Here is a 56,210-nt window from a genome sequence, read left to right as displayed (position 1 = left end):
TAAAAATTTTTTAAAAACAATTGGTTATGTCTTGGCTTTGCGGTTTTTCAAGCGCCTGGCACAGCCGTTGCTCTAGCCCTTGGCACGTCCAACCGGAGCACCCGCGCATGACCCCAGCCACCACACCCTTCGAGCAGATGCCGCGCTACGTCCGCGTACGCAGCGAGCCGGATTCCACCTTTGTCGAGTTCGACTTTGCCATCGGTTACCCGGATCTGTTCGTCGAACTGGTCCTGCCGCGTACGGCCTTCGCCAGCTTCTGCGCCAGCAACCGGGTCCGCCACATGGACGCTGCGATGGCCGCCGCCGTCGATGCCGACATGCAGAAGTGGCGCTATGGCGAAAGCCGCGACGAGGACGAATGAAGCGCCGTTTGTCGGCACGTTGCATCCCCACAACAACAAGTACAGGACGCCTTGCATGAGTATCGAGATCAAGATGGCCACGGTCGAGCCGATCCGCCAGACCTTCAGCCATACCCGCCGCCGTTTCGGCGACAAGCCGGCCAGCCGGTACCAGGAAGCCAGTTTCGATATCGAAGCGGCCACCAACTTCCACTACCGCCCGCTGTGGCAGCCCGACAAGCTGCTCAACGACCCCAGCCGCACCGCGCTGCAGATGGCCGACTGGTACGCCGTCAGCGACCCGCGCCAGTACTACTACGGCACGTACGTGCAGGCCCGGGCGCGCATGCAGGAAAACGCCGAGCACAGCTTTGCCTTCTGTGAAAAGCGCGAGCTGCTGGCCAGCCTGCCGGCGGCAACCCGTGCCCTGGTCGCACGCCTGCTGCTGCCGCTGCGCCACGCCGAACTGGGCGCCAACATGAACAACAGCGGCATCGCCGCCGACGCCTTCGGCACCAGCGTCACCCAGATGCACATGTTCCAGGCCATGGACCGCCTGGCCATCGCCCAGTACCTGTCGCGCATCGGCCTGCTGCTGGAGGACGACGGCCTGGCACTGCTGGCCGAGGCCAAGCAGCGCTGGCTGGACGAGCCGGCTTGGCAAGGGGTGCGGCGCTATGTCGAGGACAGCCTGGTGATACGCGACTGGTTCGAGCTGAGCCTGGCGCAGAACCTGGTCAGCGACGGCCTGGTGTACCCGTTGCTGTTCGAACACTTCGATGCGCAGCTGGTGGCCGCCGGGGCAGGGCAACTGGGCATGCTCACCGAGTTCATGCGCCTGTGGTTCGCCGAGAGCCAGCGCTGGGTCGATGCGCTGGTCAAGACCGCGGTCGCCGAGAGCCCGCACAACCGCCAGCTGATCGAAGGTTGGGTCAGCCAATGGCGCGGGCGAGCCGTGCAAGCGCTGCTGCCGCTGGCCGAGGCCGGCCCCGGCCGCGACGCGCTGGATGCCTGCGACAGCGCCTTTGGCGCACGCCTGAAAAAACTCGGCCTCAGTGGAGACGCCGCATGACTTCCCTCGTCTACATCGCCCTCCAGGACAACGACAGCGCCCGCTACATCGTCGAGGCCATCACCCAGGACAATCCCCACGCCCAGGTGCAGCACCAGCCGGCGATGATCCGCGTGCAGGCCGAAGGGCGCCTGGAAATCCACCGGGCCACGGTGGAAGAAAAAATCGGCCGTGAATGGGACGTGCAGGAAATGCTGATCGACGTGATCACCCTGGGTGGCAACGTTGAGGAAGACGAAGACTGCTTCGCCCTGCACTGGAACTGATCCGCACAACGACAAGAACCCGGAGACCACCATGGCCGCCAAGCGCCTCAACCAGAAAGACAAGTACCGCTGCCTGACCCGAGACCTGGGCTGGGAGCCGAGCTACCAGAGCAAGGACGCCATCTACCCCTACGAGCGGTTCGAAGGTATCAAGATCACCGACTGGGACAAGTGGGAAGACCCGTTCCGCCTGACCATGGACGCCTACTGGAAATACCAGGCCGAGAAAGAGAAGAAGCTGTACGCCATCTTCGATGCCTTTGCCCAGAACAACGGCCACCAGAACATCTCCGACGCCCGTTACGTCAATGCCCTGAAGTTGTTCCTGAGCGGTGTCACGCCCCTGGAGTACCAGGCCTACCAAGGCTTCGCCCGGGTCGGCCGGCACTTTGGCGGCGCCGGTGCGCGGGTGGCCTGCCAGATGCAGGCCATCGACGAGCTGCGCCACGTGCAGACCCAGGTGCACGCCATGAGCCACTACAACAAGCACTTCAACGGCCTGCATGACTTTGCCCACATGCACGACCGGGTGTGGTTCCTGTCGGTGCCCAAGTCGTTCTTCGAGGATGCGCGCACGGCTGGCCCGTTCGAGTTCCTCACTGCCATTTCGTTCTCGTTCGAGTACGTGCTGACCAACCTGCTGTTCGTGCCGTTCATGTCGGGCGCGGCGTTCAATGGCGACATGGCCACGGTCACCTTTGGCTTCTCGGCGCAGTCCGACGAGGCCAGGCACATGACCCTGGGCCTGGAGGTGATCAAGTTCCTGCTGGAACAGCACGAGGACAACGTGCCCATCGTGCAGCGCTGGATCGACAAGTGGTTCTGGCGTGGCTATCGGTTGCTGACCCTGGTCGGGATGATGATGGACTACATGCTGCCGAACAAGGTGATGTCCTGGGCCGAAGCCTGGGAGGTGTACTTCGAGCAGGCCGGCGGCGCGCTGTTCAAGGACCTGGAACGCTACGGCATTCGCCCGCCGAAGTATGTCGAGCAGACCACCATCGGCAAGGAACACATCAGCCACCAGGCCTGGTCGATCTTCTACCAGTACAGCCAGGCCACCAACTTTCACACCTGGATCCCCACCGACGAGGAACTGGACTGGCTGTCGGCCAAGTACCCGGACACCTTCGACCGCTACTACCGGCCACGCTACGAGCACTGGCGCGAACTGCAGGCGCGCGGCGAGCGCTTCTACAACCCGACGCTGCCGATGCTGTGCCAGGTGTGCCAGATTCCGCTGGCCTTCACCGAGCCGGATGCGCCCACGCAACTGAGCCACCGCAGCCTGGTGCATGAAGGCGAGCGTTACCACTTCTGCTCTGATGGCTGCTGCGACATCTTCGCCTTCGAACCGGAAAAGTACGTGCAGGCCTGGCTGCCGGTGCACCAGATCCTGCAGGGCAACTGCGGTGGCGGCGATGTCGAGGCAGTGGTGCGCGACTACTACAACATCGCCCCCGGGCAGGACAACTTCGAGTACCAGGGCTCACCCGAACAGCAGCGCTGGCAGGCCGTGCAGGGCACCGAGCGCCAGGCCGGCTGAACCACTGAAGCGCCAGGGCGCCGTTGCTGCGCCCTGGCCCCGACAAGAACAAGAGGAACATTGCCATGCCCGTGACCGCCATCGGCACCTACACTGCCCAACCCCTGGACCGCCAGGCCAACTTCCACGGCGCCCAGCTGGTGTACCTGTGCTGGGAAAACCACTTGCTGTTCTGCGCACCCTTCACCCTGCCGGTGGACCCGGCGCAACCCTTCGCCGCCTTCATCGAGCAGGTAGTCAAGCCGGCCATTGCCCTGCACCCGGATGCCGCCCGGGTCGACTTTAGCGTAGCGCGCTGGCGCCTGGACGAGCAGCCGTTCAGCCCTGACCTGGCCTGTGGCCTGGCCGCCAACGGTATCGCCCACAAGAGCCTGCTGCACCTGCATACCCCTGGCCTCGATGGCCTGGGCGGCAGCCATAACTGAGGAATGCTGCCATGAGCTACCAAGTCACCATCGAACCCACCGGCGAACAGATTGAAGTGGAGGAGGGCCAGACCATCCTCGAGGCCGCCCTGCGCCAGGGCGTGTGGCTGCCGTTTGCCTGCGGCCACGGCACCTGTGCCACCTGCAAGTGCCAGGTGCTCGAAGGCGAAGTCGACCTGGGGGCGGCCTCGTCATTTGCGCTGATGGACATGGAGCGCGACGAGGGCAAGGTACTGGCCTGCTGCGCCATCCCGCAGAGCGACCTGGTGATCGAAGCCGACATCGATGTCGACCCGGACTTCGCCGGCCTGCCAGTACAGGACTATCGCGCCGTGGTCACCCGGCTGGTGGAATTGTCGCCGACCATCCGCGGTGTTCACCTCAAGCTCGACCGGCCGATGGCCTTCCAGGCCGGGCAGTACGTGAACCTGCAACTGCCGGGCATCGAAGGCACCCGGGCGTTCTCCCTGGCCAACCCGCCGCAGCAGGCCGACGAGTTGGAGCTGCATGTGCGCCTGGTGGAAGGCGGCGTGGCTACCGGGCACATCCACCGGCAGCTCAAGGTGGGCGACGCACTGGAGCTGTCCGGCCCTTACGGGCAGTTCTTCGTGCGCAGCTCGCAGCCGGGGGACCTGATTTTCATCGCTGGTGGTTCGGGGCTGTCCAGCCCGCAGTCGATGATCCTCGACCTGCTGGCGCGTGGCGACACCCGGCGCATCACCCTGTTCCAGGGCGCCCGCACCCGTGCCGAGCTGTACAACCGCGAGCTGTTCGAGGCGCTGGCTGCCCGGCATGCCAATTTCAGCTACGTGCCGGCCCTCAGCCAGGCCGCCGAGGACGTGCAGTGGCAAGGTGTGCGCGGCTACGTGCACGACGCGGCCAGGCAGCATTTCGAGGGCCGCTTCAACGGTCACAAGGCCTACCTTTGCGGCCCGCCACCGATGATCGATGCGGCCATCACTTGCCTGATGCAGGGGCGCCTGTTCGAGCGCGACATCTTCATGGAGCGCTTCTACAGCGCCGCAGACGGTGCCACCGACGGCCAGCGTTCGGCCCTGTTCAAGCGCATCTGAACCCTTTGCTGCCCGGCTCCCTGACCTGCGGGGGGCCTGCGTGCACCCGACCGATAACAACAACAAAGGTTGACCCGATGAACCCGACCCTAGCGAACCTGCTTCGCCTTGCCGTGTGCGCCTCGTTGTTTGGCGCTGCCAACCTGTCCCATGCCACCGAAGGGGGCGGCACCTCGTACCCGCTGGGTGCCGAAAACTACATGTCCGGCGCCATGCCGCCGCCGGGCTTCTATGGCCAGCTGTTCGTCAACCATTACGAAGCCGACAACCTGCGTGGCAACGACGGGCGCAAGCTGCCGGTGGACTTTCGCGTGCGCGCCAACGCCATCGTGCCGCGGCTGATCTGGGTGAGTGACTACACGGTGCTGGGCGCCAGCCTGGCGCTGCATGCGATCGTGCCGCTGGTGGACGTCAAGGTGTCGCTCAATGGTCAGTCGCAGCACAACAGCGGCCTGGGCGATGTGATCTTCGGCCCGGCGCTGGGCTTTCACCACAGCGACAAGTTCCACAGCATCCTGGCTTTCGACATGATTGCCCCCACTGGCCGCTACGACAAGGATGACCTGGCCAACCCCGGGCGCAACTACTGGGTGTTCGAGCCGGTGTATGCGATGAGCTATGTCGACCCGGCCGGGCTCAACCTGGATGCCAAGGTGATGTACGACTTCAACCGCCGCAACCCGGCCACCGATTACCGCTCGGGCCAGGAATTTCATGTGGACTATGCCGTGGGTTGGGGGCTTGGGAATGGTTGGGTGCTGGGGGTAGGGGGGTATTACTACCGGCAGACGACAGACGACAATCAGGATGGCGAGCGCATCGACGACAACAAAGGGCGCAGCTTTGCCGTTGGCCCGTCGATCAAGTACAGCGGCAAGGATGGCTGGTTCGTGACGGCGAAATGGTCGAAGGAAACCGGAGTGCGCAACCGCGCACAGGGTGATGCCTACTGGTTGAAGCTGACCTTGCCCTTCTGAAAAGGGGCTGCTGTACAGCCCATCGCCGCGGTTCGTCGCCACCACAAGCCAGCCACACAGGGACCGTACAGGCCTTACATCAATTTTCAGGCCTGCATGGTTCCTGTGTTAGCTGGCTTGCCGGCGATGAGGCCAGTGCAGGCAGTACAAGGCAGCCTGAACTGGCCCGATCCATCAGGCCACATCCACCAGTACGATCTCGCTGTCCTCGATGGCGGTCACCCGTAGCACCTCCTCCTGCTCGATCGCCACACCATCGCGCGCCTTGGCCCGCAGCCCGTTGACCTCCACCAGCCCCTTGGCCGGCACCAGGTAACCCCGGCGTGCGGCATCGAAGCGGTACTCGGCAGTTTCACCGGCACGCAGGGTGGCAGCCACCAATCGCGCATCGGTGCGGATCTGCAGGCTGTCTTCATCGCCCGCGCGGCCGCTGGCCAGGGTCACGAAGCCTTCGCCACGCTCACCTTTGGGGAACGGCCGGGTACCCCACTGCGGTGCTTCACCGGTGCGCTCCGGCACGATCCAGATCTGGAAAATACGCGTGTCGACGTCTTCCAGGTTGTACTCGCTGTGCACGATGCCGGTACCGGCGCTCATCACTTGCACGTCACCGGCTTCGGTGCGGCCTTTGTTACCCAGGCTGTCCTGGTGGCTGATCGCGCCTTCACGCACATAGGTGATGATTTCCATGTCGCGGTGCGGGTGCGGCGGGAAGCCGCTGCCGGCAGCGATCAGGTCGTCGTTCCATACCCGCAGGTTACCCCAGTGCATGCGCGCCGGGTCGTAGTACTCGGCAAACGAGAAATGGTGGTGGGCATCGAGCCAGCCATGGTTGGCGTGGCCGAGGCTTTCGAAAGGTCGCAGTTGCAGCATGGTCGTGCTCCTTGAATCAGTGGAATGACGCCATGATGCGCTAAAGAAACATCGAAAATAAGCGTAAATATCGACTTAAAATTATCAGTAAATTAGATTTGTCTGGGTGGGGTGTTTTATCCGCTTCATCGCCTAATCCACTGATCTGCAAGCATTCGCTGGCGATTTTTTGTCGATGCGGCGAACATGCCCGCTGATTTTGTTTTTCAACGGAGTGACCGTGGCCCACGAGCAACCCCAGGCCCCCGCCGACCTTACCCCTCCTGCCCAACTGCCCTGGTTGCGCCGCCTGGCGGCCCGCCTGCTGGGGCGTGGCCTGACCCGCCTGCAGGCCCAGCACCGCGACTCCTGGTTCCTCGGCCATGCCAGCGGCCAACGCAGTGGCCATGCCGATGGCGTGCGTGAAGGGTTCGAGCGCGGGCGGGTGGAGGGCTACGAGGCTGGGCGCCAGGTGCTGGTAATCCGCGATACCCGCCCCGACACCGCCGCCGTGCCGGGCCAGGATGACAACCTGTTCGATGACTGGCGCCTGCCCCTGACCACCGAGCTGAAAAAGCGTTTCAAGGCCGATGTCGCCCAGCGCCTGCCCGCCGAGGCGCAACCCAGTGCCGCGCAATGGAAGCTGATTTTCAGCGATACGCCGTCCACCTGCGTGGTGGCCGGGGCCGGGGCGGGCAAGTCCACCTCGCTGGTACTGCGCATCCTGCTGTTGCGCCATTACCTGGGCTATGAACTGGACGCGATGACCGTGGTCACCTTCACCCGCGAGTCGCGCAAGGACTTCATCAAGCGCCTGCTGCAGGTGTTCGCGCTATGGCAGATCAACTTGCAACCGGCGCAGGCCCGCGAGCTGGTGCGCACCTTTCATTCGCGTATCCTGCCGCTGGTGCGCAGCCTGCCGGGCTTTGGCCAGGTGCGCGCGTTCGAGACGCTGGGCAACGAGATGCCGGCCGGGCGCGAGGCCGAGGCCGACAGCAACCCGTTCGACCTGCGCCTGAACGATGCCCAGCGCCAGCAACTGAACCAGTGTTACAGCACCCTGCTGGGCGAAAGCCCACGTTTTGCCGAGCTGGTTGGCCTGTTGCGCAACGAAGCCCTGCAGCTGAAACCGCTGGACCCCAATAACCCCGATGTGCAGAAGCGCGCGCAGGTAACCCAGCTGGCTGCCCAGCGCGACGAGGAGCTGTGCGACGTGATCGAGGACCTGTGGTTCGCCGCCGGCGCCTGGCCGATCAACGGCATCGAGCCCTGCCGCGAGACCATCGAGATCCGTGGCAGCCGCTTCCATGTGCATGGCCGTCTGGCCGGCCAGGGGCCCTTGCTGGTGCTCGGCTTCGACCCGGCGGAAAGCGCGCAGTACCAGCGCCCCGGCGCCAAGCTGGCGGTGCGCGCCGAGTGGGCGGTCAAGCGCACCCTGTTGCAGGCCTTCTGCGACCAGCCGCTGATCTGGCTCGACAACTATGCCATGGCCCGGCGCCTGGCAGCCTCGCTGGCCGGTGATGCCGTGGCCGGCCCCGGCTTCGAATACAAGGTCAAGGGCGAGCTGGCCCCGGCGCCGCTGCTCGATGCCTTTGTCGGAGCGGCGAACTTCATCGAGAACCTGGGCCTGGACGTGAACACTGCCGTGGCGGCGATGAGCTTCCCTTCCGGCGACAGCGATGCGCTGTTCTTCGAGGCCCTGGCCCTGTACTGGAAGGCCCTGGAGGCGCACCTGCTGGACCAGTCGCCGCCGGTGATGAGCTACAACCGCATGTTCGCTCTGTTCGGCGAGAACAACCCGGAAAACCTGCAGCTGCTGCCCGACCCGCTGCTGCGGCCGCTGGCGCACCTGATGATCGACGAATTCCAGGATGTGTCGCCGCAGATCGTCAGCTGGCTGCGCGCCAGCCTTGCCGAGATCCGCCGGCGCGGCCCGGCGATGCACACCGGGCGCAATGCCCGGCATTCGTCACTGCTGTGCGTGGGCGACGACTGGCAGTCGATCTACGGCTGGCGCGGCAGTTCGCCCAAGTACTTCATGGAGTTCACCAAGGCCTTCCCGTCGCCGGCCAACACGCGGGTGATGCTGGTCGACAACTACCGTTGCCAGCAGCAAGTGATCGACGCGGCCGAACACTTGGTCAAGGGCACCCCGGCGATTGCCGGCAAGAAAGCCCGCGCCAGTGGCCCGGCGGCCGAGGTGCCGGGCTCGCCGGTCAAGGTGTTCGACCGAGACGAGGCCGCCTTGGGTGAAACGCTGATCGAGCACTACCAGCGTGGCGAGACGGTGATGATGCTGTACCGCAAGGGCAGCGACAGGGCGCTGATGAACGACCACCTGCAAAGCGTGCTGCAAGCCGAGGCCGCGTTGCCCGCCGAGCACCGCCGGCTGCGCCAGTTGACCTACCACAGTGCCAAGGGCTTGCAGGCCGATGCAGTGTTCATGCTGGGCGACTGCCAGTACCTGACCAGCTCCCCCTACAAGAACCAGGTGTATCGCCAGGCCGGGCTGGGCAAGGCCGGTGATGCTCAACCCTTCGATACTGCGCAGAAAGAAGAGGTGCAGCGCCTGGCCTACGTGGCGGTAACCCGCGCGGTCAGGCACTGCTATTGGCATGTGGAGGCGGCCAACGCAGAGGCGGCGGCCGCGCCTCGTGCGTCTAGCCAGGTGGATGGGCGGCAGGCCTTCTTCGAAGACCTGCGGGGTCATTGATCAGCGTTCAGGTACCGAGGACTTCCACTTGCCGGGTAAGGCTCAACAACAGCCCGGCTTCCACCTGTTGCTGTTCGTGGGTCAAGGCGTTCGTGGCCTTGACATAGGCGGCCTCATTGAGAGAAACCCGACGTAGCGTGCCGTTTTCGTCCAGCGCAGGGGTAGGCATTTCCGGGGCCAATGCACGCAATATCGCGTTGTCCAGGTGAGTGATCGGCTCCTGGCTTTCATCCAGGCAATAAAAGAGGTAATCGAGGCCCGGGCGCCAGAAGTCGGTAATGGCTTCGAACTGGCTGGCATATTGGCGCTTGAGGTAGTCAACCCAGACCGGCTGTTCGGTCATCCACTGCTGGCGGGCGGTGGTGTCGGCATCGAGTTCGAGCACGGCATCGCGCACGTTGTCGATGATCTGCTGGTTGATCCTTGCGGTATTCCGATAGAGCATGCCGCTGCTTGGTTCGGGAAAATCAAGCTCAGCGGTCAAGGACTGGCGCAGTGCCAGGCGGACTTCGATATCGTCGACCAGGCCCGTGGCAAGGTCCGTATCGGGGAACGCCGCCGGGACATCCAGCACGTCATGAGCCGGTAACTGTTCGTCCGTGGCATTTCTCTGCAGCGCCTGCTTGCGCAAGGCGCGTTGCAGGCTGATGCGATCGGCCAGTTCGTTGACTTTCTCGCGACGATACAGCTTGCGGTAAAGGTCGAACAGCGGCTTGGCCGTGTTTCGTGCCTGCCTTGACGCCTGATTGGCCAGCAGTTCCACTTCCAGGGCGCTGAATGCATCGGCGCCGGCATCACCGCAGGTAGGGGGGAAGGCTTGCGCCACCTCGTTCAGCCGCTCGCGCAGCACTGTATCCTGGTGGGCCTGCTCCAACAGTGCCCATACACGCACCTGCAAGCCTTCCGGATCTCTTCGCGCTTCCACCGAACTGGCCAGGCGTTCCAGCACCGCTTGCAGGTCGCCATGGTCGTTCTGATCGAACAGGTCGGACCACAGCTGGTTCTGATGGTCGGTCGCAGAATCGCGCCAGAGTCCTTGCCACCCTGGCCGTTCGGGTGTGTGCTCGTAGATATTGACGCCGCTGGCTCGTAGACGCCTGGCCGACTCGGCTTCGAGATTGTTGTAGTTGAACAGCCAGCGGCGCTGGGGCAAGCGGGCGGCGACGTCCCGGGCATAGGGGCTGCGCAGGATGCTTGCCAGGTCCGGAACATGGTGAATGCGGTTGGATGAGAGCTCCAGGTAGCGCAACTGGTACTGTGACTGGCTCATCAGGGTGGTCAGGCCAGTGGGCAATGCCTGCAGATCGCAGTTGTACAGGTTCAGGTGTTTCAGCCGCGCCATGTAGCTCACATCAGGCGCGATCTGTAGCGGGTTGAAGCCCAGGTCCAGTCGCTGCAGATGGATCATGTCCTGAAAGCGCGTGGCGAGGTTTTCATCGAGCGTGATGCGATTGCTCCGCAGCGTCAGGACCTCCAGCGGCCGGCGGCACAGGAACGTCAATGTCGCCTGATCCAGTGTCAGCTGGTTGCGGTTCAGATTCAGCTGGCGCAGGTCTGGCATCGCAGCCAGCACTCGCCGTGCGGTCGGTGAGAGAGTAGCAAGGGTGTTGCCGACCAGGTCCAGCGTGCGCAGCCTGGGCACCGATTCAAGTGCCTGGAACAGCGCTTCTGCCTCGATTTCCGGGTTGCCGGTCACTTCCAGCACTTGCAGGTTGGGGAAGCAGGACAGGAATGTGGTGTCCAGTCGCTGCAGCTCCAGCCCCCTCAGCCTGAGTTCACGGATATGGGGCAAGCGGGCCGTGATCGCTGGCAACTCGGACAAATGTATTCGCTCCAGGACGAGCGTGCCCTGGTTGCCGGGCCCCTCCCGCCGCCAGGCATTCTTGAGGTATTCGGCGCATTGCTGTCGCTCCATCAGATCAATGAGGCTGTCCGTGTTCCTGTACCATTCATACAGGTAGCGTTCCAGACCGTGCCAATCTGACTGCAGTTGCCGGATAGCCGAGCCCAGGTCACCGGTCTGGCTCAGTTCGAGCTGCAGCGCGCTGATCTGGCTGCGGCTCAGTGAGGGGAAAAGCAATCTGAGTCGACGTGTCGCGGCGCTCGCGCTGAGCGGGCCTGCCCCTCGACCACTGAGCGGGTAACCGATTTGCCCATGTGCCAGGCGCATGGGCGAGCGAAAGCCTGGCTTGATGGGTTGCTGCCCAAGCAGCGTGGCGCAGCCCGGGCGGTCGGCGAGGGCGCTGGCCAGCAGTTCGGCGTCACTGGCTTGCGGCTGCCTGGCTGCCAATGCGTCACGCAGCAGTTGGCTGTCGGCGCTGCTCAGGCCTGGTCGATAGAGGCCAAGCAAGGCCCGATCAAGGCGGGCTCGGGCTTGCAGGTAGCGGGCTTCTTCAGCCACGCGCAGGGGCACACGCCCACTCTTCATGCGTTCGCGCTCGGCGCTGCCGGCAAGCTTGACGAGTTCCTCCAGGGCATTGTCAGGCAAACCGGGAAACTGGCGGCCCAGGGTCTGCGCTTCGTCGCCAAGCGACGGTCGATGGCTTTCCAGCATGCTCGCCAATACTTCGCTACGACGCGCTGTCAGGCGGTTGGCCAATCGCTCGTTCAGGGCGCTCGGGCGCTGCTCTGCTGGCGTATCTGGCAGCAACTGTTGTATGGCGTCTTCGGCCAACCCTGCCAGGACAACCTCGCTCAGTTTGCCTTCGTCGAGTTCCGAGCGGCTGATCTCGATCTGCAACGTGTCGGTTTTTGGCTGTGTGCCGAAGTAGACTGCGTCCCCCCATTTTTCGGCACCGGTGAACACCTTCAGTCTGTAGCGCGCTGGCCAGCCTGGCAGGCTTACCAGTTCTGGCAGCGCGAAGTTCATGTGTGCAGCCAAGGGCATGCCTTGACGCACCCGGGTGATGATGCTCTGGACGTCGTTATCCAGTTTCAGCCGCAGCATGGCATCGGCCAGCAAAACCGGCGGCCGGGAGCTGGTGACCTGGCTACGGCGCAAGATGGATGCATCGACTTCGGTAATACGCAAGGCGGTAAGACGCTCCGAGGCATCCAGCCCTTGGCTGAACCGGCCCAGCGCCTCAAGCAACTGCGTATCGTCCCATTCCAGCGGGTTGTCGTGGGCCAGTTGCCAGCGCTGGTCACCCAGGTAGCGCAAGACAGGGGGGTAGGCATCGGGGTCGTTCGGGTGGCGCACACGCCACTGTCCGTCGGTTTCGAACACTTCATACAGTTTGCCTTGAAGCCGGACATGGGGTTTGTCATCGATGATGTAATGCCCTTGGGAATCAGGCAGTGCATCCTCTGGCAACGCCTTCAAGGTGCTGTAAGGGCTCATGTCGGGGTGCCAAAGCCGTTCGCGGCCATCTTTCCAGACACTGTTCAAGGCATCGACGAACCCCGATGCCTTGACGGCCTGACTGCCGACGGCGAAACCGGCAACCACGGCGGCATTGATGGCCAGCGACTCCAGTTGCTGCAGCGCTTCCTGGGTATCGCCGTCTTCCCAGGCCTCGAACCCGGTGAACACCGAATCCATGAGATCGTAGGCAAATACCCCAAGCATCGCGGCATCCAGCCCAGGCACGAAGAAGGCGGCCACATTGAGCATGTTCATGCCTGCGTCAAGCCAATGCTGCAGCCGTTCCTTGCGTGCCTTGGCGTCGGCATCGGCGGTCGGCACCGCGATCGTTCTGGCATCTGCCTTGAGGCGGCGCTTGTGGTCTTTGTAAAGCACTTGCCAGATAGGGAGGGCCAGGCTCGTCCGGCTGAAGTGCAGCTCAGGCTTTTCCTTGGGTTTGCGCGTTGAAGCGCTTTGCTCGAACAGCGCATTTTCGAGCTTGCGGCCAAGTTCGACCTGGCGGTCCTTGTAAGCGAAGCTGATCAAGTGGTGGCGAAACGTGGTTTGCAGCAGGCGTTGACGTACGTGAGCGCCGGCCTCTCGCAAGGAAGCAAATTCCCTCACCGGGTGTTGGGTATCCTGGGGAATGTAGAGCATGCAGGGGTTGCTCTGGTCGGCTTCATCGGGGCCTATCAGCAGTACGTCATGAATCGGGATGCCGAACAGGCTGAAGCGCCAGCAATGAAGCTTGTGATCGCCGTAGCGCGGCGTGCTTTCGTTGTCGCATAGCTGTACCAGGGCGTCGCGACCTTTGAGCGTCAACAGGTTCTTGAGATAAGCGAGCATTGCTTCGGCTTTCAATGCCTGCCGGCTTGCATCGGTCCACAGCTGCTCGATCGTGGCCTTTGTTGGGCCTTCATAAATGCTCTGCAAGTGGTCCTGGTACTGTTGGCCCAGGTCCAGGCTGCGGCAAAGGCTGACGAAAGCTTTGAGTTCGAGACCGGAAAGTGAAGTGTCGTTCTTCGGGCCAACGGTCAGGGCGTCGAATGGCCCCACCTCCCCAGGGCCTTCGAAGTTATGCAGTGCAGCTTCCAGCAACGAACGCCTCTGTGGCGGCCCGTCGCGGCACTCGATGTACGAGTCGTCACCGTCGATTGAAATTTCGAGGCCGGGAGGATTCTGCAACGTGATGAATCTCTTGAACGGTTGGTGCAGATATTGGGCTTTGTCCACGTTGATATTCGGGCCCAACCGGCTCTCTAGCAAAGGCTTGCAGAATTCGCTGATCTGCCTGAAGTCCTTGAGCGCGACTCGCAGTGCCTTGAAGCCGGCATCGCGAGTGTCAATCAGCTGTCGTACATGTGCTTGATCTTCAGCGCTGGCCGCAGCGTACCAAGCGTAAGGCGAGCCGTTTTCGTCGAGGTAGTCCTTGCGCACGCTCTGCACGACGCGGCGGGTATGGTCGGGGTGCATTGTTCGGGCCCAGGCAGGCAGGCTACGAACGATCTGGGCCTGATGGAAAGGCACGGGAGGGGTGGACATGTTGAATGCTCCAAGGTCAGTGGAGGCATCAGTCGAAAGGATTCGGCTCGGCATGCGGTGGTATTTAGTTGAATGCACAGGTCGGTCCTGTGCACGAGAGCGTCGGTAGGGGAGCAGCGCGGGCAGGGCTGGTGGGAGATGGTGGACTACGGCATGGCGTAGGCATGCTGTGTGGGGACGCCGGCGCATTGCGGTGGAGCCGGCGCCATGATGCCTGGCCTTAGGTCGGCACTCTGTCAGGGAGAACTACGATGCATTCGCTATGCAGTCCCAGGGATTACCAGCTGGACCTCGACGGTATTGAGATTGCGGTACGGACTTGGGGGCCGGAAGACGGCATTCCTGTGCTGGCCGTGCATGGCTGGCTGGATAATGCGGCCTCGTTCGAACGCCTGGGGCCGTTGCTGGAGGGCTGCTTCGTCGTGGCCCCCGACCTGGTCGGCCACGGCCGTTCGGACCATCGTCGCCACGACAGTGGCTACTACCTGTGGGAACATGCCGAGGACATGCTGGCGGTGACCGACAGCCTGGGGCTGGCGCAATTCCATGTGTTGGCGCATGGCATGGGTACCGGGGTGGCGTCGCTGCTGGCGGCCATGACCAGCGGTATCGCCAGCATGACCTTCCTCGACGGCATGGGTGCACCGTTCACGGTGGCCGAGGATGATCGCGTGCAACACCTGGCCCGGGCCTACCGGCTCAAGCGCATGGTGCAGCGCAGTCAGTTGCAGGGCTTTGCCGAGCCGGCCGTCGACCGTTTCGAGGACCTTGAAACGGCCCTGGAGCAACGCCGCGAGCGCCTGGACACCGAGCTGTCGGAAGGGGCTGCACGGCTGCTGGCGCTGCGTGACCTGCTGCAGTTGGGCGAGGGTTATTGCTGGCGCCACGACCCGCGCCTGGTACTGCCCGAGCCCATGCCGCTGACCGAGCGCGAAGCCTGCGACCTGCTCAGCCAGATCCGTTGCCCGTTGTACCTGCTGTTCGGCCGCCAGGGGGCATTCACCGGTGAGGCCTTTACCCGGCGCCAGGCGGCCTTGCCCAGCCAGGCGAAGATCTCCTGGCATCCGGGCGGGCACCACTTCCATCTGGATGCGCCGGACCGGGCGCTGGTCGACCAATTGTTGCGCATCCTGGCCCGTCATGAAGGGGACGTGCTGCAACGGTTGGTGAACGAGTAGGTGAGTCTGGTCATGCCGTGCGGACCTGGGCTATGGTGGCTGTGGGAGCGGCTTTAGCCGCGAACACCGGCGCAGCCGGTGCCATACACCGCGCTGATTCTTCGCAGCGATCCTCTACAGGAATCCAGCAGCCACAAGGAGCCCCGGCATGCGACCATTCGCCATCAAGCACATCGACCACCTCGTTCTGCGGGTCAGCGACCTGGAGCGCAGCGTTGCCTTCTACACCGAGCTGCTCGGCTGCACGGTCAGCCGCGTGCGCGAAGACCTGGGTATGGTCCACCTGGCCACCGGCACGGCGATGATCGACCTGGTGACCCTGGACGGTCCCCTGGGGCAGCCTGGCGGGGCGGCGCCGGGGGCCGAGGGGCGCAACCTGCACCATTTCTGCCTGCGCATCGAGCCGTTCGATGAGCCGGCACTGAAGGCCTACCTGCAAGCCGCGGGGGTTGAGGTTGAACCTGCCGAAAAGCGCTATGGCGCTGAAGGCGAGGGGCTGTCGCTGTACTGCTACGACCCGGACGGCAACCAGGTCGAGCTCAAAGGACCGGTACTGGCAACGAGGGCTCCATGACTGACCTGCACACCCGCGAGCACTGGATCGACACCGCGCAAGGCAAGCTGTTCGCCCAGGAATGGGCGCCTTTGCAGGCGCAGGGTGCACCGATCGTCCTGCTGCATGATTCGCTGGGTTGCGTCGCCTTGTGGCGCGAGTTTCCGGCGCAGCTTGCGCAAACCACCGGACACCGGGTAATCGCCTACGACCGCCTGGGCTTTGGCCGCTCCGACGCCCACCCGGGCAGGTTGCGCCTGGGCTTTGTCGAGGGCGAGGCGCAGCAGGGGTTCACGGCGTTGCGCGCGTATTTTGGCATTGGCGATTTCATTGTCTTCGGCCACAGCGTGGGCGGCGGCATGGCTGTGGCCTGTGCGGCGGCCTTCGCCAGCCACTGTACGGGGCTGATTACCGAATCGGCGCAGGCGTTTGTCGAGGCCCGTACCCTTGAAGGCATTCGCGTGGCCGACCGGCAGTTTGCCGAACCCGGGCAGTTGCAACGGCTGGAGCGCTACCATGGCGACAAGGCCGAGTGGGTATTGCGCGCCTGGGTGGACAACTGGCTGGCCGAGGACTTTGCCGGCTGGAGCCTGGATGAGGTGCTGCCGCAGGTACGCTGCCCGCTGTTGAGCCTGCATGGCGATAACGACGAGTTCGGCTCGCCTGCACATCCCGAACGGCTGGTGGCGCTGGCTGGCGGGCCGGGGGTGATGCGGTTGCTGCAGGGCTGTGGGCATGTACCGCACCGAGAGCAGGCTGAGCGGGTATTGGCAGAGGTCGTACAGTTCTTGCGCTAAACGTTGGCTTGAAACTGGCTACGGTCCCTGTAGGCGCGCGTGGGGCTTACATGCGCCGTTCGTTCAAGCGCCCACCTTGCCCCTGGGCCAACACTGGCGGCTCCAACTTGCCTGGAGCCACCCATGCGTATCCTCTACGCCCCATTGTTCTTCTTCGGTTTCATCGCCGCTGCACTGGCGCTGGCAACCCGCCCGCTGTGGCTGTTGCCACTGCTGGCCAGCGCTGTGTTGCTGTCATTCACCTGCGAATGGCTCATCCCTTACAAGACCGCCTGGAACCAGACGCAAGGCGAGGGCCGACGTGACCTTTGCCATGCCCTGGTCAACGAGTGCCTGACCCTCTCCAGCGTGGCATCCATCCCACTGCTGGCCAGCTGCCTCCCGGCAACCGACCTGTGGCCCGTCCATTGGCCGCTGGCCTTGCAGTTGCTGTTGGCAATCGTGGTAGCGGACCTGGGCATCACCCTGGTGCATTACGCCAGCCACCGCAGCCCGCTGCTGTGGCGGCTGCATGCGGTACACCACAGCGTCACCCGGCTGTACGGCTTCAACGGCTTGCTGAAACACCCCGTGCACCAACTGCTCGAAACCCTGGGCGGGACTCTGCCGTTGCTGGTGCTCGGCCTGCCTGTCGAGGTGGCTACACTGCTGGCGTTCAGCGTGTCGATCCAGTTGTTGCTGCAGCACGGCAACGTGGACATGCGCATCGGCGGCTTGCGCCATGTGTTCGCTTGGGCGCCGGTGCACCGCCTGCACCACCTGAAGTACGGCACCACCGGTGACGTCAACTTCGCACTGTTCTTCCCGCTATGGGACCGTCTGCTTGGCACGGTGCTGTACTTGCCAGGCTACGCGCTGGCAGATGACGACATGGGGATCGGTGACCGGCCGGATTATCCGCAGGCCTACCTGGCGCAACTGCGTGAGCCTTGGGTGAGCGGCGATGCGCAACCACCGGCCCTGCTGCCGGCAGCACTGCGCCAGGCGTTAGCCGAACGTGCGTAGGCGCAGTCGACGCAAGGCGGTGCCGGGGGGCATGCCGAACTGACGGCGCACACTGCGGGTAAAATGCGCCGAGTCGGCAAACCCTGCCAGCAGTGCTGCTTCGGTCAGGCTGGCGCCGCCCAACGCCAATTGCAGGGCCACGCGCAGGCGCTGCCACAGCACCAGGCGCCGTACCGACAGCTCCAGCGTGCCGCTGAACAGGCGCTCCAACTGACTGATCGACAGCGCGGCGGTACTGGCCAGTTCGTAGGCCGGCAGGGCCCGTTCGTCCAGCGCATGGATGCGCTTGAGTGCTTTGCTCAGGCGCGGGTCGAGCGGGCGGCGGGGCCACTGCCGCAGGCACTCGGCCAGTTGCTCAGGGCTGTTGCCGGCTTGCTCGCAGACCTGTGCCAGGTCTGCCACGTCGAACGCCAGGGGCTCGGCGAACAAGGTAAGGCAGGGTATGCCATGGCTGAGGATGGCGTGTGGTTGCTGCGACGGGATGACCACCTGCTGGCCGCTATAGCGCTGCTCGCCCAGGCATACCTCGACATCCGCACCGAGGCCGATCAATACCTGGTGCGCGTAATGCGCGTGGCTGTCGGTTTTGCCTAGCGTGGCCAGCAGCAGGCAGTGATCGCCCGCCAACCAGATATCGCCTTGCCAGCCCTGTGTCGCCTTATCGTTCATGCAGCCCTCTTGTGCGCCTGGTCATGCCAGTGGATATCCCGGCAAAGCCTATTATGCTTCAGTGACCTTGCTGCGATCCGAGGCGGCCCGCCTCGTCGTGCTTCGCATATCCAAAGCAAGTCCCCCAGGGCCTGGGTGCGATGGTGAAAAAGATTTGAGGTGCTCCCGGCCTGCATAACGACAAGACGGAGGCACCCCATGGCGGTTCTCGACAGCACATCCACGGGCAGCGCGCCCCAACGCGGTATCACCCGGGAGGAGCGCAAGGTCATCTTCGCCTCGTCCCTTGGGACGGTCTTCGAATGGTACGACTTCTACCTGTACGGCTCACTGGCGGCGATCATCGCCAAGCACTTCTTTGCCGGGGTCAATGAAACCACCTCGTTCATCTTCGCCTTGCTGGCCTTTGCCGCCGGCTTTGCCGTGCGGCCGTTCGGCGCCATCGTGTTCGGGCGCCTGGGCGACATGATCGGGCGCAAGTACACCTTCCTCATCACTATTGTCATCATGGGCCTGTCCACCGCCGTGGTGGGCCTGCTGCCCAGCTACACCACGATCGGCGTGGCCGCGCCGATCATCCTGGTTACCCTGCGCCTGCTGCAGGGCCTGGCATTGGGGGGCGAGTACGGCGGGGCGGCCACCTACGTGGCCGAACATGCACCCAAAGGCCGGCGCGGCTTTTTCACCGCCTGGATCCAGACCACGGCCACCCTGGGGCTGTTCCTCTCGTTGCTGGTGATCATGGCCTGCCGCACGGCCATGGGTAACGAGGTGTTCGAGGCCTGGGGCTGGCGGGTGCCGTTCCTGCTGTCGATCCTGCTGCTGGCGATTTCGGTATACATCCGCATGCAACTCAACGAGTCGCCGGTGTTCATGAAGATGAAGGCCGAGGGCAAGGCGTCCAAGGCGCCGCTGACCGAAGCGTTCGCCCGCTGGGACAACCTCAAGGTGGTGATCATGTCGCTGCTCGGCGGTACCGCCGGCCAGGCCGTGGTGTGGTACACCGGGCAGTTCTATGCGCTGTTCTTCCTGTTGCAGATGCTCAAGATCGAGCCGCAGACCGCCAACCTGCTGATCGCCGGTTCGCTGCTGATCGGCACGCCGTTCTTCATCTTCTTCGGCAGCCTGTCCGACCGCATCGGCCGCAAGAAAATCATCATGGCCGGCTGCATCATCGCCGCACTGACCTACTTCCCGATCTTCAAGGCACTGACCCAGTACGGCAACCCGGATGTGTTCGTTGCCCAGGAGCAGAACCCGGTGGTGGTGATGGCCGACCCTGGCCAGTGCGCGTTCCAGTTCGACCCGGTGGGCAAGGCCAAATTCACCAGTTCGTGCGATATCGCCAAGAGCCTGCTGGCCAAGCGGGCCATCCCCTATACCAACGAAGCGGCCGAACCAGGCAGCGTGGCGCAGGTCCGCATTGGTGAGCGGGTGTTGCCGAGCTTTGATGGCAGCAGCCTGGCGGCAGCGGACTTCAAGGCGCAGAGCGACGCCTTTACCGCGAACTTGACCGGGGCGTTGAAAGAGGCGGGCTACCCGGAGAAGGCCGACCCGGCGAAGATCCATTACCCGATGGTGCTGTTGCTGCTGACCTTGCTGGTGGTCTACGTGACCATGGTCTACGGGCCGATCGCCGCCTGGCTGGTGGAGCTGTTCCCGGCGCGTATCCGTTACACCTCGATGTCGCTGCCTTACCACATCGGCAACGGCTGGTTCGGCGGTTTCCTGCCGACGGTGGCGTTTGCCATGGTGGCGGCGACCGGGGATATCTATTACGGCTTGTGGTACCCGATCGTGATTGCGGTGATGACGGCGGTGTTGGGGATTTTCTTCCTGCCGGAGACCAAGGACCGGGATATCACCCACACCTGAAGGTTTAGGCTGCCAGTACCGGCCTCTTCGCGGGTGAACCCGCTCCCACAGGTACAACACAGGCTTCGAGAACTGTGCAGTACCTGTGGGAGCGGGTTCACCCGCGAAGAGGCCGGTATTGGCAACCCATCAGTCGAAATAGCCACGCAGCCCAAAGGCATACCCGGTATCCACCCCCTCAGCCTCACCCCGCCCCCAGCGCTTCTTCAACACGAACTCGAATGCCGGTTCGTACAACCCGTCCCGCACCAGTGCACCCGCCAGCACCTCCACGTCATACCAGCCATTGTCCAGCTCGATGATTGGCCGCCCCGGCACCTGGTAGCGCGCCATCAGGTCACCCAGTGTCTTGGGCGTGAAGTGCTGCAGGATGCGCCAGGTGTACAGCATCAGCGCACCGTGCTCGACCTGCAGCACATAGCCATTGCGGCGGTGCTTGAGGCGGCTGCCGGGTTCGAGCAGGGCCGGGGTGTGTCTGTCCAGGGTGAACAGGATGCGGTAGGGCAGGTTGTCGACCCCGGCCAGCGGCAGCACGATACCTTCGCGCACGGCCTGGTCGCCGCTGTCGCCATGGGTGAACGCATGGGCCAGGTCGTCGGGCAGTTCATGTTGTTGCTTGAAGCGCTCGAGCAGCTGGATATCGCCAAGCAGAAAGTAGTCGACCAGGTCATTGAGCACTTCGCTGAATTCGTGGCGCATCTGTTTTCCTTGTTGGTGCGCATGAGGGCAATGGCAAATGTAGCACTTCAGATTGGCTTCAGATTGCCCCCGGATACTGCCCCCAACACCTGACCTGAAAGGGGGACAGCCATGACCCAGGCAGACAGCTCCAACCTGTTTCCACTGGCTATTGGTAGCCACGGCGATCGCCTTGCCCATTTGACGCTGAAACTCCCGGGGGAACCTGGGCGCGACGAGCTGGAGCAGTTCATTCACGCCCGCTTTGCCTGCGCCCACCACGCCGACGTGCAGCACTACCTGCCCGAACTGCTCGGCTTGCACGACAGCCATGGACGCTTGATGGCCGCCGCCGGCATACGCCTGGCCAGCAGTGGCCCGACCTTCATCGAGCGTTACCTGGATGAACCGCTGGAGGTGGCCGTGACCCGGCTGTCGACCAGCCCGGTGAGCCGTGCGCAGTTGGTTGAAGTGGGTAACCTGGCCGCACTCAGCGCCGGCAGTGCGCGGATCATGATCATTGCCGTGACCTGGTTGCTGGCCGCCCGCGGCTTGCAGTGGGTGGCCTTCACCGGGGCTGCGACCCTGGTCAACAGCTTTCATCGCCTGGGCCTGGTGCCCACGGCGCTGGCCGTGGCCGACCCTGGTCGGCTGAACGGCGACGCCGGCAGTTGGGGCAGTTACTACGCGCAGCACCCGCAGGTGTTCGTCGGCAGCATCGGCTACGGCCATGAAGCCCTGGCCCGCGGCGGAGTGTTCGAGCGGTTGGGTTTGCCCGCGAGCGTACAGGAGGCCGGCCATGCTGCATGAATGCCAGCTGTTCAGGGACGTGTTGCAACTGCATGCCCGCCACCGAGGGGCGCAACCGGCGTTGCTGGGCCTTGCCGGGTCATTCACCTATCAACAGTTGCTGGACGAGGTCGAGCACCGCCAGGCCTGGTTGAGCGCGCAGCCACCGGGCACTTTCGTCCTGGCCCTGGAGAACGGCCCCGAGGCGCTGTTCTGGGACCTGGCGGCGCTGTTCGCGGCGCGTCCCATCGTCATCCTGCCGGCGTTCTTCAGCAGTACCCAGCGGCGCCACTGCCTGGCGCAGAGCGGGGCGGTGCTGGCGCTGGCCGATGAGGCCTTCGCTGACGACTTGCACGCCAGCGGCTTCAGTGCCGGTGAGCGTTTCTGGAGCCGGCAGCCGCCAGCGAGCGCGCCCTTGCCACCGGGTACTGCGAAGATTACCTACACCTCCGGCAGCACCGGTGCACCCAAGGGCGTATGCCTGAGCGCCGATGCCATGCTGCGGGTAGCGCGTGAACTGGAGGCCGCCAGCCGGTCTGCGGCGCCGGGCAAGTACCTGGCGGTCTTGCCCCTGGCAGTGCTGCTGGAAAACCTGGGGCTTTACGCGGCCCTGCTGGCCGGGGCGAGCATTGCCCTGTACCCGCAGGCGCAGCTGGGTTTTCGCGGTGCCAGCCAGGTCGACTTCAAGCAGTTGCTGGGCGCCATTGCCTTGAGTGGTGCCGAAAGCCTGATCCTGGTGCCGCAACTGCTGCTTGGGTTGGTCACCGCCATCGAACGCGGCCTGATGCGAGTTGGCCCGTTGCGCTTCGTGGCGGTGGGCGGCGCGCGGGTGGCGCCGAGCCTGCTGGCCCGTGCCGCGGCCATCGGGCTACCGGTGTTCGAGGGCTACGGCCTGTCCGAATGCGCCTCGGTGGTATGCCTCAACCGCCCCGGCGGCCAGCGCTCGGGCAGTGTCGGGCGGCCGCTGCCGCATGTGCAGGTGCGCATTGCCGAAGATGGCGAGGTGCAGGTGGCCGGCTCGGCGTTGCTCGGCTACCTGGGCGAGCCACCTTTCAGCGAGCCGTGGTTGTCGACCGGTGACCTGGGGCACTTCGACAGCGACGGCTTCCTGTACCTGGCCGGGCGCAAGAAGCACCAGTACAGCACCAGCTTCGGGCGCAACGTCAACCCCGAGTGGGTCGAGGCCGAACTGACCCAGGGCGGGGTGATCGCCCAGGCGTTCGTTCATGGCGAGGGCCTGGCGCACAACCTGGCGCTGGTCTGGCCGCTGGACCCGCAGGCCGATGATCACACCCTGGAACAGGCCGTCCGCCAGGCCAATGCCGGGCTGCCGGACTATGCCCGGGTACATGCCTGGCGGCGCTTGCCCGAGCCCTTGAGTGCCGCCGGGCAAACCCTGACCGCCAATGGCCGGCCACGCCGCGAACAGATCCTGCGGTGTTACCAGTCCTTGCTATCCGACCTTCAATGAGCGACGAGGTTGCCATGCTTTTCTTCGATATGCTGCAACAGGAAACCGCCGACGAGCGTACGGCATTGTTCAACGTCCCGGTCATCCGCGACGCGCTGGCCGGCAAGGCCAGCCTCGAGGCCTATGTGGCCTTCCTCACCCAGGCCTACCACCACGTGCGGCACACCGTGCCATTGATGATGGCCTGCGGCGCCCGCTTGCCGGCGCGGCTGGAGTGGCTGCGCGGTGCAGTGTGCGAGTACATCGAGGAGGAGTACGGCCACGAGCGCTGGATTCTCGATGACATCGCCGCCTGCGGGGGCGATCCGCAGCAAGTGGCGGGCGGCCGCCCGGCGTTGCCCATCGAGCTGATGGTGGCATTTCTCTACGACCAGATTGCCCGTGGTAACCCGGTCGGGCTGTTCGGCATGGTCAATGTGCTCGAAGGCACCAGTATTGCCCTGGCCACCCAGGCTGCCGGGACCCTGCAGAGCAGCCTTGGCCTGCCGGACCAGGCATTCAGCTACCTGAGTTCCCACGGCGCCCTGGACCAGGACCACATGGCCACCTACCGCGGGCTGATGAACCGACTGGACCAGCCCGAGGACCAGCAGGCGGTAATCCACGCCGCCAAGGTTGTGTATCGCCTCTACACCGCCATGTTCGAAGGGCTGCCGCGTGCCGCGCAGCAGGAGGCACAGCATGCGCTTGCCTGATTGCGTGGCGGTGCTCACTGGCGCCAGCGGTGGCATCGGCCTGGAGTTGGCGGACCAGCTGTGCAGCGCCGGTGCCCGGGTGCTGGCGGTAAGCCGGCAACAGGGCAAGCTGGCCGAGCTGATGGTGCGCTACCCTGGGCAACTGCTTTGGCAGCAGGCCGACCTGCGCAGCGCCGAAGGCCGCCGCGACGTGCTGGAAGCGGCGCGGGCGATGGGCTGTTGCAACCTGTTGATCAACGCTGCCGGGGTCAACCGCTTCGCCATGCTCGAACAGATGGACGAGGCGGCCCTGGACGAGTTGTTCGATCTCAACATCAAGGCCGCCGTGCAGCTTACCCGCCTGTGCCTGCCGCTGCTGCGCGAGCAACCCAGTGCTCTGGTGGTGAACGTGGGTTCGATCTACGGCTCGATCGGCTACCCCGGCTATGCCACCTACTGCGCCAGCAAGTTTGCCTTGCGCGGGTTTTCCGAGGCGCTGCGCCGCGAGCTGGCCGACACTTCGGTGAACGTGCTATATGCCGCACCGCGCACCACCCACACGACGATGAACAGTAGCGCTGCGCAGGCCCTGAACCAGGCGCTTAAGGTGGGCGTCGATGACCCGCAGGATGTCGCCCGGGCAGTGCTCGATGCCGTGCAGGCCGAGCGCAGCGAACTGTACCTGGGCTGGCCGGAAAAACTTTTCGTGCGCCTTAACGGCATGCTGCCGGGCGTGGTCGACCGCGCCCTGCGCAAACAACTGCCGCTGATCCGTCGCTACAGCACCTGGCACAGCAAGGAGTCGAGCAAATGAAGCGTCTGATACTGGCCAGCCTGCTGGCAATCGCCCCGTTCACCTGGGCCCTCGACCAGAACGGAACCCAGCAACTCAATGCCATCCAGCAGCGCTGGGCGGTAATACGCTACAACCTGCCCGAAGCCCAGCGTGCCGGGGCGTTCGAGGCCCTGGCGGTGCAGTCGGCGGCGTTGGTGCGCCAGCACCCGGGCTCGGCCGAACCGCTGATCTGGGACGGCATCGTCAACAGCAGTTGGGCCGGTGCCACCGGCGGGCTGGGCGCGCTGGGCAAGGTCAAGGCTGCCCGTACCAGCCTGGAAAAGGCCCTGGCCATGGACCCCAAGGCGCTGCAGGGCTCGGCCTACACCAGCCTGGGTGCGCTGTACGATCAGGTACCCGGCTGGCCGCTGAGCTTCGGCGACCAGGCCAAGGCCGAGGCCATGCTGCGCCAGGCATTGGCGATCAACCCCGAGGGTATCGACAGCAACTACTTCTGGGCCGACCACCTGTACCGGCAGAACCGCTACGCCGAAGCCCGTGCTGCCCTGCAAAAGGCCTTGCAGGCACCGCCCCGCCCCGGGCGGGAGCTGGCTGACCAGGGCCGCCGTGGTGAAATAGATGCTTTACTCAAAGCGATCAAGGACAAACAGGATTGAGCATGCGCCTACTGCTGGTTGAAGACGACGCCGCGCTGGGGGAGGGCATCTGTGACGGCCTACGCCGCGAGGGCTATACCCTCGACTGGTTGCAGGATGGCGCCAGCGCCTTGCATGCCCTGTGCCACGAGGAGTTCGACCTGGCCATCCTCGACCTGGGCTTGCCACGCCTGGACGGCATCGAGCTGCTGCGGCGCCTGCGCGTGGCCGGGAAGAGCCTGCCGGTGCTGGTGCTGACCGCCCGTGACGCCACCGACGACCGCATCGCCGGGCTGGATGCCGGCGCCGATGACTACCTGGTGAAACCCTTTGACCTCAACGAACTCAAGGCCCGCTTGCGGGCCTTGCTGCGTCGTAGCAGTGGCCGCGCGCGGGTATTGATCGAACACGCCGGGGTGTGCCTGGACCCGGTCAGCCAACAGGTGCACTACCAGGGCCAGCCGGTGGTGCTCACGCCCAAGGAGTACCTGCTGCTTCACGAATTGCTGGCCCAGCCGGGCAAGGTGTTCACCCGTGAACGGTTGACCCAGTTGTTGTATGGATGGGATGAAGAGCCGGAGAGCAATACCCTGGAAGTGAACATCTACCAACTGCGCAAAAAGCTGTTCAACGGCCTGATTCGTACCGTACGCGGGATCGGCTATCTGGTGGAAGTCAAGGCATGAGCTCGCTGCGTCAACGCACCTTATGGCGGGTGATGCTGCTGTTGCTTGGCGGCAGCGGATTGCTGGCGCTGTATAACTACCATGACAGCCGCCACGAAATTAACGAGGTGTACGATGCCCACCTGGCGCAGAACGCGCGGCTGCTGCAGGGCATCATGAGCCTGCCGGTGCAGGGACAGAGCCGTGACGAGTTATACCGCGCCTTCGACGAGGCCTTGAGCAAGGCCGGGCAGGACAAGGTAGGGCACCGCTATGAGAGCAAGCTGGCCTTCCAGGTATGGGCCGACGACAACGGCTTGCTGGTGCACACGCCCAGCGCCCCGCAGCTGGGGCAGCCGCCCCGGGCGCCGGGGTTTGCCGACATGGTGATGGATGGGCACCGCTGGCGCAGTTTCGTCTTGCCGGTGCCGGAAAAACACTGGGTAATCTGGGTGGGTGAGCGCAACGACGTGCGTGACGACCTGATCGAGCGCATCGTGCGGCACACGCTGTTGCCATTCCTGTTCGGCAGCCTGGCCCTGGCCTTGCTGGTGTGGGCGGCCATTGGCTGGGGACTGCGGCCGTTGCAGAACATGGCCAAGGTGATCCGCGCCCGCCACGCCGAGTCACTCGAGCCGTTGCAGCTGGTACCGCTGCCGAAGGAACTGGAGCCGATGCAGGCGGCGATCAACCGCCTGCTCGGGCAGATCGACGACCTGCTGCGCCGCGAGCACCGTTTCATCGCCGATGCCGCCCACGAGATGCGCACGCCCTTGGCCGTCCTGCGCCTGCATGCGCAGAACGCCCTCAATGCAGCCAGCGAGGCCGAGCGGGACAAGGCTCTGCAGTTCCTGATGGGCGGTGTCGACCGCCTTGCCCGGGTGGTCAATCAGCTGTTGACCCTGGCCCGCCTGGAGCCACGGCCCGGCCAGCGTGCCTGGCCGCAGGTTGACCTGGAGGGAGTGGTGGCCGAGACCCTGGCCGAGCTGACTCCATGGATACTGGAATGCGGGCTGGAGCCTTCGCTGGACATCGCAGCAGGCGACTACCACGTGCACACCGACGCTGGCGCGCTGGGCATTGCCTTGCAGAACCTGGTGACCAATGCCGTGGACCATTCGCCAGCGGGGGGGAGGGTCACCGTGACGCTGCAGCGTGAAGGGCAAGCCCTGCTGATCAGTGTCGACGACGAAGGGCCGGGCATCGCCGTGGCAGACCAGCAGCGGGTATTCGAGCGTTTCTACAGCAAGGGTTCGACCAATGGCGCTGGGCTGGGGTTGTCGATCGTCAGCACCATCATGAAGCGCCTGGGTGGCAATGTGCAGTTGCGCAATCAGCTACCACACGGGTTGCGCGCGACCCTGCGCCTGCCCGTGGGGCCATAAACGTACACCTAGTGTTTCTGGGTGATCTGGATCAGGTTGCCGCAGGTGTCATCGAACACCGCCACGGTGACGGGCCCCATGGGGGTGGGCGGCTGGGTGAATTGCACGCCCGCCGCGCACAGCCGGGTATATTCGGCCTGGATGTCACGCACGCCGAACGAGGTGGCAGGGATGCCGTCCTGCCTGAGCGCGGCCTTGTATACCTTGGCAGCCGGGTGTGCGTCGGGCTCCAGCAGCAACTCGACGCCGTTGGGGTCGTTGGGGGAGGTGAGGGTCAGCCAGCGGTGCCGGCCCATGGGGACGTCGTGCTTGGGCTCGAAACCGAGTACGTAGTGGTAGAAAGCCAGGGCTTTGGCCTGGTCGTCGACGAGGATGCTGGTGACTATGATCTTCATGAACGCACACCGTATGCATGGGGTCGATAAGTATCAGTAAAGCCGTTCGGGGGCATTTGACCAGTGGCAACGCTCGAGCAGGGGGCACCTGCAAGGAACATGCGCTGCTGCAGCTGATCGCCTTTACGGGGCTGGTGGGGTGGGCTGTGTTTCCAGATGGGCTGCGAGCTGAACGGTCATTAACGTTGGTCGGGCGTAATCAACCAAGCCAGGAGTCATGACCATGCAAGAAGAATCGATGAATGAACTGCCAGCTCGCGATGACCACGATCTAATGGATCACCCGGAACCTCAGGAGACACTGTCCAGGCGCAAGCGTGGGGTAGGCCCTGTGGTCGGCATGGCATGCGCGCCAGAGTACAAACTGATCGGCGACGACTGTGTGCCGACGAATGTCGACTTCGAGTAGTACGCAGGGGGCGCAAGGCGTCCCCCCTACAAAAAACCTGCCCAAGCCATAGGTAAATCCTTCATCACCCAGCCCCCACCCACCCGCTGCCAAGGGTAAAGTGTCAGGCCTGATCCCAGCGCGCCCAGACCGGCGTCAGAGAGGTGCCCGTGGCGGCCTATACATTGCGACAACTCAAGTACTTCGTCACCACGGTGGAGGCCGGCAGCGTTGCCGAGGCTTCACGCCAGCTGTACATCGCCCAGCCGTCCATCTCCACGGCCATCAAGAGCCTGGAGGAAAGTTTCGGCGTGCAGCTGTTCATTCGCCACCACGCCCAGGGTGTGTCGCTGACGCCCAGCGGCAAGCGCTTTTATGCCAAGACCAAGTCGCTGCTGCAGATGGCCCACGAATTCGAGCAGAATGCCCTGGCCGACAACGACACCGTGGCCGGGCAAATCGACATCGGTTGCTTCGAAACCGTGGCACCGCTGTACCTGCCGCGCCTGATCGCCGGCTTTCGCCAGCGTTACCCGGGGGTGGATATCCGCCTGCGCGACGGCGAGCAGCAGGACCTGATCCAGGGCCTGACTGCCGGTACCTTCGACCTGGCGTTTCTCTACGACCATGACCTGGACGGCACCATCGAGGCCGAGCCGCTGATGCCGCCGCAGAAGCCCTATGTGCTGCTGCCCGAGAACCACCGCTTCGCCGGCCAGGCCCAGGTATCGCTGCGCGACCTGTGCCCGGAGCCGATGATCCTGCTGGATGTGGCCCCCAGCCGCACCTACTTCGTCAGCCTGTTCAACGAAATGGGCCTGACGCCCAACATCGTCTTCAGCTCGCCGTCAATCGAAATGGTGCGTGGCATGGTCGGGCAGGGCTTCGGCTTTTCGCTGCTGGTGACGCGACCGCATTCGGAGTACACCTACGACGGGCAACGCCTGGCCATGCTGGATATCGCCGAGCCGGTGGCACTGTCGGGGTTGGCGGCAGCGTGGTTGAAGCGGGTGCAACTGACCAAGCCGGCGCAGCTGTTCGTCGAGTTCTGCCGGGAAGAACTGGCCAGGTTCTGAAACAGGCACGCCATGCTTCCTTCTTCCAAGGCATGGCGCGCCTGCTGATCAGGGACTGACCTGGTAGCCGCGCCCCTGCAGGCATCCGGCGTAGGCACTGGCATGGGCCTGGGCTTTCGCTTCGTCCTGGCCGCGACGGTCCTGGCGGCGGTCCTGACGCTGGCGCATGCCACCGACCGCAGCACCGGCGGCGGCTACTTCACCGGCGCGGTTCTGCCGGTATTGCTCCTTGGCATCGTCACCGACCCGATCATACAGCTCGTCGTGCTGGTTGCCGCGCACCTGCGCGCCTGCCGCACCGGCAACCGCGCCGGCAGCGGCACCGCGTACGCGGCCACCGACATGGGGGGCGTTGGAGGTCGCGGCACTGTTCGCGGCATTGGTCGCGACGGTATTGCAATCATTGATATCCAGTTGCATCTGCTGGCTGCTTTGGCCCTTGAGCGGCACCACCGACTGCGCCTGGGCTGCCGATGCCGCGCACAGCAGCACCAGCAGGTAACTCCACGTGAACGTACGCATGGCAAACCTCCAGCAGGTGGGGATCCCGTTTCACAGGATAGTTCGGCTTTGCTGTTAATGATGGCAGTTTTGCCGGGATGGTCTAAACCGGATATCAGATGTGGTCCGCCGGCATATCACGGCCTGAATCCGGGCTACCTGTGGAAACTCCATGAGCCAGACCCAGCACCTGATCATCTGTGAGTACTGCGACACGGTGTACCACCGTGCGCCGCTGCTCAAGCACCAGCGCGCCGTTTGCCCGCGCTGTGGAGGGGTGCTGTACCGGCACACCTCGCTGACCGTGCAGCAGCGGCTGGCCCTGAGTGTGACGGGGGGCATCCTGCTGGTGTTCGCCAACTTCTACCCGGTGATGACCATCGGCATGCAAGGGCTGACCCACTCGGCGACGTTATGGGACTCGGTGCAGATCCTCAGCCACGGCAGTATCACCTTCATCGCCCTGGTCATGGCCTTGTCGATCATCTTTGCGCCGGTGCTGCAGATTGCCGTGTTGTGCTGGCTATTGAGTTACGCCCTGGCCGGCCAGCGCGCCCCCGGCTTTGCCCTGTGCATGCGCAGCCTGGAGAGCCTGCGGCCTTGGAGCATGCTGGAGGTGTGCCTGCTGGGGGCGATGGTGGCAGTGATCAAGCTGGCCGGGTTGCTCGATGTGATCCCCGGCATCGGCCTGCTGGCCCTGGCCGCGTTGAGCATGCTGATTATCCATATCGCCGGCAAGGACATCCGTGACTTGTGGGAGCAGGTATGAATACCCCGGCCAACGCCGCCGACCTGGGCCTGTGCCTGTGCCATGGCTGCGGGCAGGCCTGCGAACTGGGTAGCGGTGCGCACACCTGCGACCGCTGTGGTGCCGCCATTCACCGGCGCAAGGCCAATGCCATCAGCCGCGGCTGGGCGTTTCTGCTGGCGGCGCTGATTTTCTACATTCCCGCCAACCTGCTACCGGTGATGCACACCGAAATGCTTGGCAGCGGCAGCGAAAGCACTATCGGCGGTGGTGTGCTGGAGTTCTGGGAGGCCGGTGCCTGGGACATCGCGTTGATCATCTTCATCGCCAGTGTGGGCGTGCCTGCCATCAAGTTCTTCTCGCTTGGCCTGTTGCTGTTCACCGCCCAGCGCGGTTCCACCTGGGCCTGCCGGCAGCGCTCGCAGCTGTACCGCTTCGTCGAGTTGATCGGTTACTGGTCGATGCTCGATGTGATGGTGGTGGCACTGGTGGCGGCGCTGGTGCAACTGCGCGGGCTGGGCACCATCGAGCCGCGGCTGGGCATTCTGTTTTTCGGCATGGTGGTGGTACTGACCATGTTTTCTGCGATGAGCTTCGATCCACGCCTGATCTGGGATTGCCGTGCCAATGAGGGAGGCCGTATTGATGGTGCAACAGACTGACAAGCGCGAGGGCGCGGGGCAGGTTGAAGTGCGCACCCGGCGCTGGAGTGTGTCGCTGGTATGGATCGTGCCGATATTGGCGATCCTGATCGGCGCTTCGCTGGTGGTGCGCAACTGGATGCAGCAGGGACCGGTCATCGCCATTTCCTTCCACACCGGGGAAGGGCTGGTGGCGCACAAGACCCAGGTCAAGTACCGCAGCGTGGTGATTGGCGAAGTTACTACGGTGGACCTGGCCGACGACAAGAAGAGCGTGGTCGCAAAGGTCCAGCTGTCCAACGACGCCCGCGCGTTCGCCACCCAGGGTGCGCGCTTCTGGGTGGTGCGGCCACGCATTGGCGTGGGCGGCGTGTCCGGCGTGGACACACTGCTGTCGGGCAGTTTCATCGGGGCGGATTCCGGTGAATCGAAAGTGCCGGAGAAGTCCTTCGTCGGCCTGGAGCTGCCACCGCCGATCACCTACGACGAAAAGGGCAAGCGCTTTGTCCTTACCGCCAGCGACCTGGGGTCGCTGGATATTGGCTCATCGATCTACTACCGCAAGATCCCGGTGGGTGAGGTGGTTTCCTTTGCCCTGCAGGGCGATGGCAAGGGCGTGGAGATTGGCATATTCGTGCAGGCCCCCTACGACAGCTTCGTCAGTGCCGATACCCGCTTCTGGAACGCCAGTGGCGTCGACATGCAGATCGGTGCCAACGGCCTGAAGATCGATACTGAATCGTTGTCGTCGATCCTGGTGGGTGGGCTGGCCTTTGGCTCGCCCGACTTCGCCCCGCAAGCCGAGCCCGCTGCCGATCAGGCACGCTTCCAGCTGTTTGCCGACCGCGACACCGCCCTGGCACCGCCCAGTGGCCAGGCGCAGTACCTGCAATTGCGCTTCGACCAGGCCATGCGCGGGCTGTCGGTGGGAGCCCCGGTGGAGTTCAAGGGGGTGGAGTTTGGCCGGGTCACCTCGGTCAAGCTCGACTACGATGCCACCCGGCAGACCTTCCCGGTGGTGGTCGATGCGGTTATCTACCCACAGCGGCTGGGGCCGGTGCACCGCAAGATGCTTGCCGTGTTCAAGCATGCCGAAGGCGACATGGATGGCGCACGGCGGCTGATCGGCACCTTTGTCGAGCACGGGCTGCGGGCGCAGGCGCGCAGCGGCAACCTGATTACCGGGCAAATGTTCATCTCCCTGGACTTCTACCCGGATGCCCCCAAGGTGGCCTTCGACAAGACCGCCGACCCTATCACCATCCCCACATTGCCAGGCAGCCTGGAGCAATTGCAGGAACAGCTGCAGCGGGTGGTGGAGCGCATCAGCAAACTGCCGCTGGAGAGTATCGCCAACAACCTGGACGGCAGCCTGCGTGAGCTGCGCGCCAGCCTCAAGCAGTTCAATGGCCAGACCCTGCCGGATGTGAAGGTGGCGCTGGACGAAGTGCACAAGACCCTGCGCACGGCCAATTCGGCGATCGCCGAAGACTCGCCGCAGCGCGAGCGGATGGGTGAAACCCTGGATGAACTGGAGCGCATGTCGCGTTCGCTGCGTGACCTTGCCGATTACCTGGGCCGGCACCCCGAATCGCTGATACGTGGCCGGCCGAAAGCAGCCAGTGCAGCAGACCTTGAACCCTGAGGAGACAGCCGATGCATCGACTGCGCAATATGTGTGGCGCCGGCCTGCTGGCCGTGCTGTGGGGATGCAGCAGTACCCCGAACAACTATCACACGCTGGTACCGAGCGAGCCGGTGCGCGACAGCGGCCAGCGCATCCAGGTGGCGAGGGTGGCCGTGCCACCGCAGGTGGACCGCCCGCAGTTGGTGGTGCGGCAAGGGCAGAGCGGCCTGGCCATCCTCGAAACGGAGTGGTGGGGGGCCAACCTGGTGGATGAATTCCGCAGCGCCTTGCAGGACCAGCTGGGCGGGGCTGTGGGGGGCGGCAATGCGTTGCTGCGGGTGGATGTGCAGCGTTTCGATAGCGTGCCGGGGCGCTATGCCTCGCTGGAAGCGGTCTGGCGTCTGACGCGCCCGGGTGAGGCCGGGCTGACCTGCCGAACCTCGTTGCAGACGGCGGCGGACAACAGCATCGCCAGCCTGGTCAATGCCCACCAGGCCAACCTGCGCAAACTGGCGGAGGCAGTGCGGGGCAGTGCCCGGCAGGGCAGCTGTGCCCAGCCTGCCTGATGGCTGACCGCTTGTGGGAGCGGCCTTGTGTCGCGAAAGGGGCGCAAAGCGCCCCCGGCAATCCCGACCGCACAACACTCAGTTCAGGTTCTTCCCGCTACTGACCGTCTCCCGCACCCGCTCGGCCTTGTCCAGCGGCAACTGGTCGAATTCGCGCAAGCCGTCCTTGCGGTACGGGTCGCCAATCCAGCGCGGTGCCACCACGAACTGCGGGTTTACCAGGCTCTTGGCCGGTTCGTAACGGTCATAGCTCAGCCCGGCCAGGTCGGACAGGGTATGGATCAGGTGCGAGCTGCTGTAGGGGCGGTCGGCCATCGCCTGTAAGTCGCGCGGGTGCTCGGCCTGCCAGCTGGGCGAAGTCCACAGCAGGAACGGGATGGTGTACATCGGCCGGGTTGGCGCGCCTTCGTTGCGCCCCAGGCGGTCGTGGTTGCCAGAGCTGTACACATCTTCGCCATGGTCTGACAGGTACAGCAGGAAACCATTGGGGGTACTGGCCGAGTAACGCTTGATCAGGCTCGATACCACGTAGTCGTTGTAGCGCACCGCGTTGTCGTAGAAGTTGTAGGTTTCCACCTGGTCGGCCGTCAGCTTGCCAGGCGCCCCCTGGCGGTCGTTGAAGTGCGCGTAGTCGTTCGGGTAGCGATAGCGATAGTCCATGTGCGTACCCAGCAGGTGCACGATGATGAACTTGTTCGGCGCCGGGTCCTGCAGGGCCTTCTCGAACGGTGCCAGTACCACGTCGTCGTACTGACTGGCATTCTGGTTGCGCTGGTTGTTGAGGTACACCGGCGCGTCCGTCTGCTGCGAGAAGGTGGTCAGCATGGTGTTGCGCTTGGTCATGGTCTGCTGGTTGGTGATCCAGAAGGTCTTGTAGCCGGCCTGTTTCATCAGGTTGATCAGCGACGGGTCGGTGAGGAAGCGGTCCGGGTTCTGCTCGTCGCCAAAGGTGAGGATCTGCTGCATCACTTCGATGGTGTACGGGCGTGGCGATACCACGTTGCGGAATACCGTCAGGCTCTTGTCGCTGGCGGCCAGTGCGTCGAGGTTGGGCGTGGTGTCGCGGTTGTAGCCGTACAGGTGCATGTGCTCGCGGGTGGTGGATTCGCCCAGCACCAGCACCAGCGTGCGTGGCGCTGCACCGCTACTGTCATGCAGGTTTTGCAGTGGGGGCAGCGCGGCGTTCTGGGCCAGGAGCTCCTGCATGTTGTCCAGTTGCTGGCGGTACTGGCGGTAGCCGACCAGCAGTTGCCAAGGCACGGCGGGTTCCATGCGCTGCTGCACCTTTTCGGCCGCATCGGCGAAGCTGCGCTGCTGGGTCACCATCTGTTTGTAGAACGGGTACACCAGGTTGGCCAGCAGCAACAGGGCGACCACCGGCAGGCGGCTGCGCAGTGGCAGGCTGACCGGGCGTACGCGCTTCCACAGCAACACCGCCACCAGGGTGTACAGCAGCAATGCCAGACCCAGCCAGACGCTGAAGTACTGGCTGAAGTACTCACCGGCCTCGGCGGTGTTGGACTCGAACATCACGAAGATGACGCTTTGCGAGAACTCCTGGCGATAGATGCCGAAGTAGCTCAGGCCCACCAGCGAAGCGGCCCACAGCACCAGGCCGATGACCGCGGCAGTGGTACGGGTGAAGCGTGGCAGCAGCAGCACCGGGGCCAGCCACAGGCTGCTGAGGAAAAATGCATCGCGAAAGCCGGCGAACCCGGTGGTACCACTGAACAGCAGCAACGCCTGGGTCACGCCCGAGAAGTACCAGAAGAACAGCAAAAGCCAGCCCAGGCCGGCCCAGTCCACGCGCTTGGGCGAGGAGGGGGATGGAGTGTGTGACACGTATGCCTCGTCGTAGCTTGGCGGCCAGCGGATGTGCCCGTGACCGGAAAGGGCGTGACGCTAATCTGCCGGGTGTGAAAATAACGTCAACGAGACGCTGGCCCAGGCGAGGTATGATGTGTTCAGCCAAACCAGACTGACAGGTCGAGTGAGAATGAACCGTCGCAAGAAGATCAAGCAGCTATTGCAGGCGCATGCCAAGAAGGCCAGCGCCAAACTGGCGCCGCGCAAGCCCAAGTACATTTGCAAGGCCGACCGGTTGAAGATGGAGGCCGAAGCGGCAGCGGATACCCCAGGCGTTACGGGGAGCTGATGCCTGTCACGTGCCTCTGTGGGAGCGACCTTACACAAGGCCGCTCCCACATCGAGCGCGCCAATTGCGGATCAACGATCAGCGGCGATAGTAACGATAATCGTCATGGTAGCGGTGGTGCATGGCCCGATCATGGCGGCGCTCCCAGTCGCGGCGGCGCTCCCAGTCGCGGCGGCGTTCCCAGTCTCGCCGGCGTTCCCAATCACGGCGGGCTTGCTCGCGGCGCCACTGTTCGCGGCGCCAGTCGCTGCGGTGGTCATGCCAGCGGTCGTCATCGTGGGCCAGCAGCGTGGCCGGCTGTGCATCGGCCACACTGGCCACCCTGGACCAAGGGTTGCCGGCAGGCTGCAACGGTGATTGAACTGCCGGGGCCGCCGCTACGGGCGCCTTCATTTGTGTTGCCGACGCCGTGCCCATCGCCGCGAACGAGAACAGGCCGAGCAGCATCAACCTTGCGACATGTATTTTCATGAGCGAAGCCAACCTCTGATAACAATTGAGCCATCTGGCCAGCAGGTGGTCGGCGAACCTTGTCTCGCGTCCCGCTACCTTTCTGTGCCTCCCACATAGACCGGTAAACGGGAAAAAGTTCGCAGCGGCAACAAGTTGTACAACTTTTGCGGGGGAGACCAGCCCCATGCTCTCCGGGGGCTGGACCATTTCGATCTTCCTGTGCAAGCTGATGCACAACAGTGATTGCACACAGAAGGTGATCGTTTGTGAACCCCGAATCCATGCTGGCGGCATTGCCAGGCTTCGCCATGGCGGCCGAGTCCATCCAGGTGCTGCCCGATGCCAAGGCCTACCGCGTCTGCCTGCTCGAGCGCATCCGCGCCGCAACCCGGCGCATCGTCATCGTCGCGCTGTACCTGCAGGAAGACGAGGCCGGCCAGGAAGTGCTGGATGCCCTGTACCAGGCCAAGGCCGCGCGGCCGGAGCTGGAAATCACCATCGTGGTCGACTGGTTCCGTGCCCGGCGCGGCCTGCTGGGCGCCGGGCGCCAGCCGGGTAATGCCGCCTGGTACCAGGCCCAGCGCCAGCACCATGGGCTGGACATCGTCATCCACGGCGTACCGGTGCAGACCCGCGAGCTGTTCGGCGTGTTGCACCTTAAGGGCAGTATCATCGACGACTGCGTGATCTACACCGGTGCCAGCCTGAACAACGTGTACCTGCACCGTTTCGACCGCTACCGCCTGGACCGTTACCACCTGTTCCAGTCGCCGGCGCTGGCCGACGCCATGGTCGACCTGGTGCGACGCCTGCTGCACCACACCGCCACACCGCGCCTCGACCTGCCGGCGCCACCCTCTACCCGCAGCCTGCGCGGCGACATCCGGCGCTTGCGCGCGCGGCTGCGGCGCATGGCCTATGAGGCACCCGCCAGCGTGGCGGGGCAGGGCCTGCGGGTGATCCCGCTGTTGGGTGTGGGCCGTGGCAACCCGCTGAACCGGGCGTTGTGCACCCTGCTGGCGGCGGCGCGTACGCAGGTCATCATCAGCACGCCGTATTTCAACCCGCCCCGGGTGCTGATGCGCGAGCTCGACCATGCGCTGGCGCGTGGCGTGCGGGTGGAGCTGATCGTTGGTGACCGGACGGCCAACGACTTCTATATCGCCCCCGGCGAGCCGTTCAGTGCCAGCGGTGCGCTACCCTACCTGTACGAAGACAATCTGCGCGCCTTCACCCGACGTCGCCACGCCGCGATTGCCAGTGGCCAGCTGCAGGTGCGGATCTGGAACGATCCCGGGCATACCTTCCATGCCAAGGGCGTGTGGATCGACCAGCGTTATTCGCTGCTGACCGGTAACAACCTGAACCCGCGCGGCTTCAACCTGGACCTGGAGAACGGCTTGCTGATCGATGACCCACAGGGGCAATGGCTGGCGCCACGGGAAGCAGAGTTGGCCGAACTGCGCCGGCATGCGCCGAAGATTGGTTCGGCAGAGGCGCTGGGGGTCAGGACCGAGCACCCCAAGGAGGTGCGCAAGTTCCTGCGGCGGCTGCGCTATAGCCGGCTGGAGCCGCTGATCAAGCGGGTACTCTGAGGAGTACTGCGCAAGCACAACCTTGATGATGGCTGGTTGTTCGTGATGCGGAAACCGACGGCCCGCCTTTGGCCACCAGGCTCACCACGGCCAGTCGTCGGTTGGACCGATCACCCCCAATCACCACCAGTCATTCCTGTAGACATGGCAAAAGGCGCCCATTGAATGGATGCAAGCTTCGATAGTAATTCGTCGCGCAGTCAGGTGGTTCGGCAGTTGACGCTGGTCTTTTCCAGCCTGCTGTTGGTGATATTACTTCTGGGCCTTGTTTCCTTGTACCGCATCGCCGGGGCGCTGGACGAGCGCGAGCGGTCTCAGAGTCGCTTTCACGCCGAGTCGGCGCTGACCCAGCTGCAGAAGACCGACCGCAACTATCTGGTGGCCTATGCCGTCTGGCAAGCCGCTTATGACCACCTGGCAGGGCTGGTGGACCGACATTGGGCCTATGACGAGGATAACCTCGGCGCTACGCTGTATAGCGCCGATGGCTATGAAGGGGTCTTCGTGCTCGATGACGACGGCACCCACTACGCCATGCTGCAAGGTCGCCTCAGCGAACAAGGCTTTGACCGTCACAGCACCAGCAGCGCCCAGGTACTGCAGCGGGCGCGGCGGGCGGTGCAGCAGGAACAGGCTGCGTCCGGTTACCTGCTGTTCGACGGCCAGCCGGCGCTTTACACCTCGGCCATCATCCGCCCGCCTTCAACCGGGCAACCGCCGCCGACATCCGGTGCGGTACTTGTGTTCGTGCGGGTGCTCAGCCCGGCGGTGCTCGGGCAGTTGCAGCGCACTGCCGGGCTGTCGGGCTTTACTGTCGCGGCGGCTTCCCAGGTGCATCCAGACCAGGGGCGTCTGCCTCTGGAGGAGAGTGGCTACGCGCTGACCTGGCATATCGAGCAGCCAGGAACCGAGCTGCTTCACACGGTCTTGTTTCCCCTGGCCCTGGCGTTGCTGATCATCGCCCTGGTGATGGCCTTGTTTGCCCGCTATGCCATGCGTGCCAGTGCCGGTATCGACCGCAGTCACCGCGAGCTGGCCGTTTCCAAGGTGGCGCTGGAGGCCAGTGAAGCACGCTTCAAGGCTGTCGCCGAGGCAGCGTCGGACTGGATCTGGGAAACTGACGCGCAGCAGCAACTGACCTACCTGTCACCGCGTTTTGCCGAGCTTACCGGGCATGCACCGGAGCGCTGGTTGCAACGCCCTGTCAGCGAACTGTTCGCCTGTGATACCAGTCAGGTCGATACCTGGTTGCATGGCCTTGCCAGCAGCGAGGCGACCGGTACCTTGCGCTGCCAATACCATGATCGACATGAACAACGGCGAGAGTGCCGGGTCGCCGCCAAGGCCATCATCGAACACAAGACCTGCCAGGGGTTCCGGGGTACCTGTACCGATATCACCGACGAAGTGGCCGCCCACGCGCAGATCCAGCACCTGTCGCTGCATGATGCGCTCACCGGCCTGCCCAACCGCAACAAGCTGTTCCGCTTCCTTGAAGACGCCAGGCAAGCGGAACTGGCTTTGCTGATGCTCGACCTGGACAATTTCAAGCCTATCAATGACAGCCTCGGCCACCCGGCCGGGGACGCCGTGCTGATCGAAGTCGCCCATCGGCTTGGGCAAGTGACCCGGGACACCGACCTGGTGGCGAGGTTGGGCGGAGACGAGTTCGTCATCGTGCTGACGCGGCCAGGCAAGCATGACGAGGTGGACCGCTTTTGCGCGCGGGTCATCGAAACCCTGAAGCGCCCGATCACCTTCGAGCAACACAAGGTGCAGGTCGGGGCCAGTCTCGGGGTGGTGTTGTCCGCCGAGTATTCCGGGCTACCCGGTGACCTGATCCGTTATGCCGATGTCGCCTTGTACAGTGCGAAACAGGCCGGCAAGCATACCTGGCGGTACTTCTCGGCACAGCTGAACTCGGCATTGCTGGAAAAGCGCGAACTGGAGCGTGAGCTGCGCGAAGGCATCGCGCGCGGCGAATTGCGCCTGCACTTCCAGCCGCGCTACAAGGTCGATGGCGTGACGGTGGCCTCCGCCGAGGCGCTGGTGCGCTGGCAACATCCACGGCTCGGCCTGCTACGGCCAGACCGCTTCATCGCTCTGGCCGAGGAGTCCGACCTGATAGTGCTGCTGGGCAACTGGGTGCTTCAGGAGGCCTGCCAACTGGCCCGTGGCTGGCCGCTCGAGATCATGGTCTCGGTCAACATGTCCCCGGCGCAGTTCAGCCGCAGCGATGTGGTCTGTGATGTGGCCGACGCACTTCGACAAACCGGTCTGCCTGCCCATCGCCTGGAGCTGGAAATTACCGAGAACGTCATGCTCAACGACGTCGAAGGCGCCCTGCAGACCATGAATGCGCTGAAGGAACTGGGGGTGCGGCTTAACATGGATGACTTCGGTACTGGCTATTCTTCGCTGGGCTACCTGCGCACATACCCGTTCGACAGCATCAAGATCGACAAGCGTTTCGTCCAGTCGCTGGGCATGAGCAGCAGTGATCGCAGCGTGGTGCAGGCTATCATCAACCTGGGCAATGCGATGGGCATGACGGTCACTGCTGAAGGGGTAGAGACCTCGGAGCAGCTGGCCTTGCTCAGCGACGACCAGTGCCATGAGGTGCAGGGCTACCTGCTGAGCAGGCCAGTGGAAAACCAGGTATTGATGCGTCTGATGACCACGGTTGAGGCCGAAGATCGGGGTATGTCCCGGTAAAGCGGGGGATTTTCGGACAAACGTGCATCGTCCCTCTGAAAAGTCATCACAAGCACATACAATCGGGCCGTTTCCTCGTTAACCAGATAGGCCAATCCATATATGGCGCTTGACCCACCCACGATGCTGACTATCTCGATCGCCCTGGCTGCCGCAGCTGCATTGTATCTGGCGATCGAGTGGCGCAGCGTTCGCGAGCCATCGCTGCTGTTCTGGAGCGCAGGCTTTGCCACCATCACGATGGGTTCCACCCTGGCCTTGCTGCGCGGCATCGGCTTGTTGCTGATTGGTATCTGGTTCGCCAACGGCTTGCTGGTGGTGGCGCACTGGTTCTTCCTGGCAGGGGTGTTGCGCTTTACCCAAATGCGGCTGTCGCGTATCTGGTTGTCGGTCGTGCTGGTGTGGTTCGCCTTGCTGCTGTTGCCTGTGGGGCCGCAGTGGTCGAAGGTGATGCTGATGGTCAACTCGTTGCTGGTGGCGCTGTTGACGCTCAAGGCCAGTTGGCTGTTGCGGCCGCATGGCAAGTCGCTGAGTGTTGGCGCTGTGCAGTTGCGCTATGTATTGCTGGTTCACGGCTTGTTCTATGTGGCCAAGGCGATCATTGCGATCACACCAGGTACGCTGATTGACCTGGCCACCTTCGGCGGGCTGATCATTCAGGTGTCCTTGGTCGAAGGCGCGATGGCGATCATGCTGATTGCCTTGTCGATGACCGGCACTGTGCGCTACCGGCGCGAGGTGCGTATTGCCCGGCTGGCAGCCCGTGATCCGTTGACTGCGCTGTACAACCGGCGCGCGCTGGAGGTGCGGGCGGGGCCTTTCTTCAAGGAAGTGAGCCCGGCTCAGCCCGGGGCCTTGCTGCTGATCGACATCGACAATTTCAAGCTGGTCAACGACCTGCACGGGCATGTTGCAGGGGACCGCTTGCTGATTGCCTTGAGCGAGATGATACGCACGGTGCTGCCCGAGCGCTCGCTGGCGGCGCGGCTGGGCGGTGATGAGTTCGTCATTCTGCTGTGTGGTGCGAGCAGCGAGCGGATCATGGAGCTGGGTGGGTTGTTGCGCGAACAGTTCCAGCAGTTTGCCAGCAAGACGGTGCCTACGCCGCAGCCGGTCACCTTGAGTATCGGCGCCAACCTGTTCGACCAGCCGCCGGCGAGCCTGGCGGCGTTGATCGAGCAGGGGGATGTGGCGTTGTACCAGTCCAAGCGCGGAGGGCGCGACAGTATCCGCTTCGTCGAACGGCCGATGGCCGACCTGAGCTAGTAGCAGTTTTGCCTTTGCCTTTGCTTCTGAGCGCTTGAACTGTCGCGCGCTTAGAAGCAAAAGCCGAAGCAACAGCAACAATGGCGAATCAGGTCACCACCTGGTAGCACGGTACATACGCCGCGCCACCAGGCAACTTCATCCGATGCTGGTCGACGAACGCCTGCAACAACCGGCCCAGTGGGTCCAGCACGGCGCTGTCGCCACGGATCTGATACGGCCCGTGTTCCTCGATCAGGCGGATGCCCTTGTCCTTCACGTTGCCGGCGACGATGCCGGAAAACGCCCGGCGCAGGTTGGCGGCCAGTTCGTGGGCCGGCAATTCGCGGCGCAGGTCCAGGTCGGCCATGGCCTGGTGGGTTGGGTCGAACGGGCGCTGGAAGCTCTCCTCGATCTTCAGTAGCCAGTTGAAGTGGAAGGCATCGTTGCGCTCGCGGCGGAACTGCTTCACCGCCTTGAGCCCTTCGACCATGTGCCGGGCGACTTCCGCCGGGTCGTCGATGATGATCTCGTACAGACGGTGCGCCGCTTCACCCAGGGTGGCGCCCACGAAGGCGTGCAACTGTTGCAGGTACGGCTCGGCGCTGCGCGGGCCGGTGAGTATCACCGGGAACGGCAGGTTCTGGTTGTCCGGGTGCATGAGGATACCCAGCAGGTAGAGGAACTCCTCGGCCGTGCCGGCCCCCCCCGGGAAGATGATGATGCCGTGGCCGACACGGACGAAGGCCTCCAGGCGCTTCTCGATGTCCGGCAGGATCACCAGTTCGTTGACGATCGGGTTGGGCGCTTCGGCGGCGATGATGCCCGGCTCGGTCAGGCCCAGGTAGCGGCTGCCGTGCATGCGCTGCTTGGCATGGGCAATGGTGGCGCCCTTCATCGGGCCCTTCATCACGCCCGGGCCGCAGCCGGTGCACACGTCCAGCTTGCGCAGGCCCAGCTCGTGGCCGACCTTCTTGGTGTACTGGTATTCCTCGCTGCTGATCGAATGGCCACCCCAGCACACCACCATCTTCGGCTCCACGCCCGGGCGCAGGGTGCGGGCGTTGCGCAGCAGGTGGAAGACATAGTCGGTGATGCCCTGGGAGCTTTCCAGGTCGATGCGCTGGCTGGCCAGCTCGCTTTCGGTGTAGACGATGTCGCGCAGGGCGCTGAACAGCATTTCACGGGTACTGGCGATCATTTCGCCATCGACGAAGGCGTCGGCCGGGGCATTCAGCAGCTCCAGGCGCACGCCGCGGTCCTGTTGATGAATACGCACCTCGAAGTCCTGATAGGCCTCGAGGATGGTCTTGGCATTATCGACATGGGCGCCGGTGTTGAGGATGGCCAGGGCGCACTGGCGGAACAGGGTGTAAAGGCTACCGGTACCGACTTCACTCAGTTGCTGCACTTCACGTTGTGACAGCGTCTCCAGGCTGCCTTTGGGGCTGACGGATGCATTGATGACATGGCGTTGAGGCATCTAAGTCTTTCCTGTGCGGGTAAAACATCCTTCTTTGACAACACCATACCGAGAAATGCGGGCGGCAACGAGGGGGGAGTGGAAAAAGCTTGAGACCCGGTTGGCTTCTTCGCGGGCTTGCCCGCTCCCACAGGGACCGCGCAGCGCTCAAGGTTTGCGCTGTACCTGTGGGAGCGGGCAAGCCCGCGAAGAAGCCAGCACGGTCTCAAGTCAGCCCAACAGCCTCTGCACGCCAAGGGTAATTGCCACGCCGCCAAACACCAGCCAAAGGTTGAGAATCGCTCCGGTCGCCAGCGCCCGTGGCCCGGCCTGGCGAATCTGGCTGAAGCGCGTCTCCATTCCCAGCGCGGTCATGGCCATGGTCAGGGCAAAGGTATCCAGGCTGTTGACCGCCTGCGTCACGCTACCCGGCAGCACTTGCAGCGAGTTCACCAGCACCAGCGCGAGGAAGCCGAAGGCGAACCAGGGCATGGCGATGCGCCCGTTGCCCTGTGCCTGGCCCGGCTGGCGTGCGCGGCTGATCCAGAGGCCCACCACCAGGAGTACCGGTACCAGCAACATCACCCGGGTCATCTTGACGATGGTGGCGATATGCGTGGCCTCGGGGCTGACGTTGCTGGCCGCACCGACCACCTGGGCCACCTCGTGAATGGTGCCGCCGAGGAACAGCCCGGCGCCCATGGTGTCCAGGTGCAGCCAGCCGGCATTGATCGCCAATGGGTAGAGGAACATCGACAGGGTGCCGAACAGCACCACGCTACCAACCGCCATGGCGCTTTTGTGCGGGGCACTGCGCAGGGCCGATTCGAAGGCCAGTACCGCGGCGGCGCCGCAGATGGCGCTGCCGGCCGCGGTCAGAAGGGCGGTATCGCGGTCCAGCTTGAACAGCCTCATGCCGCACCACAGGCCGATCAGCAGGGTGCTGGACACCACCAGTAGCGACACGATGAGCCCGGACCAGCCGACTTCGGCAATTTCCTGCAGGCTTACCCGTAGGCCGAAGAAGGCCACGGCAATGCGCAGCAGGCCGCGGGCGGAAAAGTTGATGCCCGCTGCCCAGCTCGCCGGTACGCCGTCACGCAGCGCATTGCCGTACAGCGCACCGGCGACGATACCGACGATCAGCGGGCTGATGCCCAGGTTGGCGATGGCGGGCAGGGCGGCCAGCTGGGTGACCGCAAGCGCGAAAAGCGCGACGAACAGAATGCCATTGAGCCGCCCTCGGGTGGAGAGGGTAGGTGCAAAGGCGGGGTTGGACGGAACCGTGGCCATGTGAGTCCTCCGGAAAGGTATTTCGACATGACCTACGTTAATCTGGTTATAAGCTTATAAAAAATCGTAATTTAGGATGGCAAATATCCGTATAGCTGATATTTTTCAATTATGACCCCAGAACAACTGATAACGTTCGCCACCGTCGCCGAGCACGGCAACATCAGCCACGCGGCCCAGGCCCTGCACCTGTCGCAGCCAGCGGTGTCTGGCCAGCTCAAGCTGCTGCAGGAGGCCTTTGGCGAGCCCCTCTATCAGCGCGCCGGTCGTGGTGTACGGCTGACAGCAGCCGGCGAGCAGTTGCTGGCCCATGCCGAGCGCCTGCGCGAAACCTTCCGCCAGGCCCAGGCATTGCGCGAGGCCATGCGCGGGCTGGAACGCGGTACCTTGCGCATCGGCGCCAGTACCACGCCGGCCAGTTACCTGCTGCCCTACCTGATTGCCGATTTCCATGCCCGCTACCCGGAGGTGCTGGTGAGCACTTCCAACGGCAATACGGCGGAAATCGTCGCTGCGCTGGACAGCGTCGATATCGCCCTGATCGAAGGGCCGCCTGGGCAGGAACTGCCATTGGGCACGGCGGTGACAGCGTGGCGGGAAGACGAGATCGTGGCCATCGTGCCGCGTGGTCATCCGCTGGCGAGCAGTGACCAGCAGACGCTGGCATCGCTGGGGGCCTACCCGTTGGTGCTGCGCGAGAGCGGCTCGGGTGTGCGGCAGATCGTCGAGCGGGCATTTGCCCGCAGTGGTGTGGCGATGCGCGTGGCGCTGGAGATTGCCGGGGTGGAAGGGGTGAAGGAGGCGGTGCGGGCCGGGATGGGGATCGGATTTGTGTCGGCGATGTCGATCCGGCATGAAGATGGGGCGTTGCAACGCTTGCAGGTTGTGCCGCAGGCGTTGGTGCGGCGGTTTTCCATTCTGGTGCCGCATGCCGCTACCCCGTCGCGGGCGGCGGCGCGGTTTCTCGAATTGTGTGTTGGCCCGCAAGAGGTGGGGTAACGTACCTGATTGGAATTGTTTTGAATCGTCAACCCTGCGCTGGCACGGGTTAGCTGTCGATCATCTGCGCCGCTTGCTGGGTTGCCTGGCTTGTACGGGTTGCAAGCTTGCGCACCTCGTCCGCCACCACCGCAAAACCGCGCCCGGCTTCGCCCGCACGCGCCGCTTCGATGGCGGCGTTCAAGGCCAAGAGATTGGTCTGGCTGGCGATGCCCTGGATGGTGGCGACGATGTGTGTCAGCTTGCCAAGGGTCTCCTGCATCACCTGGTGTTGTTGCGCCTGCGCCTCGCGGATGGTGCTTTCTTCATGCCGGGCATGGATATCGGTTATAGCCCCGACGACCCGCAACGGCGCGCCATCCTGGCCACGGCGGGTTTGCCCGCGGCCGCGGAACCAGCGGTAGGCGCCGCTTTGGTGCCGGAGTCGGTACTCGACATCGAAGGGGGTGTTGCCGCTGCGATCGTCGACATGGGCGACAAACGCCGAGATTGCGCGGGCGCTGTCGTCGGGGTGCAGGCGTGAGGTCCAGCTTTCCAGGGTGTTGGGGAATTCTTCGACGGTGGTGCAACCGAGCAGCCTGCGCATCTGCGATGACCACCAGATGGTGTTGCTCGGGTTGGCCGGGTCGCCAGCCACGACCTCGATATCCCACAGGCCGTCATGGAGCATCTCGCGGGAAATGTCGAAACGTTCGGCGGCCAGTTCCAGCTCCTGAATATGCAGCTGTTGTTCATGGATGTCCCGCAGGGTGCCCGCTGTGGCGATTGCAACGCCGTTTGCATCGCGTAGCGAACTGCCGCTGACCCTGCACCAGCGGTAGTCACCGTCGGCTGTGAGTTTCATGCGTACGTCCAGTGCAAACGGCGTGCGTCCGCTGCGGTCGGCGAGATGCCGGGCCAGGGCTTGCATATGGGCGTTGCGATCAGCCGGATGCAACCGTTCGTTCCACTGGCCCAGCCGGGGCAGGTGCGGCGCGTGGATCGAAGCCGAGCCTGTCCACTCCATCACGCACTCCGGCGCGGGTGTGGCAGCGGCGGATGGCTGCAGTTGCCAGAACAGCTCATCGGCACCTTGGGTGGCCAGTACCCAGCGTACATCCAGTTGCCGCACCCACTCGTCGCGGTCAGCCAGGCGCTGTTCTAGCTGGCTCACCTGAGAGGCAAGTTCGCGCGCCTGCTCCTTGAGCGTGCGCCGCTCTTGGAGCAGTTGCTCGACGCCTGTGAGGATGCGCCGCAGTAACGGGTTGCGCGACGACAACGGCGCGCTCGGCTGATCGGGCTGGTCGAGGCGGTCGGCGAGTGGGGCCAATACCCAGCGGCTGGTGCGATTAAAAAAAAGCATGCTACATCTCCAACGGGATAGCGGCGGCAGCCGGGAGGGGCTGCATCTGGCTGGCCGACAAGGCGAGTCTGTCAAAGACATTTGCCCATGGGAGCGTTGGCCAAGCCGACGGACCCATGGTGATTTCGTCTGCGCTCAGCAGGCAATGGTCGAGTTCGCGTTGTAACGTTGCGGTGTCCAAGTCCTGTCCAATGAACACCAGCTCTTGCCGGCAATCGCCGACGATGCTGTCCCACTTGGCCATGATGCCCTGCAAGCGGTACTTGTCCTGTGGCCACTGCGCCGGGTCTATGAAATTCCACCAGTGGCCAACGTAGTCCCACTGAAACTGCTTGCCGCTGTGCACCAGCAGGCCGATTTCACGGTGGCGACTGGCGAGCCAGAAGTAACCTTTGCTGCGCAGCAGACGGCCATTGCCCCAGGGGCGGGAAAGAAATTCGAGCAGGCGTTGCGGGTGAAAAGGGGCACGCTCGCGGTAAGCCCACGAGGTCACGCCGTAGGTGTCCGACTCGGCAGTCGGAGCGTTGCCGGCGTCCATTTGCTTCATCCAGCCGGGCGCGGCGGCTAGGCTGGGCAAATCGAACAGCTGCGTGCCGAGGATTCTCGACAGTTCAACATTACCAGCGACCATCGGCAGGATCTGCGCGCCTGGATTGAGCCCGGCCAGCACCGCCCGCAGTGTCTGGTATTGCGTTTCGTCGATCAGGTCGCGCTTGTTGACCAGAATCACGTTGGCATACTCGACTTGCTCGACCAGCAGATCAGCTAGCGGGCGCCGCGGCATATCCGCAGCGCTGTCGGCACGCTCGACGGTTTCGGGTGAGTCGAGCAGAGCTTGGAACTGGCTGGCATCGACCACCGTGACCAAGGTATCCAGCCGCGCCAGTTCGCTGAGGCTGAAGCCCTCGGTGTCGAGAAAGGCAAAGGTCTCGGCGACCGGCATCGGTTCGGAGATGCCGGTGGATTCGATCAGTAGATAATCGAAGCGCTGCTGGCGCGCGAGCGCGCTGATCTGCTCGAGCAGGTCGGCGCGCAGGGTGCAGCAGATGCAGCCGTTGCTCATCTCGATCAACTCGTCCTGGCCGCGGTGCAGCGTTACATCACGCTGAACCTCGGCGACATCGATATTGACCTCGCTCATGTCGTTCACGATCACCGCCACTTTCAAACCCTGGCGATTGCGCAGGATATGGTTGAGCAGGGTGGTCTTGCCTGCGCCGAGGAAGCCGGAAAGGACCGTTACCGGAAGTCGGCCTGCCGCGGCGCCGGCAGCCATGCGCTCACCGCTCACGGGCTGTCGACCTTATCAAGGTAGCTTTCGAACAGGTCAACCACCACCAGGCCGTCGTCGGCGGCATCGCCCCACAGGTCTTGCACGCGGAACTCGACGTGGTAGGTCGGTTGATGCGCAGCGCTGCGGTCGCCGTGGCCGATTGCATCCGGGAACGGCCACTGCGCCGTAGTGCGGTGCAGCACCACGCCTTGCTTGCCACGTACATAGGCGGGCATGCGCACATGTCCGGCGACGTATTCATCTCGCACGATGACCCGATCGCCGACTTCAAACGGCGCGCGCCCGGTGATCGCCTTACGGCCTTGGGCATGGGCAGGGTTGGCCAGCTTGAAGTGCGAGCCGAGTGCTTCATCCAGTTCGGCTTGGGTGATGACGCCGGTCTCGACTAGCAGTGTGGCGGTCGCGATGACGTAGCGTTCGTAGTACTCAGTGCCGACATGCTGGCGCACATCGATGCGCTCCACTGCGTGACGGATTTCGTCGACGCTGAACTTGTTCATGTGGTCGGCGCCAATGAACATCAGGCTGTAGGCCAGGTGCTCCCAGTCCTGCTTGAACACTTGTTTGTAGCTCAGGCTGTTGATGCGGTGGGGCACTTTGCCAAAGCCCTGGAAACCGCCAAGATCGTGAAAGCCATCCATATTGAACACTCCGGAAGGTTAAGGGGGGCGGTCTACTCAGCCAACACGCGGCAGGGCGACACCGATCAGCACGTCTTTGGTGACCAGTTGGCGTAGCTGCTCTTCGCTCATGTGCTCCGAGCCTGCCGGCCGCTGCGGCAGCACCAGGTAACGACTTTCAGCGGTGGTGTCCCAGACCTTGATCACCACGTCTTCCGGCAACTCGGTGCCCAACTCCCGCAATACCGTGCGACCCTCCCGAACCAGTCGAGCGCGGAACTCGAAGCCCTTGTACCACTCGGGCGGCAGGCCCAGCACCGGCCAGTTGGTGCAGGAGCACAGGCTGCAGACGATCACGTTCTTCAGCTGCGGTGTATCTTCCAGGGCGACGATGTATTCACCCTGCGGCCCGGTGAAACCAAACTGGGCGCAGGCGGCGGTGCCGTCTTTGAGCAGCAGCTCGCGGAAGGCCGGATCGACCCAGGCCTTAGCGACGATGCGCGCGCCGTTATCTGGGCTCCAGCCGTGCTCCATCAGCTGGGTGAGTTGCTCAATGTAGCCTTCAGGGATGAGGTCTTTGCTCTTGAGCACTGCATACAGTGCCCGCGCCCTCTCGCCAGGGGTTGAAGTTACCGTCATGGGATTACTCCTCTCGTTCAACACGGTTGTCGAAGGTTGTTGCTGTTCTAGTTGTTTGGTTGTCGAGGCGCAGCGCCGGTTGTCTGCGCTATAGCGTGCGCCAGTCCACCGCGCCTTCGAATGCCGCTGCTGCCTGGTAGATTGTTCCCTCTGCGTAATGCTTGCCGACCAGCATCAGCCCAACGGGCAAACCGTCGACCAGGCCGCAGGGGACAGTCATGGCCGGGTGGCCGGTGATGTCCTGGGCGGCGGTGTTGCCGAGCATTTCCAATGCCCGCGAGACGTTTTCGGTGATAGAGCAATCCGCCGCCGGCAGCGGCTGGGCGGTGATCGGCACGGTCGGCATCACCAACAGGTCGAAGCGCTCCAGTGCCCTGTCGTAGCCGGCGCGGGCAAAGCGCGCGATGTTCTGCGCTTTGGCGTAATAACGGCCGTGGTAGTGGTCTAGGCCAAACTGGCCGACCAGCATGCACAGCTTGAGCGAAGGCGAGAGGGCGTCGGCCTGGGTGCGCCAGCCGACCTGTTTGTCGAGCAAGCCGACATCGTATAGGCCTTTCCAGTTAAAGCCTGCGCCGTTGCCATGCATCATCTGCATGGTTAGACCTTCGCAGCCAATCGGGCCCCACAGCATGCCGGCCAGGGTGTGTTCGGGAACCGAGACTTCCTCGACCACCGCGCCCAACGCTTCGAACCGAGCGATCGCGCTGCGCACCGATGTGGCAACCCGTGGGTCCAGGTTGGCTAGCTGGAACCCTTGCTGGAGAATGCCGATCCGCAGGCCGCGCACACCGCGATCAAGGTAGTGGCTGTAGGCATCAACTTCGGGCGCCCCCTGACGTGGATCGAGGCCGTCGGTGCCGGCCATCACTTCAAGCATCAGCGCGTTGTCGCGCACGTTGTTGGTCATCGGGCCGACATGATCAAACGTCGCCTCGACCGCCATCACCCCGGTATACGGCACCAGCCCGAAGGTCGGCTTCAGGCCGTAGATGCCGCACCATGCTGCAGGAATACGCGCCGAGCCGCCTTGGTCGCCGCCCACCGCCAGGTCAACTTCGCCGGCCGCCACCAGCGCCGCGCTGCCCGACGACGAACCACCACTACTGAAGCCTGGACGCAGTGGGTTGTGCACGGGCGCCGGGTCCGAGGTGTGGCTGGCGCCGGATAGGCAGTAGTGCTCGCAGGTGGCCTTGCCGAGAATGGTCACCCCAGCGTCGAGCAAGCGGGTGACCACCGTGGCATCGAACGCCGGTATGAAACCTTCCAGAGGCGCGGCGCCGTTCATCATCGGTACGCCGGCCAGCGAGATGTTGTCTTTCAATGCGAGCGTTTTGCCGAACAGCTTGCCTGAGCTGGCACCCGTCACTTCGGTGCGGTAATACCAGGCGTTCAGTGGGTTTTCTCGGCTGGACGGGCGATAACCGGCAGTGCGCTCGTAGCGCACCAGCGGGGTGAAGTCTGGTAGCTCGTCGACCAGGTCGTAGGCGTCGAGGCTGGGCTGCATAAGCGCCAAGTATTCGCTGGCTTGCTCGGTTGTCAGTTGCAGATGCAAGCGGTCGGCGAGTACCTGCAGTTGTTCGAGCGTCGGGCGGGTGATGGCCATGGTGTGTCCTGTTTCCGATGCTAGGGCGCAGGGCCCGGCAAATTGGCTGTTCGAGAGGCTCGCTGCGGCTGGGCCTGCTACTAAGCTAGCGCCAGCGCGCGGGCGGCACTTGGTTGAGCAGGACAGTCGCTTGGTTGAGAAGGACTGCCTTACGCCAGGTGCTGAGCGTCAGCTGGGGGGCGAGGGGTTACGGTTCCAGCTTGGGCACGGCGGCCTGTGCTGCCGCTTCGCTGCGGGCAGGCCAGACCACGCCCACGCTCTTCATGCCCTTGGCCGGGTCCATCTCAGGGTTGGCCAGCACCACGTCGCGGTAGGACGGGCTGCCGATCACCGCTGGCTTGAACTTGATTAGAAAATCGTTGACCTCCTGACGCAGCTCCGGCGCCAAGTTGTAGTCGTTGTAACACTCCTCCAGGCAATCAAGCGTGGCTTGCCAGTGCACCTCGGTCAGGCCCATGCCTCGGTGGGCAGTGACCATGTCGCGGCCACGGTACTTGGCGCTGCCACCCCAGTGCTGGGAGAGGAAGTCGACAAAGTTGATGTGCTCTTTCTGGAAGGTCGACTCGGACATATGTGCCCAGATATGACCAATTGCCGGATGGGCCATGGTCTTGCGCAATACCGCGCCGGCGAACTGGTAGATAGCGTCGTAGCCGCCCAGGCGGGTGTACAGCGAAGGTTGTTGTTCGGTGGATGCGTGTTGGTCAGCCATTTGTGCGTGCTCCATTTCAGCTGAGGGTGGGCAGACGGTTAAAAGACCCGGACGTACCTGAGGTTCAGGCGGAAGTTTTCTTTCGGGCCGTTTTCTACCGCGAGGTCACGCCCCAGTTGCATCTGCAACTGGTCCTGAGCGGTAAAGAACTTGGTGGCGGTAACGCGGAAGTTGGTGGTTTTGCTACGGTCGTCCTGGGAGGTGCCGTCCACTTGAGTTTCTCCACCCCAGGTGTGGCCTAAACCAACGGCTAGGGACGTGCCCGAGTCGATGATGTAGCGCCCCATTAGCTGCGCGGCGTATGACACATCCTGCTCACGGCGTACCGAGTTGACGGTGAAGTCGTCGTTGTCGCCGTACCAGATTGCATCACCGACTACATCGATCGCCCATTTATCGTCGAAGTGCTTGATGTAAGCGGCCTGCAGGTCGACCTTCCAGCGGTTTTCGCCCAGATTGAGCGCGTCTTTGCGGTCGTAGTTACCCGTTGGCGCGATGAGGTAAGCCGTAGCGCTGATCGTGTCGTTCGCCTCATTGAGGCGGTACTTGAGCGGCGCGGTCAGGATGAGGTCACCGATGCCGCTGGTGCTGCCCAGAACCGAGGCGTCACCGCCGCTGGAAACATGGCCGAACGGCAGCAGAAACTGCGGCTCGATGGTGAGACGGTCGGTCAATTCATAGACGTGCAGCAAACGCAAGATGCCGACGTTAGAGGTCAGGTTGAAGTCCGAGCTGGCCTTGTGGCCTTGGGCGTAGGCGCTGTCGGTGGTGGAATGCTGGTAATAGACCACACCGATGGTTTTACCCGCCGGCAGCACTTCATAATCCCCTGGCGAAACTTCAACTGCTTGCGCAGACAGGCACGGCGCGGCCGCTGCAAGCATCAGGTAACGGAGCTGTTTCATGGACTAAGTCCTTATCTTGGGTCAAAACGCGGGCAAAAAGAGCCCGCTGTCGTAATAACGACAGGTGCAGGGCTAAACGTGGAGTTCGTTGTTAGTTAGCGCTTACTTGCGCGTCACGCAACATGCCGGTGTGCGGGTGGCAGTTGATGTATTCGAACACCTGGGTGCTCGCATCCGACACCGACACCTCGTGGTAGAGCCGCAACTTCTCAAGCCCCGCAGCCACTCGAAAGAAGGTGACGAAGATGCGTAAATGGGTCGGATGGGATTCGGCCCAGCGCTCGAGTTTTTCCAGCGAACGCCAGTGGCCGATGTTGTAACTCATGTCCAGGAAGTTACCGTCCGCATCGATATTGCGTACAAAGCGATTGCTGTAACAGCCCAACGGTTGGCCGTTGTCGCGCAAGAAGTCCATGCCGTCCTGCAAAGTCGGCAAGATCTCATCCAGGTACAACGAGCGCTCCGCCGCCTCCGCCGCTGCCCAGTCCTGCCCCGAGCGAATCAAGGCGATGTTGTCATGGCCGATCACTACTACTCGACCACCCTTGGCTGGGTCGCCAGACACTACTCTCAGCTCGCCATTGGGGTTCATCCAGTCGGTTTGCGACATCGGGAAACGGTCGCGCATCGAGCCCCAGTAACCGTGCTCCTCGATTTCGCCACTGGTGTTGTCCATGACCGCGCCAACGCCGGGCAAGTCGTTTTGAAACGCATACAACGTCTCGAACTGCTCCGCCCGCGGAGCGGAGATCTCGCGGTAATAACCCAGGCCATCATTCAAGCGCTGCGGTGAATTCCACCAGCCATCCACCTCGGCCGAGCGCAACCAGCGGCAATAGGCGCCAGCGTCCTTCCAATAGCCGACGATCATCAGGTTATCGTAGCCACTGCTGTCGGTGTGGTGAGTCAGGTCGTAGGTCAGCGGGCCGTTGGCCAGACTGAAGCTGGCAGCGATGTCGCGCATCGCCTGTAAGGCCAGTTCGCGCTGGCTATCACCTTTGTATTGCACGCCCAGGTAAGCCATCACCACCTGAGTCAAATGCTCATCAGCGCGGCCAACCCACATAGGGAAGGGCGGCTGGTAATCGTCAGGCACTCGGCGCGATAACGTCCGCGGGCACTTGAGGTGTTTGTCGATTGCAGATTCCATCACAGGCTCCTTGTTATTTTTGGTTCAGGCACACGCTCAGTATCAAGGGCAGCACTCGCCAGCCGGGCTCGCATGGCGCAGGCCCCCCACTCAAGCAGCCACGACAGGAATTCTTCGGGCGCCAGGTCACGCATATGCAGCCACCTGAACTCATCGGCCACTTGCTGTTGTTGTGTGAATTGCATGGGTCACCTCGCCGGCATGGGTCGCTGAATTGCCGCAAGGGTCAAGTTAGGCAGGACCGACTAGCCCCGCTTTGTTCGCAAGGACAACTGTTTGGTTGGAAAAGACAGGGCCAAAACACTCACCCGAGTACGAACCGCAATGGTGCGGCGCACCACGGAAATCAGGTCTTTTGCCCTGAAATGGGGAGGGGTAGTTGATGCTGTTAACAGGTACGCGCTGACACAATCACGCAGTGGATTCCTTTGCGCCAACCCAGACCAATGGCGTGTTTTTTGCCTATATCACCCGCGGTAACAGTGCCCCGTTTTCTCCCTTTGTTGAATCAAGGTGAGTGCCATCATGGCTGAGACCAACCAATATTCCACTCTTGTCGTTCCGCCCGCTCGCCGCTTTGATTACTGGCGGGAAGTGGTCTGCCATCATTGCCTATCGGCAGACAGCAAACCCTCGTCGCAGGGCGATTTCGAAGGTGCGCTGCAGGTCAACGGAATTGGCCCCCTTGACATCACCACCCTGTCCTCGCCGCTGCATCACTGGGTGCGCTCCGAGCACCATTTGCGCCGCGACCCCGCCGAAGATATCTGGCTTGGATTCACCCTCGACGGCCATGGAGAAATCGAACAACACACCCGCAAAGCCAGCCTCACGGCGGGTAATTTGTTTCTTTACGACGCAACCAAACCGTTCCGCTTCAGCCTCGGTGGTACCGAAAACCACCTGATCCGCATCCCTCGCCCGCTGCTTGCTCAGCGCCTGCCCCGCATCGGCGACTTCACCGCGCTGGTGCTGGATGAAGCACGCCCCGGTGTGATCCCGCTGCGGCAGATGATTGGCCAGGCGGCCAGTTCAGTCGCGCTCTTGCAGGACGAAGGGATTTCCCGACGCTACTCCAACACCATCATTGATTTGCTGGTGCTCAGCCTGGAGCTGCAGGACCTTAATACCACTCATAAAGAGCTGGATTTGTATGAGCGGATCATGAACTACATTCAGCGGCATTTAACCGAGCCGGAGCTGTCGATCGAAACGATTGCGCTGGCGCACCATGTGTCAACGCGCACGGTGACCCGGGCGTTTGCGCGGCATCAGAAGTCGCCGGTTGCGGAGATTTGGAAGGAGCGGCTGAATGCTAGCCGCGTGGCGATTGAGTGTGGGCATGTTAGGAGTGTTTCGCAGGCGGCGTTGGAGTTCGGGTTTTCGGATTTTTCGCATTTTAGTCACGCGTTTAGGAAGGCGTTTGGGGTGGCGCCGCGTACTTTGTTGCGAGGAAGTGGAGGGTGACCATGGCCACCATCTGTTTTATAGGCTTTGCAAGAAACCTCAAATGAACATCGAGTCGCCTACTGCAGCGACCTCGATGTCGGACAGCGCGTCCAAGTCGAAATAGCCAACCGCACGCTTCCGAATGAGCCCGGACGAACTGCCCGGTGCAAAAAAGACGCTACAGCGTAGGAATTGTGAAACGAGGCTGTTTTACTCGCCAATACCGCACCGATCAGCCCACGGAGCGGGGCTGGTCGATGTGTGCATTACTTTTGTAGGCACAGCTCGGAAGCCGATCGCGGGCGACGTGTGCTTGTCTGATCGCGACACCGGTTGTTGCCTTGCTGCGCCGCGTCACTCGTCGCCGTAGTTCATGATCGACAACAGGCGGATGGGTACCTGCACCAGTTGCTCGGGGCCGTGCGGGGTCTCGCCGTCGAAGGTCAGGCTGTCGCCGGCCTGCATGTGATAAAGCTGGTTGCCGTGGCGGTACACCAGTTCGCCCTCCAGCAAGTGGAGGAACTCGGTGCCGGGGTGGGCGAAGGTCGGGAACTCTTCACTGGCGTCGTCCATGGTCACCATGTAGGCCTCGAAGTTTTTCTTCGGCCCCCTGGCGTGATTGAGCAGATGGTAGGTGTGGCCTTTCTCGGTACCGCGGCGCACTACCTCCAGCCCTTCACCGGCTTTCACCAGCAAGGCATTGCCGTCGGGCTGGTCATATTGGCTGAACAGCTTGGCCATCGGCATGCCCAGCACGTCGCACAGGCGGCTGAGAGTGTCGAGGCTGGTGGACACCTGGGCGTTCTCGATCTTGCTCAGCATGCCTTGGCTGATGCCGGCGATGCGTGCGACATCGGCGAGCTTGAGGGACTGGGCCTGGCGTTGACGCTTGATCTGCAGACCCAGGTACTGCTCCAGGCGAAGGCGCGGTTCGGTTTCGGTTGGCATCGAATGTCCTGCACGGTTTCAGTTCAAGAATAAATTTTTCGCACTGAGAAAGTGCGAAAGGCAACTGCATTGGCAGCTTCTTTCCTCGGGTGAAAACAAGTTTCCCATAAATGGAGCATGAAAATCTGCCTGGGTTTTGTGCTGCCTGTATCGGCCTCTTCGCGGGCAAGCCCGCTTCCACAGGGCTTTGCGGCGAACCCTGTGGGAGCGGGCATGCCCGCGAAGAGGCCCGCTCAGACACCGCAAGGTTGCACCCTGAACAAAGTTGGCAAGCGCATTGCATTCCTGTGAGGAAAGTAAGTTTCTCATGCGGAATCATTGCCCCTTGCCCAGGAGTGTTCAACCCATGTTGCCAGCAGAAACCCA

The 56,210-nt window shown here is 63.4% G+C and carries 51 protein-coding genes and 2 pseudogenes (1 of these 53 only partly in view); 33 read left to right on the top strand and 20 right to left on the bottom strand.

From position 1 onward, the window contains the following. The first annotated feature begins 107 nt into the window (after positions 1-107). The 7 genes from MKK04_RS15840 to MKK04_RS15810 all read left to right on the top strand — a co-directional run bounded on the left by MKK04_RS15840 (position 108) and on the right by MKK04_RS15810 (position 5,703). Positions 108-365 carry a phenol hydroxylase subunit gene (locus MKK04_RS15840; RefSeq protein WP_063913725.1) on the top strand — a complete coding sequence of 86 codons (258 nt, stop codon included), beginning with the start codon at positions 108-110 and terminating at the stop codon, positions 363-365. A gap of 55 nt (positions 366-420) precedes the next feature. Continuing rightward, entirely contained in the window at positions 421-1,416 is a 996-nt protein-coding gene (locus tag MKK04_RS15835; protein WP_241105656.1) for an aromatic/alkene monooxygenase hydroxylase subunit beta, read from the top strand. Continuing rightward, positions 1,413-1,682 carry an MmoB/DmpM family protein gene (locus MKK04_RS15830; protein WP_241105655.1) on the top strand — a complete coding sequence of 90 codons (270 nt, stop codon included), beginning with the start codon at positions 1,413-1,415 and terminating at the stop codon, positions 1,680-1,682. The genes MKK04_RS15835 and MKK04_RS15830 overlap by 4 nt, the downstream gene beginning before the upstream one ends. Before the next feature lie 31 nt (positions 1,683-1,713). Continuing rightward, a complete protein-coding gene (locus MKK04_RS15825; RefSeq protein WP_063913723.1) occupies positions 1,714-3,228 on the top strand; it encodes an aromatic/alkene/methane monooxygenase hydroxylase/oxygenase subunit alpha in 1,515 nt (504 codons plus the stop codon). Positions 3,229-3,293: 65 nt separating this feature from the next. Then, the gene (locus MKK04_RS15820) at positions 3,294-3,653 is read left to right on the top strand and encodes a phenol hydroxylase subunit P4 (protein WP_233687985.1); all 360 of its coding nucleotides are present in this window, start codon (positions 3,294-3,296) and stop codon (positions 3,651-3,653) included. Positions 3,654-3,664: 11 nt separating this feature from the next. After that, positions 3,665-4,726, top strand: coding sequence for an NADH:ubiquinone reductase (Na(+)-transporting) subunit F (locus MKK04_RS15815; RefSeq protein WP_233687984.1), 1,062 nt, complete (start codon positions 3,665-3,667; stop codon positions 4,724-4,726). Positions 4,727-4,803: 77 nt separating this feature from the next. Then, on the top strand, positions 4,804-5,703 hold the full coding sequence (locus MKK04_RS15810) for a SphA family protein (protein WP_207836145.1): 900 nt from the start codon (positions 4,804-4,806) through the stop codon (positions 5,701-5,703). 174 nt (positions 5,704-5,877) lie between these two features. Here the strand turns inward: MKK04_RS15810 and MKK04_RS15805 are convergent, their stop codons facing one another. Continuing rightward, positions 5,878-6,576, bottom strand: a complete 699-nt coding sequence (locus MKK04_RS15805) for a pirin family protein (RefSeq protein WP_063913719.1) — start codon at positions 6,574-6,576, stop codon at positions 5,878-5,880. Between the two features lie 175 nt (positions 6,577-6,751). On the opposite strand from MKK04_RS15805, the gene MKK04_RS15800 reads away from it, so the two are divergent. Further along, positions 6,752-9,268 (top strand): UvrD-helicase domain-containing protein, encoded by a 2,517-nt coding sequence (locus MKK04_RS15800; RefSeq protein ID WP_241105654.1) that lies wholly within the window; start codon positions 6,752-6,754, stop codon positions 9,266-9,268. Between the two features lie 7 nt (positions 9,269-9,275). On the opposite strand, the gene MKK04_RS15795 is transcribed toward MKK04_RS15800, so the two are convergent. Next, a complete protein-coding gene (locus MKK04_RS15795) occupies positions 9,276-14,153 on the bottom strand; it encodes an NEL-type E3 ubiquitin ligase domain-containing protein (RefSeq protein ID WP_336247157.1) in 4,878 nt (1,625 codons plus the stop codon). Between the two features lie 251 nt (positions 14,154-14,404). Between MKK04_RS15795 and MKK04_RS15790 the strand changes: the two genes are divergently transcribed. The 4 genes from MKK04_RS15790 to MKK04_RS15775 all read left to right on the top strand — a co-directional run bounded on the left by MKK04_RS15790 (position 14,405) and on the right by MKK04_RS15775 (position 17,686). Further along, positions 14,405-15,331, top strand: coding sequence for an alpha/beta fold hydrolase (locus MKK04_RS15790; protein WP_233693539.1), 927 nt, complete (start codon positions 14,405-14,407; stop codon positions 15,329-15,331). 148 nt (positions 15,332-15,479) lie between these two features. Continuing rightward, positions 15,480-15,905, top strand: a complete 426-nt coding sequence (locus MKK04_RS15785; RefSeq protein WP_207836130.1) for a VOC family protein — start codon at positions 15,480-15,482, stop codon at positions 15,903-15,905. Further along, a complete protein-coding gene (locus MKK04_RS15780; RefSeq protein WP_207836127.1) occupies positions 15,902-16,681 on the top strand; it encodes an alpha/beta fold hydrolase in 780 nt (259 codons plus the stop codon). The genes MKK04_RS15785 and MKK04_RS15780 overlap by 4 nt, the downstream gene beginning before the upstream one ends. A gap of 123 nt (positions 16,682-16,804) precedes the next feature. Next, positions 16,805-17,686 carry a sterol desaturase family protein gene (locus MKK04_RS15775; RefSeq protein ID WP_063913714.1) on the top strand — a complete coding sequence of 294 codons (882 nt, stop codon included), beginning with the start codon at positions 16,805-16,807 and terminating at the stop codon, positions 17,684-17,686. On the opposite strand, the gene MKK04_RS15770 is transcribed toward MKK04_RS15775, so the two are convergent. Next, positions 17,669-18,355, bottom strand: a complete 687-nt coding sequence (locus MKK04_RS15770; protein ID WP_241105653.1) for an AraC family transcriptional regulator — start codon at positions 18,353-18,355, stop codon at positions 17,669-17,671. The two genes, MKK04_RS15775 and MKK04_RS15770, sit on opposite strands and share 18 nt — an antisense overlap. A 198-nt stretch (positions 18,356-18,553) precedes the next feature. Here MKK04_RS15770 and MKK04_RS15765 point away from each other — a divergent pair, with 198 nt between their 5' ends. Then, on the top strand, positions 18,554-20,230 hold the full coding sequence (locus tag MKK04_RS15765) for an MFS transporter (protein WP_207836119.1): 1,677 nt from the start codon (positions 18,554-18,556) through the stop codon (positions 20,228-20,230). A 129-nt stretch (positions 20,231-20,359) separates the two neighbouring features. Here MKK04_RS15765 and MKK04_RS15760 read toward each other — a convergent pair whose 3' ends face one another. Next, entirely contained in the window at positions 20,360-20,929 is a 570-nt protein-coding gene (locus MKK04_RS15760) for a hypothetical protein (RefSeq protein WP_233687981.1), read from the bottom strand. Positions 20,930-21,040: 111 nt separating this feature from the next. On the opposite strand from MKK04_RS15760, the gene MKK04_RS15755 reads away from it, so the two are divergent. The 7 genes from MKK04_RS15755 to MKK04_RS15725 are packed head-to-tail and all read left to right on the top strand — an operon-like array spanning position 21,041 to position 27,323. Beyond that, positions 21,041-21,718, top strand: coding sequence for a thermostable hemolysin (locus MKK04_RS15755; protein WP_207836113.1), 678 nt, complete (start codon positions 21,041-21,043; stop codon positions 21,716-21,718). After that, positions 21,708-23,168 (top strand): AMP-binding protein, encoded by a 1,461-nt coding sequence (locus tag MKK04_RS15750; RefSeq protein ID WP_241105652.1) that lies wholly within the window; start codon positions 21,708-21,710, stop codon positions 23,166-23,168. Before MKK04_RS15755 ends, MKK04_RS15750 begins: the two co-directional genes overlap by 11 nt. 14 nt (positions 23,169-23,182) lie before the next feature. Then, the gene (locus MKK04_RS15745; protein ID WP_063913708.1) at positions 23,183-23,863 is read left to right on the top strand and encodes a TenA family transcriptional regulator; all 681 of its coding nucleotides are present in this window, start codon (positions 23,183-23,185) and stop codon (positions 23,861-23,863) included. Next, positions 23,850-24,656 (top strand): SDR family oxidoreductase, encoded by an 807-nt coding sequence (locus tag MKK04_RS15740; RefSeq protein WP_207836103.1) that lies wholly within the window; start codon positions 23,850-23,852, stop codon positions 24,654-24,656. Before MKK04_RS15745 ends, MKK04_RS15740 begins: the two co-directional genes overlap by 14 nt. Beyond that, complete coding sequence (locus MKK04_RS15735) at positions 24,653-25,294, top strand: tetratricopeptide repeat protein (protein ID WP_241105651.1); 642 nt, start codon at positions 24,653-24,655, stop codon at positions 25,292-25,294. The genes MKK04_RS15740 and MKK04_RS15735 overlap by 4 nt, the downstream gene beginning before the upstream one ends. A gap of 2 nt (positions 25,295-25,296) precedes the next feature. Further along, on the top strand, positions 25,297-25,959 hold the full coding sequence (locus MKK04_RS15730; RefSeq protein ID WP_207836097.1) for a response regulator: 663 nt from the start codon (positions 25,297-25,299) through the stop codon (positions 25,957-25,959). Beyond that, a complete protein-coding gene (locus MKK04_RS15725; RefSeq protein ID WP_207836095.1) occupies positions 25,956-27,323 on the top strand; it encodes a sensor histidine kinase in 1,368 nt (455 codons plus the stop codon). Before MKK04_RS15730 ends, MKK04_RS15725 begins: the two co-directional genes overlap by 4 nt. Before the next feature lie 8 nt (positions 27,324-27,331). Here MKK04_RS15725 and MKK04_RS15720 read toward each other — a convergent pair whose 3' ends face one another. Beyond that, positions 27,332-27,718 carry a VOC family protein gene (locus MKK04_RS15720; RefSeq protein WP_207836092.1) on the bottom strand — a complete coding sequence of 129 codons (387 nt, stop codon included), beginning with the start codon at positions 27,716-27,718 and terminating at the stop codon, positions 27,332-27,334. 223 nt (positions 27,719-27,941) lie between these two features. Here MKK04_RS15720 and MKK04_RS15715 point away from each other — a divergent pair, with 223 nt between their 5' ends. Together MKK04_RS15715 and MKK04_RS15710 are read left to right on the top strand one after the other, a co-directional pair. Beyond that, positions 27,942-28,127 carry a hypothetical protein gene (locus MKK04_RS15715; RefSeq protein ID WP_207836089.1) on the top strand — a complete coding sequence of 62 codons (186 nt, stop codon included), beginning with the start codon at positions 27,942-27,944 and terminating at the stop codon, positions 28,125-28,127. A gap of 149 nt (positions 28,128-28,276) precedes the next feature. Further along, complete coding sequence (locus tag MKK04_RS15710; protein ID WP_207837896.1) at positions 28,277-29,182, top strand: LysR family transcriptional regulator; 906 nt, start codon at positions 28,277-28,279, stop codon at positions 29,180-29,182. A 48-nt stretch (positions 29,183-29,230) separates the two neighbouring features. On the opposite strand, the gene MKK04_RS15705 is transcribed toward MKK04_RS15710, so the two are convergent. Then, positions 29,231-29,704: a YMGG-like glycine zipper-containing protein gene (locus MKK04_RS15705; protein WP_241105650.1), complete on the bottom strand. Its 474-nt coding sequence runs from the start codon at positions 29,702-29,704 to the stop codon at positions 29,231-29,233. A gap of 151 nt (positions 29,705-29,855) precedes the next feature. Between MKK04_RS15705 and MKK04_RS15700 the strand changes: the two genes are divergently transcribed. Genes MKK04_RS15700 through MKK04_RS15685 form a run of 4 tightly spaced genes read left to right on the top strand, consistent with a single transcriptional unit; the run spans position 29,856 to position 33,265 of the window. Then, entirely contained in the window at positions 29,856-30,452 is a 597-nt protein-coding gene (locus MKK04_RS15700; protein ID WP_207837901.1) for a paraquat-inducible protein A, read from the top strand. Further along, entirely contained in the window at positions 30,449-31,093 is a 645-nt protein-coding gene (locus MKK04_RS15695) for a paraquat-inducible protein A (protein ID WP_207837904.1), read from the top strand. Before MKK04_RS15700 ends, MKK04_RS15695 begins: the two co-directional genes overlap by 4 nt. Next, positions 31,077-32,717: a PqiB family protein gene (locus MKK04_RS15690; protein WP_207837907.1), complete on the top strand. Its 1,641-nt coding sequence runs from the start codon at positions 31,077-31,079 to the stop codon at positions 32,715-32,717. The genes MKK04_RS15695 and MKK04_RS15690 overlap by 17 nt, the downstream gene beginning before the upstream one ends. A gap of 11 nt (positions 32,718-32,728) precedes the next feature. Then, entirely contained in the window at positions 32,729-33,265 is a 537-nt protein-coding gene (locus MKK04_RS15685) for a PqiC family protein (RefSeq protein WP_207837910.1), read from the top strand. Between the two features lie 78 nt (positions 33,266-33,343). Here the strand turns inward: MKK04_RS15685 and MKK04_RS15680 are convergent, their stop codons facing one another. Continuing rightward, positions 33,344-35,107 (bottom strand): phosphoethanolamine transferase CptA, encoded by a 1,764-nt coding sequence (locus MKK04_RS15680; protein WP_207837914.1) that lies wholly within the window; start codon positions 35,105-35,107, stop codon positions 33,344-33,346. A gap of 154 nt (positions 35,108-35,261) precedes the next feature. On the opposite strand from MKK04_RS15680, the gene MKK04_RS15675 reads away from it, so the two are divergent. Continuing rightward, the gene (locus MKK04_RS15675) at positions 35,262-35,420 is read left to right on the top strand and encodes a DUF2986 domain-containing protein (protein ID WP_207837916.1); all 159 of its coding nucleotides are present in this window, start codon (positions 35,262-35,264) and stop codon (positions 35,418-35,420) included. A 78-nt stretch (positions 35,421-35,498) separates the two neighbouring features. Here the strand turns inward: MKK04_RS15675 and MKK04_RS15670 are convergent, their stop codons facing one another. Then, the gene (locus MKK04_RS15670; protein ID WP_241106809.1) at positions 35,499-35,867 is read right to left on the bottom strand and encodes a hypothetical protein; all 369 of its coding nucleotides are present in this window, start codon (positions 35,865-35,867) and stop codon (positions 35,499-35,501) included. A 272-nt stretch (positions 35,868-36,139) separates the two neighbouring features. Between MKK04_RS15670 and pssA the strand changes: the two genes are divergently transcribed. From pssA to MKK04_RS15655, 3 genes are all read left to right on the top strand, one after another. Next, positions 36,140-37,468, top strand: a complete 1,329-nt coding sequence (gene pssA, locus MKK04_RS15665) for a CDP-diacylglycerol--serine O-phosphatidyltransferase (RefSeq protein WP_207837918.1) — start codon at positions 36,140-36,142, stop codon at positions 37,466-37,468. A 165-nt stretch (positions 37,469-37,633) separates the two neighbouring features. Then, positions 37,634-40,183, top strand: a complete 2,550-nt coding sequence (locus MKK04_RS15660) for a bifunctional diguanylate cyclase/phosphodiesterase (RefSeq protein WP_241105649.1) — start codon at positions 37,634-37,636, stop codon at positions 40,181-40,183. A gap of 123 nt (positions 40,184-40,306) precedes the next feature. Then, the gene (locus MKK04_RS15655) at positions 40,307-41,449 is read left to right on the top strand and encodes a GGDEF domain-containing protein (RefSeq protein WP_207837922.1); all 1,143 of its coding nucleotides are present in this window, start codon (positions 40,307-40,309) and stop codon (positions 41,447-41,449) included. A gap of 88 nt (positions 41,450-41,537) precedes the next feature. Here MKK04_RS15655 and ppnN read toward each other — a convergent pair whose 3' ends face one another. Together ppnN and MKK04_RS15645 are read right to left on the bottom strand one after the other, a co-directional pair. After that, on the bottom strand, positions 41,538-42,911 hold the full coding sequence (gene ppnN, locus MKK04_RS15650) for a nucleotide 5'-monophosphate nucleosidase PpnN (protein ID WP_207837924.1): 1,374 nt from the start codon (positions 42,909-42,911) through the stop codon (positions 41,538-41,540). A gap of 210 nt (positions 42,912-43,121) precedes the next feature. Beyond that, complete coding sequence (locus MKK04_RS15645) at positions 43,122-44,183, bottom strand: YeiH family protein (protein WP_207837926.1); 1,062 nt, start codon at positions 44,181-44,183, stop codon at positions 43,122-43,124. Positions 44,184-44,294: 111 nt separating this feature from the next. Here MKK04_RS15645 and MKK04_RS15640 point away from each other — a divergent pair, with 111 nt between their 5' ends. Continuing rightward, on the top strand, positions 44,295-45,182 hold the full coding sequence (locus MKK04_RS15640; protein ID WP_207837929.1) for a LysR family transcriptional regulator: 888 nt from the start codon (positions 44,295-44,297) through the stop codon (positions 45,180-45,182). A 58-nt stretch (positions 45,183-45,240) separates the two neighbouring features. Here MKK04_RS15640 and MKK04_RS26710 read toward each other — a convergent pair. The 9 genes and pseudogenes from MKK04_RS26710 to oxdA form a co-directional block, all read right to left on the bottom strand. Continuing rightward, positions 45,241-45,495, bottom strand: a pseudogene (locus MKK04_RS26710) (methyl-accepting chemotaxis protein); the annotation flags it as partial. Between the two features lie 30 nt (positions 45,496-45,525). Beyond that, positions 45,526-46,188, bottom strand: a pseudogene (locus MKK04_RS26705) (PAS domain-containing protein); the annotation flags it as partial. Between the two features lie 337 nt (positions 46,189-46,525). Beyond that, positions 46,526-47,800: a GTP-binding protein gene (locus tag MKK04_RS15625; RefSeq protein ID WP_207837934.1), complete on the bottom strand. Its 1,275-nt coding sequence runs from the start codon at positions 47,798-47,800 to the stop codon at positions 46,526-46,528. Positions 47,801-47,811: 11 nt separating this feature from the next. Then, positions 47,812-48,459 carry a nitrile hydratase subunit beta gene (gene nthB / locus MKK04_RS15620; RefSeq protein ID WP_207837936.1) on the bottom strand — a complete coding sequence of 216 codons (648 nt, stop codon included), beginning with the start codon at positions 48,457-48,459 and terminating at the stop codon, positions 47,812-47,814. Positions 48,460-48,495: 36 nt separating this feature from the next. Next, entirely contained in the window at positions 48,496-49,077 is a 582-nt protein-coding gene (nthA, locus tag MKK04_RS15615; RefSeq protein WP_207837938.1) for a nitrile hydratase subunit alpha, read from the bottom strand. A gap of 88 nt (positions 49,078-49,165) precedes the next feature. Next, positions 49,166-50,680 (bottom strand): amidase, encoded by a 1,515-nt coding sequence (locus MKK04_RS15610; protein WP_207837940.1) that lies wholly within the window; start codon positions 50,678-50,680, stop codon positions 49,166-49,168. Between the two features lie 187 nt (positions 50,681-50,867). Next, the gene (locus MKK04_RS15605; RefSeq protein WP_207837942.1) at positions 50,868-51,392 is read right to left on the bottom strand and encodes a group I truncated hemoglobin; all 525 of its coding nucleotides are present in this window, start codon (positions 51,390-51,392) and stop codon (positions 50,868-50,870) included. Positions 51,393-51,430: 38 nt separating this feature from the next. Then, on the bottom strand, positions 51,431-52,297 hold the full coding sequence (locus tag MKK04_RS15600) for a transporter (protein ID WP_207837944.1): 867 nt from the start codon (positions 52,295-52,297) through the stop codon (positions 51,431-51,433). A gap of 91 nt (positions 52,298-52,388) precedes the next feature. Then, positions 52,389-53,447 (bottom strand): aliphatic aldoxime dehydratase, encoded by a 1,059-nt coding sequence (oxdA, locus tag MKK04_RS15595; protein ID WP_207837946.1) that lies wholly within the window; start codon positions 53,445-53,447, stop codon positions 52,389-52,391. Between the two features lie 525 nt (positions 53,448-53,972). Between oxdA and MKK04_RS15590 the strand changes: the two genes are divergently transcribed. Further along, on the top strand, positions 53,973-54,914 hold the full coding sequence (locus MKK04_RS15590) for a helix-turn-helix domain-containing protein (protein WP_207837948.1): 942 nt from the start codon (positions 53,973-53,975) through the stop codon (positions 54,912-54,914). Between the two features lie 336 nt (positions 54,915-55,250). On the opposite strand, the gene MKK04_RS15585 is transcribed toward MKK04_RS15590, so the two are convergent. Then, entirely contained in the window at positions 55,251-55,844 is a 594-nt protein-coding gene (locus MKK04_RS15585) for a helix-turn-helix domain-containing protein (protein WP_025338781.1), read from the bottom strand. 346 nt (positions 55,845-56,190) lie between these two features. Between MKK04_RS15585 and glnT the strand changes: the two genes are divergently transcribed. Further along, a protein-coding gene (gene glnT, locus MKK04_RS15580; RefSeq protein ID WP_015270738.1) for a type III glutamate--ammonia ligase crosses the window boundary here: on the top strand, positions 56,191-56,210 show its beginning. It continues 1,315 nt past the right edge of the window; the window shows 20 of its 1,335 coding nt (coding positions 1-20); the start codon lies at positions 56,191-56,193; its stop codon lies off the right edge, out of view.

Origin of the sequence: Pseudomonas sp. LS.1a, assembly GCF_022533585.1 — a bacterium.
Classification (GTDB): domain Bacteria; phylum Pseudomonadota; class Gammaproteobacteria; order Pseudomonadales; family Pseudomonadaceae; genus Aquipseudomonas.
This window is presented reverse-complemented; position numbering and strand designations above follow the sequence as displayed.

Bases quoted from the DNA above. Each gene is read 5' to 3' on its own strand.
- MKK04_RS15785 (WP_207836130.1), top strand. From the start codon at position 15,480: ATGCGACCATTCGCCATCAAGCACATCGACCACCTCGTTCTGCGGGTC.
- MKK04_RS15790 (WP_233693539.1), top strand. From the start codon at position 14,405: ATGCATTCGCTATGCAGTCCCAGGGATTACCAGCTGGACCTCGACGGT.
- nthA (WP_207837938.1), bottom strand. From the start codon at position 49,077: ATGACGGTAACTTCAACCCCTGGCGAGAGGGCGCGGGCACTGTATGCA.
- MKK04_RS15685 (WP_207837910.1), top strand. From the start codon at position 32,729: ATGCATCGACTGCGCAATATGTGTGGCGCCGGCCTGCTGGCCGTGCTG.
- MKK04_RS15835 (WP_241105656.1), top strand. From the start codon at position 421: ATGAGTATCGAGATCAAGATGGCCACGGTCGAGCCGATCCGCCAGACC.
- MKK04_RS15830 (WP_241105655.1), top strand. From the start codon at position 1,413: ATGACTTCCCTCGTCTACATCGCCCTCCAGGACAACGACAGCGCCCGC.
- MKK04_RS15750 (WP_241105652.1), top strand. From the start codon at position 21,708: ATGCTGCATGAATGCCAGCTGTTCAGGGACGTGTTGCAACTGCATGCC.
- MKK04_RS15760 (WP_233687981.1), bottom strand. From the start codon at position 20,929: ATGCGCCACGAATTCAGCGAAGTGCTCAATGACCTGGTCGACTACTTT.
- MKK04_RS15795 (WP_336247157.1), bottom strand. From the start codon at position 14,153: ATGTCCACCCCTCCCGTGCCTTTCCATCAGGCCCAGATCGTTCGTAGC.
- MKK04_RS15590 (WP_207837948.1), top strand. From the start codon at position 53,973: ATGGCTGAGACCAACCAATATTCCACTCTTGTCGTTCCGCCCGCTCGC.
- MKK04_RS15745 (WP_063913708.1), top strand. From the start codon at position 23,183: ATGCTTTTCTTCGATATGCTGCAACAGGAAACCGCCGACGAGCGTACG.
- MKK04_RS15715 (WP_207836089.1), top strand. From the start codon at position 27,942: ATGCAAGAAGAATCGATGAATGAACTGCCAGCTCGCGATGACCACGAT.
- MKK04_RS15640 (WP_207837929.1), top strand. From the start codon at position 44,295: ATGACCCCAGAACAACTGATAACGTTCGCCACCGTCGCCGAGCACGGC.
- MKK04_RS15720 (WP_207836092.1), bottom strand. From the start codon at position 27,718: ATGAAGATCATAGTCACCAGCATCCTCGTCGACGACCAGGCCAAAGCC.
- nthB (WP_207837936.1), bottom strand. From the start codon at position 48,459: ATGGATGGCTTTCACGATCTTGGCGGTTTCCAGGGCTTTGGCAAAGTG.
- MKK04_RS15690 (WP_207837907.1), top strand. From the start codon at position 31,077: ATGGTGCAACAGACTGACAAGCGCGAGGGCGCGGGGCAGGTTGAAGTG.
- MKK04_RS15815 (WP_233687984.1), top strand. From the start codon at position 3,665: ATGAGCTACCAAGTCACCATCGAACCCACCGGCGAACAGATTGAAGTG.
- MKK04_RS15705 (WP_241105650.1), bottom strand. From the start codon at position 29,704: ATGCGTACGTTCACGTGGAGTTACCTGCTGGTGCTGCTGTGCGCGGCA.
- MKK04_RS15820 (WP_233687985.1), top strand. From the start codon at position 3,294: ATGCCCGTGACCGCCATCGGCACCTACACTGCCCAACCCCTGGACCGC.
- MKK04_RS15675 (WP_207837916.1), top strand. From the start codon at position 35,262: ATGAACCGTCGCAAGAAGATCAAGCAGCTATTGCAGGCGCATGCCAAG.
- MKK04_RS15695 (WP_207837904.1), top strand. From the start codon at position 30,449: ATGAATACCCCGGCCAACGCCGCCGACCTGGGCCTGTGCCTGTGCCAT.
- MKK04_RS15780 (WP_207836127.1), top strand. From the start codon at position 15,902: ATGACTGACCTGCACACCCGCGAGCACTGGATCGACACCGCGCAAGGC.
- MKK04_RS15800 (WP_241105654.1), top strand. From the start codon at position 6,752: ATGCGGCGAACATGCCCGCTGATTTTGTTTTTCAACGGAGTGACCGTG.
- MKK04_RS15730 (WP_207836097.1), top strand. From the start codon at position 25,297: ATGCGCCTACTGCTGGTTGAAGACGACGCCGCGCTGGGGGAGGGCATC.
- MKK04_RS15610 (WP_207837940.1), bottom strand. From the start codon at position 50,680: ATGGCCATCACCCGCCCGACGCTCGAACAACTGCAGGTACTCGCCGAC.
- MKK04_RS15700 (WP_207837901.1), top strand. From the start codon at position 29,856: ATGAGCCAGACCCAGCACCTGATCATCTGTGAGTACTGCGACACGGTG.
- MKK04_RS15725 (WP_207836095.1), top strand. From the start codon at position 25,956: ATGAGCTCGCTGCGTCAACGCACCTTATGGCGGGTGATGCTGCTGTTG.
- MKK04_RS15775 (WP_063913714.1), top strand. From the start codon at position 16,805: ATGCGTATCCTCTACGCCCCATTGTTCTTCTTCGGTTTCATCGCCGCT.
- MKK04_RS15810 (WP_207836145.1), top strand. From the start codon at position 4,804: ATGAACCCGACCCTAGCGAACCTGCTTCGCCTTGCCGTGTGCGCCTCG.
- MKK04_RS15655 (WP_207837922.1), top strand. From the start codon at position 40,307: ATGCTGACTATCTCGATCGCCCTGGCTGCCGCAGCTGCATTGTATCTG.
- MKK04_RS15605 (WP_207837942.1), bottom strand. From the start codon at position 51,392: ATGGCTGACCAACACGCATCCACCGAACAACAACCTTCGCTGTACACC.
- MKK04_RS15735 (WP_241105651.1), top strand. From the start codon at position 24,653: ATGAAGCGTCTGATACTGGCCAGCCTGCTGGCAATCGCCCCGTTCACC.
- MKK04_RS15645 (WP_207837926.1), bottom strand. From the start codon at position 44,183: ATGGCCACGGTTCCGTCCAACCCCGCCTTTGCACCTACCCTCTCCACC.
- MKK04_RS15625 (WP_207837934.1), bottom strand. From the start codon at position 47,800: ATGGCTGCCGGCGCCGCGGCAGGCCGACTTCCGGTAACGGTCCTTTCC.
- MKK04_RS15825 (WP_063913723.1), top strand. From the start codon at position 1,714: ATGGCCGCCAAGCGCCTCAACCAGAAAGACAAGTACCGCTGCCTGACC.
- MKK04_RS15805 (WP_063913719.1), bottom strand. From the start codon at position 6,576: ATGCTGCAACTGCGACCTTTCGAAAGCCTCGGCCACGCCAACCATGGC.
- MKK04_RS15765 (WP_207836119.1), top strand. From the start codon at position 18,554: ATGGCGGTTCTCGACAGCACATCCACGGGCAGCGCGCCCCAACGCGGT.
- MKK04_RS15770 (WP_241105653.1), bottom strand. From the start codon at position 18,355: ATGAACGATAAGGCGACACAGGGCTGGCAAGGCGATATCTGGTTGGCG.
- MKK04_RS15600 (WP_207837944.1), bottom strand. From the start codon at position 52,297: ATGAAACAGCTCCGTTACCTGATGCTTGCAGCGGCCGCGCCGTGCCTG.
- oxdA (WP_207837946.1), bottom strand. From the start codon at position 53,447: ATGGAATCTGCAATCGACAAACACCTCAAGTGCCCGCGGACGTTATCG.
- MKK04_RS15755 (WP_207836113.1), top strand. From the start codon at position 21,041: ATGACCCAGGCAGACAGCTCCAACCTGTTTCCACTGGCTATTGGTAGC.
- ppnN (WP_207837924.1), bottom strand. From the start codon at position 42,911: ATGCCTCAACGCCATGTCATCAATGCATCCGTCAGCCCCAAAGGCAGC.
- MKK04_RS15840 (WP_063913725.1), top strand. From the start codon at position 108: ATGACCCCAGCCACCACACCCTTCGAGCAGATGCCGCGCTACGTCCGC.
- MKK04_RS15740 (WP_207836103.1), top strand. From the start codon at position 23,850: ATGCGCTTGCCTGATTGCGTGGCGGTGCTCACTGGCGCCAGCGGTGGC.
- MKK04_RS15660 (WP_241105649.1), top strand. From the start codon at position 37,634: ATGGATGCAAGCTTCGATAGTAATTCGTCGCGCAGTCAGGTGGTTCGG.
- MKK04_RS15585 (WP_025338781.1), bottom strand. From the start codon at position 55,844: ATGCCAACCGAAACCGAACCGCGCCTTCGCCTGGAGCAGTACCTGGGT.
- MKK04_RS15670 (WP_241106809.1), bottom strand. From the start codon at position 35,867: ATGCTGCTCGGCCTGTTCTCGTTCGCGGCGATGGGCACGGCGTCGGCA.